The organism is Pseudomonas sp. 1 R 17, assembly GCF_900067035.1.
In the GTDB taxonomy this organism is placed as follows: Bacteria; Pseudomonadota; Gammaproteobacteria; order Pseudomonadales; family Pseudomonadaceae; genus Aquipseudomonas; species Aquipseudomonas marginalis.
In genome coordinates, this window is record NZ_FKLB01000037.1 from 1 (window position 1) to 56120 (window position 56120).

Annotated in this window: 52 protein-coding genes (1 of these 52 running past the window's edge); 15 read left to right on the top strand and 37 right to left on the bottom strand. The window is 61.1% G+C overall.

Features of this window, described 5'->3' with window-relative positions; genetic code table 11:
- Positions 1 to 48: 48 nt before the first annotated feature.
- Entirely contained in the window at positions 49 to 1197 is a 1149-nt protein-coding gene (locus tag BFP99_RS11840; RefSeq protein ID WP_065924691.1) for an integrase core domain-containing protein, read from the bottom strand.
- A gap of 200 nt (positions 1198 to 1397) precedes the next feature.
- On the bottom strand, positions 1398 to 1607 hold the full coding sequence (locus BFP99_RS11845) for a cold-shock protein (RefSeq protein WP_002554837.1): 210 nt from the start codon (positions 1605 to 1607) through the stop codon (positions 1398 to 1400).
- 389 nt (positions 1608 to 1996) lie between these two features.
- Between BFP99_RS11845 and dcd the strand changes: the two genes are divergently transcribed.
- Together dcd and BFP99_RS11855 are read left to right on the top strand one after the other, a co-directional pair.
- Positions 1997 to 2563, top strand: coding sequence for a dCTP deaminase (gene dcd / locus BFP99_RS11850; protein ID WP_003172320.1), 567 nt, complete (start codon positions 1997 to 1999; stop codon positions 2561 to 2563).
- Between the two features lie 107 nt (positions 2564 to 2670).
- Entirely contained in the window at positions 2671 to 2871 is a 201-nt protein-coding gene (locus BFP99_RS11855; protein WP_027604457.1) for a hypothetical protein, read from the top strand.
- Between the two features lie 15 nt (positions 2872 to 2886).
- Here BFP99_RS11855 and pdeM read toward each other — a convergent pair whose 3' ends face one another.
- The 15 genes from pdeM to BFP99_RS11925 all read right to left on the bottom strand — a co-directional run bounded on the left by pdeM (position 2887) and on the right by BFP99_RS11925 (position 18478).
- Positions 2887 to 3537, bottom strand: a complete 651-nt coding sequence (pdeM, locus tag BFP99_RS11860) for a ligase-associated DNA damage response endonuclease PdeM (RefSeq protein ID WP_065947310.1) — start codon at positions 3535 to 3537, stop codon at positions 2887 to 2889.
- Positions 3537 to 6017, bottom strand: coding sequence for a ligase-associated DNA damage response DEXH box helicase (locus tag BFP99_RS11865; RefSeq protein WP_065926443.1), 2481 nt, complete (start codon positions 6015 to 6017; stop codon positions 3537 to 3539). The genes pdeM and BFP99_RS11865 overlap by 1 nt, the downstream gene beginning before the upstream one ends.
- Before the next feature lie 57 nt (positions 6018 to 6074).
- Entirely contained in the window at positions 6075 to 6839 is a 765-nt protein-coding gene (locus tag BFP99_RS11870; RefSeq protein ID WP_016973168.1) for an ABC transporter ATP-binding protein, read from the bottom strand.
- Between the two features lie 13 nt (positions 6840 to 6852).
- Positions 6853 to 7971 (bottom strand): succinylglutamate desuccinylase/aspartoacylase family protein, encoded by a 1119-nt coding sequence (locus BFP99_RS11875; RefSeq protein WP_065947311.1) that lies wholly within the window; start codon positions 7969 to 7971, stop codon positions 6853 to 6855.
- A 9-nt stretch (positions 7972 to 7980) separates the two neighbouring features.
- Positions 7981 to 8691 (bottom strand): ABC transporter permease, encoded by a 711-nt coding sequence (locus tag BFP99_RS11880; protein WP_027604453.1) that lies wholly within the window; start codon positions 8689 to 8691, stop codon positions 7981 to 7983.
- Positions 8688 to 9416, bottom strand: coding sequence for an ABC transporter permease (locus tag BFP99_RS11885; RefSeq protein WP_053137181.1), 729 nt, complete (start codon positions 9414 to 9416; stop codon positions 8688 to 8690). Before BFP99_RS11885 ends, BFP99_RS11880 begins: the two co-directional genes overlap by 4 nt.
- Positions 9417 to 9473: 57 nt before the next feature.
- A complete protein-coding gene (locus BFP99_RS11890; protein ID WP_016975034.1) occupies positions 9474 to 10253 on the bottom strand; it encodes a transporter substrate-binding domain-containing protein in 780 nt (259 codons plus the stop codon).
- Between the two features lie 232 nt (positions 10254 to 10485).
- Positions 10486 to 12120, bottom strand: coding sequence for an ATP-dependent DNA ligase (locus BFP99_RS11895; protein ID WP_065947312.1), 1635 nt, complete (start codon positions 12118 to 12120; stop codon positions 10486 to 10488).
- On the bottom strand, positions 12117 to 13121 hold the full coding sequence (locus tag BFP99_RS11900) for a ligase-associated DNA damage response exonuclease (RefSeq protein WP_065947313.1): 1005 nt from the start codon (positions 13119 to 13121) through the stop codon (positions 12117 to 12119). The genes BFP99_RS11895 and BFP99_RS11900 overlap by 4 nt, the downstream gene beginning before the upstream one ends.
- Before the next feature lie 285 nt (positions 13122 to 13406).
- Entirely contained in the window at positions 13407 to 15848 is a 2442-nt protein-coding gene (locus BFP99_RS11905) for a penicillin acylase family protein (RefSeq protein ID WP_065947314.1), read from the bottom strand.
- 142 nt (positions 15849 to 15990) lie between these two features.
- Positions 15991 to 16635 carry a glutathione binding-like protein gene (locus BFP99_RS11910; protein ID WP_065947315.1) on the bottom strand — a complete coding sequence of 215 codons (645 nt, stop codon included), beginning with the start codon at positions 16633 to 16635 and terminating at the stop codon, positions 15991 to 15993.
- 171 nt (positions 16636 to 16806) lie between these two features.
- The gene (locus BFP99_RS31885; RefSeq protein WP_003189235.1) at positions 16807 to 17007 is read right to left on the bottom strand and encodes an SEC-C metal-binding domain-containing protein; all 201 of its coding nucleotides are present in this window, start codon (positions 17005 to 17007) and stop codon (positions 16807 to 16809) included.
- Complete coding sequence (locus tag BFP99_RS11915; RefSeq protein ID WP_065926435.1) at positions 17004 to 17486, bottom strand: LEA type 2 family protein; 483 nt, start codon at positions 17484 to 17486, stop codon at positions 17004 to 17006. Before BFP99_RS11915 ends, BFP99_RS31885 begins: the two co-directional genes overlap by 4 nt.
- Before the next feature lie 19 nt (positions 17487 to 17505).
- Positions 17506 to 17976, bottom strand: coding sequence for a YchJ family protein (locus BFP99_RS11920; protein ID WP_065926434.1), 471 nt, complete (start codon positions 17974 to 17976; stop codon positions 17506 to 17508).
- Positions 17977 to 17980: 4 nt separating this feature from the next.
- Entirely contained in the window at positions 17981 to 18478 is a 498-nt protein-coding gene (locus BFP99_RS11925) for a DUF6231 family protein (RefSeq protein WP_065926433.1), read from the bottom strand.
- Between the two features lie 191 nt (positions 18479 to 18669).
- Here BFP99_RS11925 and BFP99_RS11930 point away from each other — a divergent pair, with 191 nt between their 5' ends.
- Both BFP99_RS11930 and BFP99_RS11935 read left to right on the top strand, forming a co-directional pair.
- A complete protein-coding gene (locus tag BFP99_RS11930) occupies positions 18670 to 19365 on the top strand; it encodes an OmpA family protein (protein ID WP_027604443.1) in 696 nt (231 codons plus the stop codon).
- 153 nt (positions 19366 to 19518) lie between these two features.
- A complete protein-coding gene (locus BFP99_RS11935) occupies positions 19519 to 20277 on the top strand; it encodes a collagen-like triple helix repeat-containing protein (RefSeq protein ID WP_065926432.1) in 759 nt (252 codons plus the stop codon).
- 45 nt (positions 20278 to 20322) lie between these two features.
- Here BFP99_RS11935 and BFP99_RS11940 read toward each other — a convergent pair whose 3' ends face one another.
- Positions 20323 to 20787 (bottom strand): CopD family protein, encoded by a 465-nt coding sequence (locus tag BFP99_RS11940; protein WP_065926431.1) that lies wholly within the window; start codon positions 20785 to 20787, stop codon positions 20323 to 20325.
- Positions 20788 to 20886: 99 nt separating this feature from the next.
- Between BFP99_RS11940 and dinG the strand changes: the two genes are divergently transcribed.
- The 5 genes from dinG to pdxH all read left to right on the top strand — a co-directional run bounded on the left by dinG (position 20887) and on the right by pdxH (position 28649).
- On the top strand, positions 20887 to 23031 hold the full coding sequence (gene dinG, locus BFP99_RS11945) for an ATP-dependent DNA helicase DinG (protein ID WP_027604440.1): 2145 nt from the start codon (positions 20887 to 20889) through the stop codon (positions 23029 to 23031).
- Between the two features lie 98 nt (positions 23032 to 23129).
- On the top strand, positions 23130 to 25427 hold the full coding sequence (locus BFP99_RS11950) for a beta-galactosidase (RefSeq protein WP_065947316.1): 2298 nt from the start codon (positions 23130 to 23132) through the stop codon (positions 25425 to 25427).
- 82 nt (positions 25428 to 25509) lie between these two features.
- On the top strand, positions 25510 to 26655 hold the full coding sequence (locus BFP99_RS11955) for a serine hydrolase domain-containing protein (RefSeq protein WP_065947317.1): 1146 nt from the start codon (positions 25510 to 25512) through the stop codon (positions 26653 to 26655).
- Positions 26656 to 26798: 143 nt separating this feature from the next.
- Complete coding sequence (locus BFP99_RS11960; protein WP_083221166.1) at positions 26799 to 27974, top strand: OmpA family protein; 1176 nt, start codon at positions 26799 to 26801, stop codon at positions 27972 to 27974.
- 27 nt (positions 27975 to 28001) lie between these two features.
- On the top strand, positions 28002 to 28649 hold the full coding sequence (gene pdxH / locus BFP99_RS11965) for a pyridoxamine 5'-phosphate oxidase (RefSeq protein WP_027604436.1): 648 nt from the start codon (positions 28002 to 28004) through the stop codon (positions 28647 to 28649).
- A 36-nt stretch (positions 28650 to 28685) separates the two neighbouring features.
- Here the strand turns inward: pdxH and BFP99_RS11970 are convergent, their stop codons facing one another.
- Positions 28686 to 28946, bottom strand: coding sequence for a hypothetical protein (locus BFP99_RS11970; protein ID WP_065947319.1), 261 nt, complete (start codon positions 28944 to 28946; stop codon positions 28686 to 28688).
- A 157-nt stretch (positions 28947 to 29103) separates the two neighbouring features.
- Here BFP99_RS11970 and BFP99_RS11975 point away from each other — a divergent pair, with 157 nt between their 5' ends.
- The gene (locus BFP99_RS11975; RefSeq protein WP_003189251.1) at positions 29104 to 29568 is read left to right on the top strand and encodes a glycine zipper 2TM domain-containing protein; all 465 of its coding nucleotides are present in this window, start codon (positions 29104 to 29106) and stop codon (positions 29566 to 29568) included.
- 76 nt (positions 29569 to 29644) lie between these two features.
- Here BFP99_RS11975 and nhaA read toward each other — a convergent pair whose 3' ends face one another.
- Entirely contained in the window at positions 29645 to 30820 is a 1176-nt protein-coding gene (gene nhaA / locus BFP99_RS11980; protein WP_065926426.1) for a Na+/H+ antiporter NhaA, read from the bottom strand.
- Positions 30821 to 31036: 216 nt separating this feature from the next.
- Between nhaA and BFP99_RS11985 the strand changes: the two genes are divergently transcribed.
- A complete protein-coding gene (locus BFP99_RS11985) occupies positions 31037 to 32131 on the top strand; it encodes a PLP-dependent cysteine synthase family protein (RefSeq protein ID WP_065926425.1) in 1095 nt (364 codons plus the stop codon).
- 61 nt (positions 32132 to 32192) lie between these two features.
- Here the strand turns inward: BFP99_RS11985 and BFP99_RS11990 are convergent, their stop codons facing one another.
- From BFP99_RS11990 to BFP99_RS12000, 3 genes are all read right to left on the bottom strand, one after another.
- A complete protein-coding gene (locus BFP99_RS11990; RefSeq protein ID WP_065926424.1) occupies positions 32193 to 33806 on the bottom strand; it encodes an NAD(P)/FAD-dependent oxidoreductase in 1614 nt (537 codons plus the stop codon).
- Positions 33807 to 33912: 106 nt separating this feature from the next.
- On the bottom strand, positions 33913 to 34584 hold the full coding sequence (locus tag BFP99_RS11995; RefSeq protein ID WP_065926423.1) for a COG3650 family protein: 672 nt from the start codon (positions 34582 to 34584) through the stop codon (positions 33913 to 33915).
- 96 nt (positions 34585 to 34680) lie between these two features.
- The gene (locus BFP99_RS12000) at positions 34681 to 35280 is read right to left on the bottom strand and encodes a short chain dehydrogenase (protein WP_065947320.1); all 600 of its coding nucleotides are present in this window, start codon (positions 35278 to 35280) and stop codon (positions 34681 to 34683) included.
- Between the two features lie 218 nt (positions 35281 to 35498).
- Between BFP99_RS12000 and BFP99_RS12005 the strand changes: the two genes are divergently transcribed.
- Complete coding sequence (locus BFP99_RS12005) at positions 35499 to 36407, top strand: LysR family transcriptional regulator (protein WP_065947321.1); 909 nt, start codon at positions 35499 to 35501, stop codon at positions 36405 to 36407.
- Here BFP99_RS12005 and BFP99_RS12010 read toward each other — a convergent pair.
- The 9 genes from BFP99_RS12010 to BFP99_RS12050 all read right to left on the bottom strand — a co-directional run bounded on the left by BFP99_RS12010 (position 36404) and on the right by BFP99_RS12050 (position 44029).
- On the bottom strand, positions 36404 to 36889 hold the full coding sequence (locus BFP99_RS12010) for a DoxX family protein (RefSeq protein ID WP_065947322.1): 486 nt from the start codon (positions 36887 to 36889) through the stop codon (positions 36404 to 36406). The genes BFP99_RS12005 and BFP99_RS12010 overlap by 4 nt on opposite strands.
- Positions 36886 to 37662, bottom strand: a complete 777-nt coding sequence (locus BFP99_RS12015) for an HvfC/BufC N-terminal domain-containing protein (protein ID WP_065947323.1) — start codon at positions 37660 to 37662, stop codon at positions 36886 to 36888. Before BFP99_RS12015 ends, BFP99_RS12010 begins: the two co-directional genes overlap by 4 nt.
- Complete coding sequence (locus BFP99_RS12020; RefSeq protein WP_065947324.1) at positions 37659 to 38537, bottom strand: MNIO family bufferin maturase; 879 nt, start codon at positions 38535 to 38537, stop codon at positions 37659 to 37661. Before BFP99_RS12020 ends, BFP99_RS12015 begins: the two co-directional genes overlap by 4 nt.
- Positions 38538 to 38559: 22 nt before the next feature.
- Positions 38560 to 38856: a BufA1 family periplasmic bufferin-type metallophore gene (locus BFP99_RS12025; RefSeq protein WP_027604425.1), complete on the bottom strand. Its 297-nt coding sequence runs from the start codon at positions 38854 to 38856 to the stop codon at positions 38560 to 38562.
- A 175-nt stretch (positions 38857 to 39031) separates the two neighbouring features.
- Positions 39032 to 39733, bottom strand: coding sequence for an ABC transporter ATP-binding protein (locus BFP99_RS12030; RefSeq protein WP_017844798.1), 702 nt, complete (start codon positions 39731 to 39733; stop codon positions 39032 to 39034).
- A 1-nt stretch (position 39734) separates the two neighbouring features.
- Entirely contained in the window at positions 39735 to 40502 is a 768-nt protein-coding gene (gene livG, locus BFP99_RS12035; RefSeq protein ID WP_027604424.1) for a high-affinity branched-chain amino acid ABC transporter ATP-binding protein LivG, read from the bottom strand.
- Positions 40499 to 41752, bottom strand: coding sequence for a high-affinity branched-chain amino acid ABC transporter permease LivM (locus BFP99_RS12040; protein ID WP_027604423.1), 1254 nt, complete (start codon positions 41750 to 41752; stop codon positions 40499 to 40501). Before BFP99_RS12040 ends, livG begins: the two co-directional genes overlap by 4 nt.
- Positions 41749 to 42672, bottom strand: a complete 924-nt coding sequence (livH, locus tag BFP99_RS12045; RefSeq protein ID WP_003172375.1) for a high-affinity branched-chain amino acid ABC transporter permease LivH — start codon at positions 42670 to 42672, stop codon at positions 41749 to 41751. The genes BFP99_RS12040 and livH overlap by 4 nt, the downstream gene beginning before the upstream one ends.
- A 229-nt stretch (positions 42673 to 42901) precedes the next feature.
- Complete coding sequence (locus BFP99_RS12050) at positions 42902 to 44029, bottom strand: branched-chain amino acid ABC transporter substrate-binding protein (protein ID WP_027604422.1); 1128 nt, start codon at positions 44027 to 44029, stop codon at positions 42902 to 42904.
- A gap of 342 nt (positions 44030 to 44371) precedes the next feature.
- Between BFP99_RS12050 and BFP99_RS12055 the strand changes: the two genes are divergently transcribed.
- A complete protein-coding gene (locus tag BFP99_RS12055; RefSeq protein ID WP_065926417.1) occupies positions 44372 to 44674 on the top strand; it encodes a DUF2288 domain-containing protein in 303 nt (100 codons plus the stop codon).
- 246 nt (positions 44675 to 44920) lie between these two features.
- Here BFP99_RS12055 and BFP99_RS12060 read toward each other — a convergent pair whose 3' ends face one another.
- From BFP99_RS12060 to BFP99_RS12070, 3 genes are all read right to left on the bottom strand, one after another.
- Entirely contained in the window at positions 44921 to 47098 is a 2178-nt protein-coding gene (locus BFP99_RS12060) for a hypothetical protein (protein WP_065926416.1), read from the bottom strand.
- Between the two features lie 202 nt (positions 47099 to 47300).
- On the bottom strand, positions 47301 to 49565 hold the full coding sequence (locus BFP99_RS12065) for a putative bifunctional diguanylate cyclase/phosphodiesterase (RefSeq protein ID WP_065926415.1): 2265 nt from the start codon (positions 49563 to 49565) through the stop codon (positions 47301 to 47303).
- Between the two features lie 138 nt (positions 49566 to 49703).
- Entirely contained in the window at positions 49704 to 50069 is a 366-nt protein-coding gene (locus BFP99_RS12070; RefSeq protein WP_027604417.1) for a YkgJ family cysteine cluster protein, read from the bottom strand.
- A 251-nt stretch (positions 50070 to 50320) separates the two neighbouring features.
- Here BFP99_RS12070 and BFP99_RS12075 point away from each other — a divergent pair, with 251 nt between their 5' ends.
- Positions 50321 to 51667, top strand: a complete 1347-nt coding sequence (locus tag BFP99_RS12075; protein WP_065947325.1) for a spinster family MFS transporter — start codon at positions 50321 to 50323, stop codon at positions 51665 to 51667.
- Positions 51668 to 51848: 181 nt separating this feature from the next.
- On the opposite strand, the gene rapA is transcribed toward BFP99_RS12075, so the two are convergent.
- Positions 51849 to 54695, bottom strand: coding sequence for an RNA polymerase-associated protein RapA (gene rapA / locus BFP99_RS12080; protein ID WP_065947326.1), 2847 nt, complete (start codon positions 54693 to 54695; stop codon positions 51849 to 51851).
- A 218-nt stretch (positions 54696 to 54913) separates the two neighbouring features.
- Here rapA and BFP99_RS12085 point away from each other — a divergent pair, with 218 nt between their 5' ends.
- Positions 54914 to 55255, top strand: coding sequence for an aspartate-semialdehyde dehydrogenase (locus tag BFP99_RS12085; RefSeq protein WP_065926412.1), 342 nt, complete (start codon positions 54914 to 54916; stop codon positions 55253 to 55255).
- On the opposite strand, the gene BFP99_RS12090 is transcribed toward BFP99_RS12085, so the two are convergent.
- Positions 55252 to 56120: the 3' portion of an aminotransferase class V-fold PLP-dependent enzyme gene (locus BFP99_RS12090; protein WP_065926411.1), read on the bottom strand. 313 nt of this gene lie beyond the right edge of the window; 869 of the gene's 1182 nt are visible here — the last part of the coding sequence; its start codon lies off the right edge, out of view — the gene reads right to left on this strand; it ends in the stop codon at positions 55252 to 55254. The genes BFP99_RS12085 and BFP99_RS12090 overlap by 4 nt on opposite strands.

Genomic DNA, 56120 nt, shown 5'->3' on the forward strand with positions numbered 1-56120 from the left:
GGGTGTAGAACCGTAGACATCGTTTACATCTGAAACCGGGGACATCGTTTACACATTTGAGGCCTGGACGCGGGTCATACCTCGTCCAAGCCTCCCCAAGGGATAATCACACAGGTACAAATCCCAAGCTTCATCTTCAGCTTCTTTGAGCCCTATCCTTTCCCCGGACAGCGCCTCGCTGATAAATACCAACTTGCCGTTCCACTTGATCGATCCGTCCTGCCTGACGCTTCGAACTTTCATTTCTGCCGGATATTCCACATCGGGCAAGCATCCTGGATAAATTCGGGTGGACGGCACATACAAGTCTCCCGGACGTTTCATGCCGAGCGCTTCGTGAGGGCGTACGTAATTAAACTCATGCCTGAAATGCTCCAGCAAAAGCTGCTGCTCGACTAAGTTTTTCCCTAAGGGCAACTCAAGTTTCAAGCTACGGTGCATTCGTTCATGGCGACCATTCTGGGCGGGTCTTCCCGGCATGGTTCGCTCGGGATAAATACCCAGCCGAATCCACCAAACTGCCAGTGTGGATATTCTTGCCAGGCCAGGAGAGGCGAACGGTACCCCGTTGTCCGAACGGATAACTTCCGGCATGCCGTACTCCTGAAAAAGCCTCTCAAAGGCCTGTTTTACAGGCTGGGTCATGATCTTGGGATGGGCCCTGCACGCTAAAATCAGCCGCGACGCATGGTCTGTGACGGTCAAAGGGAAGCACATCTGAGCATTAAGCATCTTGAACTGCCCTTTGTAGTCAGCACACCACGTCTTGTTAGGTTCGTCGGCCTTTCGCATTTGTGCGTGGGAAATGCTGTGTCGGCGTTTGAAGCGCCGCTTTTTGACGAGCCCAAGTCGGTCAAGCCATTGACCGGCCGTACTTGGAGAGGGCCAGGTGACGGAGGGATCTTCCAGCCGTAATAGCTCGAGAAGCTTTTTCGGCCCCCATTTATCGTGAGCCTCCTTCATCGCGACTACACGGGCCAAAATCTCGTCGTCGGTTTTATTTGGGCTGTTGTGAGGTCGCCGGGACAGTTCGGATAAAGACCTCAAATCGCCGTCGTGCCGGGCAATCCACTTATCGACGGTAGGTCGGCTAACGTCAAAGCGGCGTGCCAACTGGCTTTTGGTGAAGTTGCCAGAAAGCCAATCAGCTACCAGCTTGATTCTTTGATTCATGGGGGACTCTTGGTTCCAGGGCATGATCAGTTACCTCCTGATCATGCGTATTAGCCTGTAAACCATGTCCCCGGTTAGAAATGTAAACGATGTCCCCGGTTTGTACCGGGGCAAGCCCCCTCCCACATTTTTTGCGCACGACATTTTATTCATGTATGCACAAATCCCAGGCATAAAAAACCCCGCTTTTAAGGGCGGGGTCTTTTCGACTGAGTCAGTACAAGTTAGATAACTTGAACTTCTTCAGCTTGCATGCCTTTCTGACCGCGGGTAGCGATGAAAGAAACCTGTTGGCCTTCTTTCAGGCTTTTGAAGCCGTCGGATTGGATAGCTTTGAAGTGAACGAACAGGTCGTCACCGGATTGTGGAGTGATGAAGCCGAAGCCTTTTTCATCGTTGAACCACTTAACGGTACCAGTTTGGCGATTAGACATGGTGTATCTCCTTGGACAAAGTTAACTGCGACTCAGGAAAAGCCCTGGCCGAGACTGAGTGCAAAGAGCAGGAAAAATTCTTGGAGATGGTTGGATCGAAATTCAACATATCGTGTAGAGATTCTCAGTGACACAAGCAGCACAGTGGCGCCACCTTAACCCTTTTTCCGGAACGTGCCAATGGTATTTCCGAAGGTTTCTCTATTTTCGTGACTGGCGGTGGTATTTACACACACCGGTTGCGGCAATACGGGGCCCGGCCCCGCTGGCCGCGCCTTATGGCAGCCGGTGCGTTCATCAAGAAAAGCCCGACGCCCTTTGAACCCCAACGCCGGCCCCGGTAAGATGCCCCACAGAATTTTTCCACCTCGCTATTCAGGACACCCGCCATGAGCATCAAATCGGACAAGTGGATTCGCCGCATGGCGCAAGAGCACGGCATGATCGAACCGTTCGTCGAGCGTCAGATTCGTGGTGAAGGCGATGACCGCGTGATCTCGTACGGCGTTTCCAGCTACGGCTACGATGTGCGCTGCGCCGACGAGTTCAAGGTGTTCACCAACATCAACTCGGCGATCGTGGATCCGAAGAACTTCGACGAAAAGAGCTTCGTCGATGTGAAAAGCGACGTGTGCATTATCCCGCCGAACTCCTTTGCCCTGGCACGCACCGTGGAATTCTTCCGTATTCCCCGCGACGTGCTGACCATCTGCCTGGGTAAAAGCACCTACGCGCGCTGCGGCATTATCGTCAACGTGACGCCACTTGAGCCTGAGTGGGAAGGCCACGTGACCCTGGAGTTCTCCAACACCACCACCCTGCCGGCGAAAATCTACGCCAACGAAGGCGTGGCGCAGATGCTGTTCCTGCAGTCTGACGAGGCCTGTGAAGTGTCCTACAAAGACCGCGCCGGCAAGTACCAGGGCCAGCGCGGCGTCACCTTGCCACGCGCTTGATCGAAAGGTCCTACGCGTAAAGGGAATTAGTCCGCAGAAAGTGACTCTATTGGGTGTACTGCCTCGGTGCGTGCAAAACGCACCGAGCCACGCTTGAGGAGTGCCTTATGAAGATTGACCCGCGAATCAGCGCAGAACTTGCCCGGCTTGAACCCAACCAGATTGGCGTTCTGGCCTGGTCCCTGATGGCTGATCCGGCCTATGCAGGCGGCATCCCCGGCCAACCCGATGAAGATTGGCCACAGCAGCCCACCGAACCCGGTGAGCCGACCCTTCCGGACGAGCCGCCTCCCGCACCGGTCGCCTGATACCCGCAAGGCCGGTCAGCGAACCTGCCACACCTGGTGATCGCCGATAACAAAGATTCGGCGGTCATTGTCCTGCTCCACCGTATGCCCCCCGGTAAACGCCCCAAACGCCGGCAGCAGGCTGACGCGCGTGCCGAACTGGAAACACGGCAGGAGCAGGCTCTGCCGGCCCTTGCCGCGCAAGCGATACACCGGGTGCACATGCCCCGCCAGCACATGGTGGCTGGCATGGGCGTGCGGTTCGTGTTGCAGGGCGAAAGGGCCCATCAGCAGTGGCTCCGGAACCACATCGATCCTCAAGTCAGCCGGTGGGTCGCCCGCGCGTTTATCGTGATTACCGCGAATCAAGGTCATCGACAGGTCGCAATGACGTGCTCGCCAGGCCCTCAAGGCGCTGAGGGTGCCGCTGGCGTGGGAGCCGGGCCCGTGGAGGAAGTCGCCGAGAAAGATCACCTGGGCGCACGGTACGGCCGCCAACAGCCGATCCAGGCGCTGCAGGTTTTCGGTGGTGGTGCCTTGCGGTACCGGCTGGCCCAGGCTGCGATAGGCCGATGCCTTGCCAAAGTGTGCATCGGCGATCAGCAGGCACTGGCGCGCGGGCCAGTAGAGCGCCTTATCCGCCAACAGCCACAGCTCTTCGCTCTCCAGCGTCACTGAGCACACCATCAGCGTTTGCCGTTATCGGCGACTTTTTCCAAGTCCTTGACCATCCGCGCAATGCGCTCGGAGAGTTTTTCCGAACTCATGCTTTCGCGCATCCGTTCCACCAGCAGTGGGAAGGCCAGGGGCGTAGGACGTTCGATCATATGCACGTCCAGTGTCAGCGCCGAGAGGCGAAGCAAGGTCTCTTCCAGCCGACGAATATCTAATTCATCACGCAGGACTTCTTCCCCCGCCTGGGCCAGCAACAGGTTTTGCGGGTCATATTGCTTGAACACTTCAAAGAACAACCCGCTGGATGCCTGCACCTGGCGCGTGCTTTTCGGCGCGCCGGGGTAACCGGCAAACACCAGTCCGGCGATACGCGCAATCTCGCGAAAGCGGCGCAGGGCGAGTTCCCCGGCGTTCAGGCTGGCTGCCACGTCTGCCAGCAACTGCTTCGGGCGCAGCAGCGCCCCATTCAGTAAGCGTGGCCAATCCACCTCGGTGGCGCTGAGCAACTCCAAGCCGTAATCGTTGACGGCAATCGAGAAGGTCACAGGCTGCTGCTGGCTGACCCGCCACGCCAGCAGACTCGCCAGTCCCAGGTGCACCTGGCGGCCGGCAAACGGGTAGAGGAACAGGTGCCAGCCCTCCCGCGATTTCAAGGCTTCGGCCAGCAAGTGCTCGCGCGTCGGCAGGCCGGACCAGCGCAACTGTGTCTGCAGCAGGGTTTGCACAGCCCGCATTTCCGGCCCCTCGTAGACCCCGTGCGCGGCCGCATCGAAGCGCTCCACCACGGCTTGGGCCAGCTCATTGGAAAGGGGCATGCGCCCGCCATTCCAGCGCGGTACTGCAGCTTTTTTGGCGCTGCTACGGCGCACATAGGCGGTCATGTTTTCCACCCGCACCAATTCCAGCAGGCGCCCGGCAAACAAGAAGCCATCACCCGGCTTGAGGCGTGCAATAAAGCCTTCTTCAACACTGCCCAGGTTCTTGCCACCGCCGCCCTTGCTCCAGAATTTCAGCTGGATGCTGGCGTCGCTGACAATGGTGCCCACGCTCATGCGATGGCGACGCGCAAGCCGGGCATCGGGGACGCGCCAAATGCCGTGCGCGTCCGGCTCCACGCGGCGGTAATCCGGGTAAGCGGTCAGCGATAAGCCGCCATGCCGTACAAAGCCCAGGGCCCAGGCCCAATCGGCCTCGGTGAGGTCACGATAGGCCCAGGCGCCACGGACCTCCGCCAGCAGCGCCTGCGGCGTAAAGCCACCGCCGAGGGCCATGCTCACCAAATGTTGTACGAGCACATCCAACGGCTTGTGGGGCGATTCGCGGGCTTCGATACGCCGCGCTGCAATGGCGTCCTGGGCCGCAGCGGCTTCCACCAGTTCCAGGCTGTGGGTCGGCACCAGGGTCACCCGCGACGGCCGTCCGGGTGCATGGCCGGAGCGGCCGGCGCGTTGCATCAGGCGCGCCACGCCTTTGGCCGAGCCGATTTGCAGCACGCGCTCCACCGGCAAGAAATCCACCCCCAGGTCCAGGCTGGATGTGCACACCACCGCCTTGAGCTGACCGTCTTTCAACGCCCGCTCCACCCAGTCGCGGGTCTCGCGGGACAGAGAACCATGGTGCAGGGCAATCACCCCGGCCCAATCCGGTCGGGCCTCGAGCAGCGCCTGATACCAGATTTCCGACTGCGCCCGCGTGTTGGTAAACACCAGGCAACTGCTGCTGGCGTCGACCTCGGCGACCACCTGCGGCAGCATCTTCAAGCCGATATGCCCGGCCCACGGAAACCGCTCGGCGATGGGCGGCAGCAAGGTGTCGACGTGCAACTGCTTGACCGTTTGTCCCTGCACATTAATCCCGTCCCCTTGTGGGATCAGCACTTCCAAGGCGTGGGACTGGTTACCGAGGGTGGCCGAAATGCCCCAGACCATCAGTTCAGGATGCCAGCGCCGCAGCCGCGCCAACGCCAGTTGCAACTGCACGCCGCGCTTGTTGCCGATCAGCTCATGCCATTCATCCACCACCACCATGCGCAGGTGCGCCAGGCTCGTTTCGCTGTCGGCGCGGGCGAGCATCAGGGTCAGGCTTTCCGGGGTGGTGACCAGCGCGGTGGGCTGGCGTCGGGTTTGCCGGGCACGCTCGCTGCTGCTGGTATCGCCGGTGCGCAGGCCCACGCTCCAGGGAATCTGCAAGGCCTCGAGCGGCGCTTCGAGGGCGCGTGCGGTGTCGGCGGCCAACGCGCGCATGGGCGTGATCCACAGCACGGTCAGTGGCTCAGCCGGCGGTTTGCGTTTACCGGTGGCGGGCGGGCGGGTGATCGCGAAACGATTGAGGGCGGCAAACCACAGGGCGTAGGTTTTGCCGGCGCCGGTGCTGGCATGCAGCAAGCCCGAGCGGCCGTCCTTGACCGCCGTCCATACGTCTTTCTGGAAGGCGAACGGCTTCCAGCCTTTGGCGGCAAACCACGTTTTGGCGAAGTCGAGGGGTTTTGCCATGGGGCGGCGAATGCTCTGGAGGGTCTATTTCACAGACCCTCCAGGCGTTGCAAAGGTTTACTTCAAATTGCCGCTCAGGAACTGTTGCAGGCGCTCGCTCTTCGGATTGCCCAGCACATCCTCCGGCGCGCCTTGCTCTTCCACCAGGCCCTTGTGCAGGAACAGCACCTGGCTGGATACCTTGCGTGCAAAGCTCATTTCGTGGGTCACCATGATCATGGTGCGGCCTTCCTCGGCCAGGCCCTGGATGACCTTCAACACTTCACCCACCAACTCCGGGTCGAGGGCCGAGGTGGGTTCGTCGAACAGCATCACTTCCGGCTCCATGGCCAGGGCGCGGGCGATGGCCACCCGTTGTTGCTGGCCACCGGACAGGAACGCCGGGTATTGGTCCGCTACCCGTGCCGGTAAACCCACCTTGTCCAGGTAGCGACGGGCGCGGTCTTCGGCGTCCTTTTTGCTGCAACCCAGCACCCGGCGCGGGGCCATGGTGATGTTTTCCAGCACGCTCATATGGCTCCACAGGTTGAAATGCTGGAACACCATCGCCAGTCGTGTGCGCAGGCGTTGCAGTTCGGCATCGTCGGCCACGCGCATGCCGTGGCGGTCGCTGACCATGCGGATCGGCTGGCCGTCGAGGGTCATGGCGCCGTCGTTGGGGGTTTCCAGGAAGTTGATGCAACGCAAAAAGGTGCTTTTGCCCGAGCCGCTGGCGCCGATCAGGCTGATCACATCACCGGTCCTGGCCTTGAGCGAGACACCTTTGAGCACCTCATTGTCGCCATAGCTTTTATGCAGGCCTTCAACGGTCAATTTGTACATGGGGCGTGCATCCTCAAGGCGAAAGTAGGTAGCCGCTGCGGTAGGCCTCGGTGCCTGCGACATGGCCGACGACCATCCCGGCAGTGGCCATGCGGCGCAGCGAACGGGCGTAAAGCAGGCCGGCCTTCTGGCAGTGCACGGGCGTTACGCGGTCGGTAATGGGGTCGATGATTTCGGCGATCAGTTGCCCGGCTTCCAGGTATTCACCGGGCAGGGCGCTGAACACCAGCAGGCCGCCCACCGGCGTTGCCACGGGTTCGACGCCCGCCAGCGGCGTGGCGGGGNAGGGCAGCTCGGGCAGCGGTGCGGCGTCGCCGGCAATCGCGCCGAAGTGAATCAGGTAGTCGATGATTGCCTGGCAGTCGAGGGCGGCCAACCCATGGTTGACGTCGCCCTGGCCACGCAGTTCGACGGTCACCGAAAAACTGCCCATGGGGATCGGGAAGCGCGCGCCAAAGCGTTGCTGCAACTGCCACCACACCAGGGTGAAACACTCATCGAAGGACTGCCCGCCGGAGTCGGTAGCCAGCAGGTTGGCCTCCGAGCCGATATAGCGTGCCAGCGGCTCCACCTGCGGCCAGGCTTCGGGCGTGGTGTACAGGTGCGCCACGGCTTCGAAGTCGCAATGCAGGTCCAGCACCATGTCGGCATCGCAGGCCAGGCGTTGCAACACCAGGCGTTGGGAGTGCAACTGGGTCTCGGCGATTTGCACGGCCAGGGCAGCGCTCAAGGCGGCGCGGATCAGTTCGACGTTTTGTTGCGGGTTATCGCCGAGCGAGCCCTCGACCTGATCGCCGACGGTATCGCTGAGGTCGACAAACAGGCGATTGAAGTTCTGCCCGCTTTCCAACTCGTAGCGGCCCAGCGGGGTGTCCATCAACACCTGTTCCAGGCCTGCCGGATTGGCGATGGGCACCAGCACGATCTCGCTCAGTAACCGCCCGGCTGCCGCCAGCTCGGCCAGGCGCACTTTCAGGTGCCAGGCCACCAGCATGCCCGGCAGTTCATCGGCATGCAGCGATGACTGGATATAGACCTTGCCTTTGGCATGTTCGGGGCCGAAGTGGAAACTGTGAATCTGCCGCGCCGTGCCTGGCACCGGTGCGATCAGATCGTGTACCTGATGACGCATGAAGGCTCCTTAATGGCTTGGTCCGAGAAACGCCAGCCAGCGGCGCTCCGCCAGACGAAACAGACCGACCAGGGCGAAGGTCACGGTCAGGTAGATCAGCGCGGCGATACCGAATGATTGGAACGTCATGAACGTGGCCGAGTTGGCGTCCCGCGCCACCTTGAGGATGTCCGGGATCGTCGCGGTAAACGCTACCGTGGTCGAGTGCAGCATCAAGATCACTTCGTTGCTGTAGTAGGGCAACGAGCGGCGCAACGCCGAGGGCATGATCACGTAGGCGTACAGCTTCCAGCCGCTTAAACCGTAGGCCTTGGCCGCCTCGACTTCGCCGTGGGCCATGCTGCGGATGGCCCCGGCGAAAATCTCCGTGGTGTAGGCGCAGGTGTTGAGGGCGAAGGCCAGGATCGTGCAGTTCATGGCATCGCGAAAGAACGCATCCAGCAGCGGTTGTTCGCGTACGGCGGCGATGCTGTAGATGCCGGTATAGCAGATCAGCAACTGGATATAGAGCGGCGTGCCACGAAACAGGTAGGTGTAGAACTGCACCGGCCAGCGTACCAGCGGGTTGCGCGATACACGGGCGATGGACAGCGGGATCGACACCACAAAGCCGATGACCAGGGCGGCGCTGAGCAACCACAGGGTCATGGCCAGGCCGGTGATGTGCTGGCCGTCGCTATAGAGGAAGGGGCGCCAGTATTCCTGCAAGAGTTCGATCATCGCACCGCCTCCCGTGAGCCTGCGGAGTAGCGACGTTCAAGACGACGCAGGACGAAGTTGGACGCGCTGGTGATCAACAGGTAGATCAGCGCGGCGAGTACCAAGAAGTAGAACAGTTGGTAGGTGCTTTTGCCGGCATCCTGGGCGGCCTTGACCAGGTCCGCCAGGCCGATGATCGACACCAGGGCCGTGGCCTTGAGCATCACCATCCAGTTGTTGCCGATACCCGGCAGGGCAAAGCGCATCATCTGCGGGAAGGTCACGTAGCGAAAGCGTTGCCCGCGCTTGAGGCCATAGGCCGTGGCGGCTTCCAGCTGGCCACGGGGGACGGCGAGGATCGCGCCGCGAAACGTCTCGGTGAAATAAGCACCGTAGATAAAGCCCAGGGTGATCACCCCGGCGCTGAATGGGTCGATCTCGATGTATTCCCATTCCATGAAGTCGGTCAGGCCGGTGAGCCAGGTTTGCAGGCTGTAGAAAATCAGCAGCATCAGCACCAGGTCGGGTACACCGCGAATCAGTGTGGTGTAGAGCTGGGCGGGGATACGCAGGAAGGGCAGGCTGGAAAGCTTGGCGCTGGCGCCAAGCAGGCCCAGCAATACGCTGACAGCCAGGGACAGCACCGACAACTTGATGGTCATCCAGGTGCCTTGCAGCAACAACGGGCCGAAACCCTTCAGGCTGAGTGCGCTCAGCCCGAGGGTTTGCAACAGTTCTTCGAACATAAATCAGGACCTATGGCGATAAAAAAGCGCCCCTCCATAGGAGGGGCGCCCCAGGCATTATTTGCCGCTGTACAGGTTCAGATCGCCAAAGTGTTTCTTCTGGATGGTGGCGTAGGTGCCATCATCGTGTAACGCTTTGATACCTTTATCCAAAAGGGCCTTCAGTTCAGTGTTACCTTTTTTGATACCGACGGCGGTTTTCGATGGCAGCAATGGGTCATCGATGGCGGCGCTGACTTCATAGCCGGCACCGGCCGGGGACTTCAAGAAGCCCAGTTCGGCTTGCAGCATGTCCTGCACCGAAGCGTCGAGACGACCGGAAGTCAGGTCGGCGTAAACCTGGTCCTGGTTGGCGTATGCCTTGGTGGTCACGCCGGCTTTATCCAGTACCGCCTTGGCGTAGGCTTCCTGGATGGTGCCTTGCTCGTAGCCCACGGATTTGCCCTTGAGGGACTCTGGCGTCGAGTACCCCGCGCCTTTCTTGAACACCAGCGAGGTCGGGCCGGAGAATAGTTCGCTGGAGAAGTCGATGGCTTTCTCGCGCACCGGGGTCACGGTCATGGACGAAATCACTCCGTCGAACTTGTTGGCTTTGAGGCCTGGAATCATGCCGTCAAAGTCACTCTCGACCCACTTGCACTTCACTTTCAGTTCGGCGCAGATCGCATTGCCCAGGTCGATATCGAAGCCTACCAGGCTGCCATCGGCCGCCTTGGATTCGAACGGCGCGTAGGACGGATCGACACCAAAACGCAGTTCCTTGTATTCCTTGGCCAACGCGGTACCGGCGGCCATGCACAGAGCCAGTGCAGAAAGGGTCAGCAATGCTTTTTTCATTATTTAATCCCTGGAAACCAAGATAAGCGCTTGTGGCGCGTTTTAGGACTGTTACTGAACGGTGTCAGACGGATCACGAGTAGCAATTTCTGCACCATAGTTCCGAATGAGCGTTTTAAAAGGTGGGACAAGGGAGTCATGAGTGTAGGAGATGCACGAAAATGGGCATTGAAAATCGAACGCACTATTTCGGAACATTTGGAGATCCATTGTGGAGGGGCGGTGTTCTGGGTCAGGCCAGTAAGTCCTGCAGGGTGGCAAGGTTATCCGCCTCATCCACCGCCTTGTCCTGGCGCCAACGCAACATCCGCGGAAAGCGCACCGCAATCCCGCTCTTGTGCCGCTTGGACAGGGCAATGCCTTCAAACCCCAGCTCGAACACCATGCTGGGCGTCACGCTGCTGACCGGGCCGAACTTCTCCACGGTGGTCTTGCGCACGATGGCGTCGACCTTGCGCATTTCTTCGTCGGTCAGCCCTGAATAGGCCTTGGCGAAGGGCACCAGCGTGCGTTCACTGCCGGGCGGGCCATCCCATACGGCAAAGGTGTAGTCGCTGTAGAGGCTGGCGCGCCGGCCATGGCCGCGTTGGGCGTAGATCAACACCGCATCGACACTGAAGGGGTCGACTTTCCACTTCCACCACAGGCCCATGTCCTTGGTGCGGCCCACGCCGTAGAGGCCCTGGCGATCCTTGAGCATCATGCCTTCCACGCCGAGGCTGCGAGACGCTTCACGTTGCTCGGCCAAGGCCTGCCAGGTCGCGGCCGTCAGCAGTGGCGAGGGCAGCAGCACCGGTTGGTTGCACTGGGTGATCAACTGTTCGAGCTGGGCGCGGCGTTCGGCCTGGGTGTGGTTGCGCCAGTCGTCGCCCTGGTGTTCCAGCAGGTCATAGGCGAGGACGGCGACCGGTGCATCGTCGAGCACTTTTTTGCTCAGGGTCTTGCGGCCGATCCGCTGCTGCAGCAGGGCAAAGGGTTGCACCGCGTCTTTCCAGACGACGATCTCGCCATCGATCACCGTGCCATCGGGCAGGCCACTGACCAGGCTGTGCAGTTCGGGGAAACGCTCGGTCACCAGCTCTTCGCCCCGCGACCAGATCCACAGGCGGCCTTCACGCTTAACCAGTTGCGCGCGAATGCCGTCCCACTTCCATTCCACCTGCCAGTCGGCGGGAGAGCCGAGCAACGTGTCGAACTGCTCCACCGGCTGCGACAACCCGTGGGCGAGAAAAAACGGATAGGGCTGTCCGCCCCGTTGTGCATGCTCGTCGGATGATTCGGCAGCGATCAGCTTGAGGTATCCCTCGGCTGTCGGACGGTTGGACAGATCGGTGTAGCCCACCAGCCGCTGTGCAACGCGCTTGCTGTCGAGGTCGGCCATGGCGGCGAGGGCGCGGGTGACCAGCAGTTTGGATACGCCGACGCGAAAGCTGCCGGTGATCAACTTGACGCACACCATCAGACTCGGCTGGTCCAGTTGCGCCCATAACGCCGGTAACCGTTCGGCCAGGTCCAGGGGCGACAGGCCACGCAGCGGCAGGAGTTTTTCTTCCAGCCATACGGCGAGACCGTCCTCGGAGGTGTAGGTGGATTCCGGCAGGAGCAGGGAAATCGTCTCGGCCAGGTCGCCTACCGATTGGTAGCTCTCTTCGAACAGCCACGGCTCGATGCCGGATGCTTCGGTGGCCATGTCCCGCAGCAGACGCGTCGGTACCAATTGCCGCGGTCGTCCGCCGGACAGGAAATACACCGCCCACGCAGCGTCTTCAGGCGGCGCTTGCAGGAAGTAGGCTTGCAGGGCCGCGAGCTTGGCATTGCTGGAGGTGGTGGCGTCGAGGTTGGCGTACAGCTCGGCGAAGGCTTTCATGCCGTGGCCTCCTCTTCGTCATCACCGTATTCGGTGGTGAAGCCCTGGGCATCCAGGCCTTTTTCCCGCAGGTGGCGTACCAATACGCCGACGGAGCCGTGGGTGACCATCACCCGTTCGGCGCCGGTTTGTTCGATCGCCCACAGCAGCCCGGGCCAGTCCGCATGATCCGACAGCACAAAGCCCCGGTCCACTCCGCGTCGCCGCCGCGTACCGCGCAGGCGCATCCAGCCGCTGGCGAAGGCATCGCTGTAGTCGCCGAAGCGCTTGATCCAACTGCTGCCACCGGCGGACGGCGGCGCGATGATCAGGGCCTGGCGCAGCAATGGGTCGGTCTTTTTGAAATCGCCGGCGTAGAGGGTTTCGGGGATATAAATGCCGGCCTCGCGATAAACCCGGTTCAGCGGCTCGACCGCGCCATGGCTGAGGATCGGCCCGATGCTGGCGTCGATACCATGCAGGATGCGCTGGGCTTTGCCGAAGGAATAACAGAACAACACACTGGCTTTGCCGGCGGCAATATTGCCCCTCCACCAGTCGTTGATCCCGGCGAAGATCTGCGCCTGGGGCTGCCAACGGTAGATCGGCAGGCCAAAGGTGGATTCGGTGATAAAGGTATGGCAACGCACCGGTTCGAAGGGCGCGCAGGTGCCGTCCGGTTCCACTTTGTAGTCGCCGGACGCCACCCAGACTTCGCCCTGGTACTCCAGGCGCACCTGGGCCGAGCCGAGTACATGCCCGGCTGGGTGGAAGCTCAGGGTCACGCCGTGGTGGACGAGTTTTTCGCCATAGGCCAGGGTTTGCAGGTTGATGTCCTGGCCCAGGCGCGAGCGCAGGATGCCTTCGCTAGGGGCGGCAGCCAAATAGTGTTGATTGCCCGTGCGGGCGTGGTCGCCGTGGGCGTGGGTGATGACGGAGCGTTCCACTGGGCGCCAAGGATCGATGTAGAAATCTCCGGCGGGGCAGTAGAGGCCTTCGGGCCGGGCGATGACAAGGTCCATGGGCTGACCGGGGCGATGGGCTTATCAGGTATGAGGCGGGGGCGAGCGCAGAAGTTCTATCTGAATGCATGTGGGCCAAATGTGGGACGGGGCAAGCCCTAGTTATGGCTTTTTGTAGGAGCGAGCTTGCTCGCGAAAAACTCACAGGCGCCGCGTTCATTCAGGAAGCACGCGTTATCGTTGACGTTTTTCGCGAGCAAGCTCGCTCCTACAGGAGGCGATGCACGCTTAACTGACCAAGCCCCCTCCCACATTTGGATCCGGTTTCAGCAGGTGGAAGTCAGGTCACTTGCCTGGGGTCAGGGTCAACCTGGCCTTCCCATACACCTTCTCGAAGTTCTGCGGCTGCATCGGGAAGCTCAGGTATTGCGCCTTGAGCGACGGGTCGATGCCATTGGCGTAGTTCGGGCTGGCCGGGTTGCCGGATTGGCCGATGCCGCCCTGGCCCATCATCGGTTCCACCTGGCCGAAGTCGACGATCATGCGCAGCGCCGGCACCTGGGTGGTGTTGAAGTCCTGGCCCCAGCTGTACGGTGCCGGGTTCAAGGTGTTGTGGTCGCCACCGGACGCCAGTGGGCCGCGAATCACTTGGCCACTGGTGTTTTTCCAGGTGGTGCTGTGCAGCTTGCCCCACTGCCAGGTCTTGTGGTCAGCACCCAGTTGGCTCTCGCCAGCGCTGATCGCGGCGGCCAGGCTGCGGGCGAGGATGGCGGGTTTGTCTTCTTTCTGCGCGGTGCGCACGTCGTCCCAGAACGGGCTGTCTTCGCGGCCCAGCAGGTGGTCGGCCTGGGCGGCATAGGACAGGTTGGCGTTGCTGACAAAGGCTTTCCAACTGGCGCTGTTTTCCGGCCCCAGTTCGTCGAGGAATATCTGCCGGGTGCTTTCCTGCAGAAACAGTTCGTAGAGCGCCGCGTCGGCGGACGTCGACACCAGGCGGCCGTCGAAGGCCATCAGGCGCGTCAGTGCTTCCCGTGCCTTGGCCTGGTCGGCCGCCGGCAACGCATCAATCGCCTGCTTCAATGGCTGGGCCATACCCGGCGCCTGGAACATGGTCTTGAGCTTGGCGGCAAAGGTGGTGGTCTGGTCGTATTGCATGGCGATCATGCTGCGGCTGTCGTGCTTGCCCGCATTGGCCAGTTGCGCCAGGCGCTCGCTGCGCTCCGGCGCATCCCAGGAATTGGACAACTGCATGCCGTAGCCGCGCGGCGCGGTGCGTTGGTTGGCGGTGCCGATCCAGCCTTGGGCCGGGTCCTGGTCATAGGGGTGCAGCATCGCGTCGGCGTAACCGTCCCAGTCAAAGCGCGTATCCCAGCCGGGCGAGGGCAGCAGGCCTTCGCCTTCGCGGCGGTTGGGGAAGCGGCCGGTGACCTGCCAGCCAATGCTGCCCGCGTCGGCGAAGACCATGTTCAAGGCAATGGCGCGAATGTTCCGGGTTGCGTCCGAGGCCTTGCCGGCGTTTTGCGCGCGGGACAGGTCGAAGAACGCGTCGAGGCTCTTGTCATCCTTGAAGTCGGCGGTTTGCAGGGCCAGGCCAAAACCGCTGGTCAGGGCCTGGCTGCTGTTGAGCAGGGCGCCGTGGCGGGTTTCGTACACCACTTCGCGAATCGAGCGTTGACCCTTGACGAAGAAGGTTTCATTACGCACCGCTGCCGGCAGCCATTTTCCGTTGTTCTCGTAGTACAGCGCGCTGCCCTGGCGTTTGACCTTCTCCAGGAACAGGTCCTGGGTATCGCCCTTGACCGTGCTTATGCTCCACGCCACGTTGCCGTTGAAACCGGACAACAGGGTCGGCAGGCCGGCAATCGAGGCGCCGACGGCCTGGTATTTCGGTGCGCGAATCTGCACGTAGTTCCACGGCGACGGTGCTTGCGGCTGGGCGGCGAGGTCGCCTGCCAGCAGGCTCTTGCCGCTGCGACTGCGTTGCGGGCCGATGGCCCAGTTGCTCGACGTGGTAACCGCCAGCGAGTTGAGGCTGCTCAATTGCTGGCTGACCGTGTCCAGCCCGGCCAGGCCGGTGATCTGGCTGAGGTTCACGCCCTTGAGTTTCTCGGCTTCGGCCAGGGGGATCGGCTCATCCGGCGCACTCGGTGTCAGCCAGGCGAGTTTGTCCACGCCGACCTTTTGCGCCAGCAGCAACGACGCCAGCTCTTCCTGCAGGTTGGCCGACTCGCTGAAATTCAGCAGGCAGAACAGCAGCGCCGAATCCTCCGGCTTCCAGTACTCAGGCTTGTAGCCGGTCTGGGCCAGATCCGGCGGCAGCTTGTCGCGGTAGCGGAACAGGTAGGCGTTGACGCCACGGGCATACACTTCAAAGAAGCGCTTGAGGCGCGGCGACGAGGCGTTATACAGCTCGCCGGCGCTTTTCTTCAGGTTGACCGCGCGCATGAAGCGGTCCACATCCAGCACCTCAGGGCCGGACATTTCAGCCAGGCGGCCCTGGGCCAGCAGGCGCAGGGTGACCATCTGGGTGATGCGGTCACTGGCGTGCACATAACCCAGGCTGAACAGTGCGTCGTGGAAGGTATTGCTTTCGATCAGCGGCATGCCTTGGGCGTTGCGGCGTATCGAAACATTCTGTGCGAGGCCCTTGATCGGCTGCACGCCGGCCACTGGCGGCAGGGTGTCCTGGGTGCTCTGGAGCTGGCAACCGGCCAGGCTTAATGCACTGGCCACTGCCGCGGCAACGCCGAACCGGGGAAGAAAATGTGAGAGGGCTGGCGAGGCCATGGCAAAGCTCCTGCGGGGGGTAGCGTCAGTGAAGGCGCTACGTTAGTGAGCGCGGTGAAACGACGCAAGCAGGAGTTTGGGTAAACCGTTAGATCTTGAGTCGCATCGCCCCTCCCACCTGTTGACCGCGTACGACTTCAGGTCAGGATTTAGGCGGATTGACCTTTTGGACTAATTCATACGCCCGAACCGTCGCTGGCCGTTCCTTGATGCTATTGAACCAGCGCTGAACGTGTGGGAAATCTTCCAGGCTCTGGCTCTGCCACTTGTGGGAAACGATCCACGGATAGATCGCCATATCGGCAATGCTGTAGTCCTCACCCGCCACGAACGCACGGTCCGCCAAACGGCGGTCCAGCACACTGTATAGGCGTGCGGTTTCATCTACGTAGCGCTTGATCGCGTAGGGGATTTTCTCCGGGGCAAACTGGCTGAAATGATGGTTCTGGCCCGCCATCGGCCCGAGACCGCCCATTTGCCAGAACAACCATTGCAGCGCTTCCTGGCGACTGCGCAGGTTTTTTGGAATGAACTGGCCGGTTTTTTCCGCGAGGTACAGTAGGATCGCGCCGGATTCAAACAGCGAAATCGGCGCGCCGCCGTCGCTCGGGTTCTGATCGACGATGGCCGGGATGCGGTTGTTGGGGGCAATCTTCAGGAAGTCTGGCTTGAACTGGTCGCCCTGGCCAATGTTGATCGGGTGCACTTTGTAGGGCAGGCCGGCTTCTTCCAGGAACAGCGATACTTTGTGACCGTTGGGGGTGGTCCAGTAATACAGGTCGATCATGAAGCTCTCCAAAAGTGGTGATGCTTGAGCGAATGCCTGTAGGTATAGGTAAAGGTGGGAGGGGGAAAATTCAATCAAACATTTGCGCCTACCCTTAGACGCTTTCGATTTGGAATGCGATGCAGCTGTGGAAGGGAGCGAACTCCCTCACACAGGGGCCTTCAGAGCGATTTACGCCCCGTGGCACTTCTTGAATTTTTTCTCACTGCCGCACGGGCAAGGATCGTTGCGACCAACGTCCTTCAATGCATTGCGCACCGGCTCCTGGTGAGCGTGGCCGCAGTTCGGGCCGTGGACATGGCCGTGGTCGTGATCATGGTGATCGTGATCGTGGTTGCAGTCAGGACCATGGACATGGGGTTGCTGAGTCATCGATGTCGCTCCGGAATAAAATCGCCGGGGATTATCTCGCCATTGTGGTTCACCTGCACGTCATAACCGATGAATAATCCGGTTTTCAGTTCACCCTCCAGACGATACGGCACAGGCTGGTCGGGTTTTTTCAGCATCTGCACCACATCGCGGATCTGCGGCCAGAGGTTGGTGCGCACCGACACCTTGAAAAATGCATGGCCCTTGGGCGGTACCGTCAGCCATTCATTGGACTCGCCTTCGGTGAGCACAAAATCATCCAGGGTGACCTTGTAGATCAGCCCACGCACGGTCAGGTCCGAGTCGTCGCGGTTATCCACGCGAAAGTACAGCTTGAATTTCTGCTCCAGCAGCTTGGCCCGCACCACTTCGACTTTCACCAGGGAAACGTGCGGCGGGGGCGAATCGTCTTCGAACCAGGAGGCGCAACCGGTCATGCCGAAGGTTAACGCCAGCATCAAGCTGCAGATCCGAAGCATGGCGTGAGTCCTGTGGTGGTTAGAGATAGCTGGAACAACACTTCTTGAATTTTTGCCCACTGCCGCAAAGGCACGCATCGTTGCGTCCGGTTTTCACTTCCACCGTGGGGTCGATGAAGTACCAGCGCCCTTCATTCTGTACGAAAGAAGACTGCTCGCGGTGGCTATGTTCGCCAGTGCTGTCATGCCAGCGTGCGGTGAAGGTCACGAAGGCGTGTTCCGGCTGGCCGCCGAACACCTCGGAACTTTCAACTTCCAGGCCGAGCCAGGTGCTCTGGGCGCTCCAGGCGGCGATGGCCTCACGGTCCAGGCCGGCCTGTTGCGCGGGCAACGTGGTTGCGACCAGATAATCCACCAGGCCCAGCACATAGGCGCTGTAGCGTGAACGCATCAGGGCGCTGGCGCAGGGGGCCGGGTGCCCGGCGTGATAATGACCGCAGCAGGCATCCAGCAGGTTGCCACTGCCGCAGGGGCAAATGGATGTACTCATCGGGTTACCACCAATACTTTCCGAAGTTTTCCGGGTTGGCCCAGAAACGGGCGTTGAGCCAGTCCGGCACCTGTTTATAGTCAAGCAGATCGTAGGTAAACAGCGTCAGCACCTGCTCGTCGCGCTGGAAACGCTCGCCGGCCTGGAGGGCCAGGGAGAAAAAGTCGGTTTCCTTCCAGCCGCAGGCGCCCAGGTCCACCAGCACCGCAATGCGGCTGGCGTTGAGGTTGCGGATGCCGCCGAGCAAGGTCAGGCCTTGGGGTTTTGGCAGGTACTCGAGGCAATCGACCACCAGCGCCAGGTCAAAACGCTGGGCCGCCAGCGCTTGCGGCAATGGCCCTGGCGCGGCGCAGAACACCTGGGTGTCAGGGTGCGCGTCCTTAAAGGCGTCCAGCGCCGGGAACTGGCTGGCACCCAACAGCAACAGGCGTTTGGGCTGGTGCAGATCGAGCAAGGCGGCCAGCGCTTGCTGGGGAGTACGGGCAGAAATACCAGCGGTCATCAGAGATCCTCACATCAGGACCATAGAGACTAGCGCGGCTGAGCGTGCGGGCCTAGAGCGGGTGGCTGCGAAAAGTCCTACGTGGGCGGCGATCCCCAATGAATACGGGGGCTTGGCGTAGTGGCGCAGTTGAAAAGAGCGGTCTTTACTCCACCCATCGGCCCCCGCCGATCCCCTCAGGAGAAAGTCAGATGAGCATCATGCGGACAGCTCTACCCTTGGTTCTGCTAACCGGAGTATTGACAGGTTGCGCAGGCTTGCAAAAAACCGATTGGCCTACCTGTGCCGCTGTTGGCGGTGTGACCGGTGCGGCGATCGGTGCGACTGAAAGCTCGGCCTACGCAGGCTATGGCGCGTTGCTGGTCGGCGGTATGGCCGGCGCCTATTGCTGGGTGCACGGCGATGGCGACGAAGATGGCGATGGCGTGCCGGACAGCCGCGACAAGTGCCCGGGCACCCCGAAAGGTGTGCAGGTCGACGCCAATGGTTGCCCTCCGGCGCCGCCAGCGGCGGTGGTCGAGGAGGTGGTCGTGGTCAAGGAAGAAACCATCGTGATCCGCGATGTGCACTTCCAGTTCGACTCGGCCAAGTTGACGGCAGCGGATAAAACCAAACTCGACACCATTGCCACGCGCCTGAAACAGGAAGCCCCGAGCGCCCAGCTACGGGTCAGTGGTCACACCGACAGCGTCGGTAAAGACGCCTACAACCAGAAACTCTCGGAAAAACGTGCCCATTCGGTCACCGATTACCTGATCGGCGCCGGGGTGCCCCGCAGTGCCTTTGTGTCTGTCACCGGGGCGGGCGAAAGCCATCCGGTCGCCGACAACAAGACCGCTGAAGGCCGCGCCCTGAACCGCCGTACGGAAATCCAGATCAACCGCTGACAGCCCTTGCCCCTGTGGGATCCACAGGGGCATTGCCGGCCACCCTCGCTTGAACCGCTCTCTCAAGTTTTTTGAACCTTCACTGGCAAATCGCCTGTAGAAGTCGTTACTGTGCGTCCAAAGAAAAATTTGAAAACACTCAGGAGCCCCATGATGCGTAAGGTTTTTCTGTTGGCCCTGTTGGTCAGCCCCGTTGCCCTGGCCCAGAGCGTCAGTGTCGAAACGAACTCATTGATGCGCCTTCCCTCCAGCACCAGTGTGTTGCAACTGGAGCGCCTGGACGTGGCGGACTACGGCACGTTGCTGATTCCGGCCACCATCAGCCAGGTCACGGTGGATGAACTGCACCTGGGCCGCGACGCACGCATCGCGATTGTTCCTGGCAATACCGCGCTGCAATTGCAGGTGCGGCATGCGCACCTTGAGCATGGCAGCCAGATCACCTCGCGCGGTGCCCCCGGTACCCATGAAAAACCGGCCAAGGCCGGGCGTGACCTGACCTTGCGCATCAACGCGCTGACGGCTGAAGAACTCTCGGTGGATGCCCGTGGCGGCGCCGGTGCCCAAGGGTATGCCGGGCTGGATGGCGCCAATGGCGTGGATCCTGGGTGTACCTGGGGCTCGGCGGGGCGCGGTTTCAATGGCGATAACGGCGGCGATGGCCTGCCGGGTGGGGCGGGTGCACAGGTTCGCGTGGAATTGCCGAAGGACTTCCCGGCGGAACACATCAAGGTCTGGGTGGATGGCGGTGCTGGCGGTTTGGCCGGTACGGCCGGCAAGCCGGGCAAAGGCGGGGAGTCCAAAGGCTGCCTGGTGTACCGCGCCGATGGTGGCGAGAAGGGCCGCCCAGGGTTGGAAGGGCAGCCGGGGCCAGCTGGGCCTGCGGGTACCGTGACTATTCAGCGGCTCTAAGTTCTAAAGAGCTGCAAGCTTGCAGCTTGCAGCTTGTGGCTGTACTCAAAACATCGGCCGAGCCGATGCAATCGCCACCACCACCAACCCCACGATCAGGTTGATCCCCACCAGCTTGCGAATCTGCCCCAGTGCAGCCGCACCCGCCGGCCAATCCTCAGCCGTCACCGCCGCCTTCAGCTGCGGAAACTTCAGCGCCTGGATGCGGATAAACAACGCCGTCATCACCAGATACAAACCCATCATCACCTGCACATAGCGCGGTGCGCTTTCAAACCCGCTGAACCGTAGGTGCAGCAGGCCGACGCCGCTGATCGGCAAAACCAGCACTGCCACCCATACCCACACGAAAAAACGTTGAAACACATTGGCCCACAGCTTGAGTCGGGCAGGGCCCTCAAGGGCCGCCATAGCGGCGGGGCGCAGGATCATCCAGGCGAAAAACATGCCGCCGACCCAGATCAGGGCGGCCAATACATGCAGGGTGTAAACGAGGCTAAACGCGGTCATTGTGGTACTCCGTTCTGCGCGGGATTAATTAGCGGGGTATGATAGCTGCCGATCCGAACCACTGAAAATTTATCCAGCGTTTTTTGCGCCCGACTATCCATGATCAGCACTGAACTCAAAACCACGATCCAGGGCGCCTACACGCGTTTTCTCGAAGCCAAGAGCTTGAAACCGCGCTACGGCCAACGCCTGATGATCGCCGAAGTGGCCAAGGTCCTCGGGGATATCGACACCGATGACGAAGGCCGCCGCGAAGGTGAGCCCGCCGTCGTGGCCGTCGAAGCCGGCACCGGTACCGGCAAGACCGTGGCCTATAGCCTGGCTGCGATCCCGACCGCGAAGGCCGCCGGCAAGCGCCTGGTGATCGCCACTGCCACTGTCGCCCTGCAGGAGCAGATCGTCTACAAAGACCTGCCCGACCTGATGCGCAACAGCGGCCTGAACTTCACCTTCGCCCTGGCCAAGGGCCGTGGCCGCTACATGTGCCTGTCCAAGCTCGACGTGCTGCTGCAGGAAGGCCACGCGCAAACCGCCACGGCGTCGCTGTTCGAGGAAGAAGGCTTCAAGATCGAAGTGGATGAGGTCAGCCAGAAGCTGTTTACCAGCATGATCGAGAAACTGGCCGGCAATAAATGGGACGGCGACCGCGACAGCTGGCCCACCGCCCTCGAAGATGCCGACTGGGCACGCCTGACCACCGACCACAGCCAGTGCACCAACCGCCATTGCCCCAACTTTGGCCAGTGCGCCTTCTACAAGGCCCGCGAAGGCATGGGCAAGGTCGACGTGATCGTTACCAACCACGATATGGTCCTGGCCGACCTGGCCCTGGGCGGCGGTGCCGTGTTGCCGGACCCGCGTGACACCCTTTATGTGTTCGACGAAGGCCATCACCTGCCCGACAAGGCTATCGGCCACTTCGCCCACTACACGCGCCTGCGCTCCACCGCCGATTGGCTGGAAACCACCGCGAAGAATCTCACCAAATTGCTCGCCCAGCACCCGCTGCCCGGCGATTTGGGCAAGCTGATCGAACAGGTGCCGGAGCTGGCGCGGGAGATCAAGACCCAGCAACAGTTCATGTTCAGCGCCTGCGAACAGGTGGCCGACTTCAAGCCCGGCGAAGATGTGGAAGGCCGTGAGCGCCCGCGCCACCGTTTTGTCGGTGGGATGATCCCCGAGCATATGCGCGAAATGGGCATCGAGCTGAAGAAAGGCTTTTCCCGTCTTACCGACCTGTTCACCCGCCTGACTGACTTGCTCAAGGAAGGCATGGACGGTGAGGTCAACATCGGCATCGCCAGCAACCAGGCCGAGGAATGGTATCCGCTGTTCGGCAGCCTGTTGTCCCGTTCCCAGGGCAACTGGGAGCTGTGGACGGCCTTTACCGTCGAAGACCCCGAAGACAACCCGCCCATGGCCCGCTGGCTGACCCTGTCGGAAAGCGGTGCGTTGTTTGATATCGAGGTCAACGCCAGCCCGATCCTCGCCGCCGAGATGCTACGGCGCAACCTGTGGAACGTGGCGTACGGCTGCCTGGTGACCTCCGCCACGCTGACCGCCCTGGGCACCTTCGACCGCTTCCGCATGCGCGCGGGCTTGCCGAAAAAGGCCGTCACTGCGGTGGTGCCAAGCCCGTTCCATCATGCCGACGCTGGTGTGCTGCGGGTGCCCGACCTCAAGGCCGATCCACGGGATGCGCCGGCGCACACCGCTGCGATCATCCGCGACCTGCCCTCCCTGGTGGAAGGTTCGCGCGGCACCCTGGTGTTGTTCTCGTCGCGCAAACAGATGCAGGACGTGTTCGACGGCCTTGACCGCGACTGGCGCAAGCAGGTGTTTATCCAGGGCAACCTGTCCAAGCAGGAAACCCTGAACAAGCACAAGGCGCGGGTCGATGGCGGGGATTCCAGCGTGCTGTTCGGCCTGGCGAGTTTCGCCGAAGGCGTGGACTTGCCCGGCGCCTACTGCGAACACGTGGTGATCGCCAAGATCCCGTTCTCGGTGCCGGATGATCCGGTCGAGGCCGCATTGGCCGAATGGATCGAAGCGCGGGGCGGTAACCCGTTCATGGAGATCTCGGTGCCGGATGCTTCCTTGAAGCTGGTGCAGGCCTGCGGTCGCTTGCTGCGTACCGAGGAAGACCGGGGCACCATCACCTTGCTCGACCGCCGCCTGGTGACCCAGCGCTACGGCAAGGCGATCCTGAATGCGTTGCCGCCCTTCCGGCGCGAAATTTCTTAAGCCATCGTGGGCGAATTCGCCCACTTCGTGGTCTATCTCACTGCTATCGATTTATGTCATCAGGCTATTTACCGGCCGTTTGGGAGAACCTTGTTCGTATGATTCGTACGCTGCCCGCCCTTTTTGCCCTGCTGTTCACTGCGCCGTTGATGGCCGCGCCCGCGGGGCAACAGACATTGTTCAACTTCGTCCGGCCTGCCGATGTGGTCAAGGTGGCGACCCAGGACGCCAGCCTGCCGCAATACAACGCCGAACAAACCCCCGAAGGCGAGGTGTTGCGTCGCATCACCTTCAACCCGGCCGCCGAGCCGAGCCTGGTGCTCAGCCCACAGGCCGGTGCCTGGGATTGGTCGCAGTCCGGCGCCATGAGCCTGCGTATCCAGAGTGCCATGGACTGGGCGCTGACCCTCTACGTCAAGGTGCAGAGCAGCGATGGCAAGACCCTGGTCAGCCGCATCGACCTGCCGGCCGGCCCCGCCCAGACCTTGCTGGTCCCGCTGCAAGCCAACTCGCCGTTGAGCCAGGGCATGAAGGCCGGCCCGCCGATGCCGATCAGCGTGGATGGCCAGCGCGTGTTGCTGGCCAGCAGCGCCGGCGAGATCGACCGTAGCCAGGTGGTCTCGGTGACCCTGTCGATGATCAAGCCCAACGCCGCGCAAAGCATCCTGCTGGAACGCTTTGGTGTGCAGGACAGCGAGCCGGTGCTGAAGGCGGCCTACAGCGAACTGGTGGATACCTATGGCCAGTCCACCCGCGCGCGCTGGCCGGAAAAGATCAGCAGCGACGAACAGCTCAAGGCGGCCGCGGCAAAGGAGCAAACCCAACTGCAGGGCTGGCTGGCCGCGCGTGATAAATCCGCATTGGACACGTTCGGCGGCTGGAACAAAGGGCCGGCGTTCAAGGCCAGTGGCTTTTTCCGCACCGAAAAGCGCGACGGTCGCTGGTACCTGGTAACCCCGGAAGGCCATCCGTTCTATTCCCTGGGCGTCAATACCGTGGCCCCGGACAACAGCCAGACCTACGTGGCCAGTCGCGAGTGGATGTTCGCGGCGCTGCCAAAGGCCGGCGAACCCTTCGACAAGTACTACGGCAGCGGCGATAACCGCACCGGCAATGGTGCGGGTGAAGGTCGTGGCTTTGCTGCCGGGCGTTGGTACGATTTCTACGGCGCCAACCTGCAGCGTACTTATGGCGGCGAAGGATTTGACCAGAAACGCTGGGTGACCCATACCCTTGATCGCCTGCAAGCCTGGGGTTTCAATACCGTCGGCAACTGGAGCGACGGCGCGTTGGCCACTGCCGATCGTGTGCCGTACACCTTGCCGCTGTCGATCGTCGGCGACTACGCCAGTATCAGCACCGGCACCGACTGGTGGGGCGGCATGCCCGATCCGTTCGATCCGCGTTTCGCCATGGCGACCGAGCGCGCGGTGGCCATTGCCGCCCGCGACCACCGCGACGACCCCTGGCTGATCGGCTTCTTTGCCGATAACGAACTGGCCTGGGCCGGCCCCGGCGATGATCCGAAATCCCGCTACGCCCTGGCCTACGGCACCTTGCGCATGACCACCGACGTACCGGCCAAGCGCACGTTCCTCAAGCAATTGCGTGACAAGTATCGCAACGAGCAAGGCCTGTCGAAAGCCTGGGGCATCGAGTTGGCGGGGTGGGAGCTGATGGAAGACCCGGGCTTCGAACCGCCGATGCCCAACCCTGAGCACCCGGAAATCGAAGCTGACTTCAAATACTTCCAGAAGACCTTCGCCGATGCCTACTTCAAGACCATCTCCGACTCGCTGAAATGGCACGCACCCAACCAACTGCTGCTGGGCGGGCGTTATGCGGTGAGTACGCCTGAAGCCGTGGCGTCGTGCGCGCAGTATTGCGATGTGCTGAGCTTCAACATGTACACGCTCAAACCCCAGGACGGCTATGACTTTGCCGCGCTGCGCGCCCTGGACAAACCGGTGTTGATCACTGAATTCAACTTCGGCTCTGCGGACCGTGGCCCGTTCTGGGGCGGCGTGACCCAGTTGCCTAGGGAAGAAGAGCGTGGCGTGGCATATGCCAACTTCCTCAAGCAAGCCATGGCCGAGCCTTCCATTGTCGGCGTGCACTGGTTCCAGTACCTGGACCAGCCGGTGACCGGCCGTTTGCTGGACGGTGAAAACGGCCACTTTGGCCTGGTGGGCATCACTGACGTACCGTTCCAGGGGTTCGTCGACAGTGTGCGTAGAAGCAACCTGGCGGCGGTGGATCAACTGGGCAAGGAAGCGGAAAAGGCCAAGGCCGCCAGCACGGTTCATGAAAGCGAAGGCAGCAAACCTGGACGTGAGGGCAAAGGCCCGGGGCAGGGCGCCGGACACGCCGGTGGGCATTCGGGAAATGGTCATTGATTCATTGTTGACGGGTTCACAAATCCCACAATGGCTGGAACAATGTCGGCCACTTTTTACGGTGTTTTCCTAGGGGGCTTAGGTGCAGGTTCAGGGTCATTACGAGCTCCAGTTCGAAGCGGTGCGTGAAGCGTTCGCCGCGTTGTTCGATGACCCGCAGGAGCGTGGCGCCGGGCTCTGCATCCAGATCGGCGGCGAAACCGTCGTTGACCTGTGGGCCGGTACCGCCGACAAGGACGGTACCGAGGCCTGGCACAGCGACACCCTCGTCAACCTGTTTTCCTGCACCAAGACCTTCACCGCTGTCACGGCCCTGCAACTGGTGGCCGAGGGCAAGTTGCAATTGGACGCGCCAGTGGCCAGGTACTGGCCTGAGTTCGCTGCTGCCGGCAAGGAAAACATTACGCTGCGCCAATTGCTCTGCCATCAGGCCGGGTTGCCGGCAATCCGCGAGATGCTGCCCACCGAAGCCTTGTACGACTGGCAATTGATGGTCGACACCCTGGCAGCCGAAGCTCCGTGGTGGACGCCGGGCCAGGGCCATGGCTACGAGGCGATCACCTACGGCTGGCTGGTCGGCGAATTGCTGCGCCGCGCCGATGGGCGTGGGCCGGGTGAGTCCATTGTGGCGCGGGTGGCACGGCCGCTGGGGCTGGACTTCCACGTGGGCCTGGCCGACGAAGAGTTTTATCGTGTTGCACATATAGCGCGCAGCAAAGGCAATATGGGCGATGAAGCCGCGCAGCGTTTACTGCAAGTAATGATGCGCGAGCCCACCGCCATGACGACGCGGGCATTTGCCAACCCGCCGTCTATTCTCACCAGTACTAATAAACCTGAATGGCGACGCATGCAGCAGCCGGCGGCAAATGGTCACGGTAATGCGCGTAGTCTGGCGGGTTTTTATAGTGGTTTGTTGGACGGTAGTTTGTTGGAAGCCGACATGCTCGAAGAATTGACCCGTGAACACAGTATCGGGCCGGATAAAACATTATTGACACAAACCCGCTTCGGGCTGGGCTGCATGTTGGATCAACCACAGTTGCCCAATGCTACATTTGGCCTTGGCGCCCGTGCGTTCGGGCATCCAGGCGCCGGCGGCTCGGTGGGTTTTGCCGATCCTGAGCATGATGTAGCGTTTGGTTTCGTGACTAATACATTGGGGCCTTATGTACTTATGGACCCACGCGCACAGAAGTTGGTCGGAATATTGGCCGGTTGTCTGTAAACCCCTTGCTGTTTCACATTTTTTTGTTACAAAGGCAACTATAAGAAGGCGCTGAACGAAATGATGTAACTTTAATGTTCTGTAAGCGTCTGTTTAACGGGTCATCGAGACCCCCGTTTCTTTTCTCATTTTGTGGATATCTCATGTTATCGAACAAGTCCTTGGCACTGGCGCTTTGCCTCACTCTTACCGGTTGCGCACAAACTCCACAAAATGATGCCGAGGGTGGGCATTGGTGGTCATTTGGATCGGATAAGGCCACGACCAAGGACGCAGTGACCCAAACCGACGCCAAGCCGGACGCCAAGCCTGCTGCCGGCGCCAAGCCTGCCGCACCTGTAGCCGCTGCTGCTGCTGCTGCTGCTGCGCCTGTCGCCTCCGCGCCAGCGCCGGCCGCCAAGGCTGACACCGGTTCCAGCTGGTGGCCGTTCTCCTCCAAGAGCGCCGACGAGAAGGCCGCTGATGCCAAGGCTGACCTGAAAGCCGACCTCAAGGCCGCGACCCCGGCTCCAGACGCCGCGCCTGCCGTCGCCAAGACCGACAGCGAAACTCACTGGTGGTGGCCGTTCGAAAGCAAACCCAAGCCATTGGCCAAGGTCGACGTGACCAATGTGCCGATGCCTGACCCGAAAATCACCCAGGCCTGGTTGGACGACTATGAGCCGCGCCTGCGCGCCGCCATCAAGGACAGCAACCTGCAGCTGGAACGTCGCGATAACGTACTCGTGGTGATTGCTCCGGTAGACGGCTCCTACAACCCGAAACGCCCGGCGATGCTGCTGCCGGTTACCCTGGGGCCGTTCACTCGCGTCGCCAAGGCGGTGGAAGCCGATCCAAAAACCGCCGTGCTGGTGCTGGGTCACGTGGATGCCACCGGTACCGCGCCTGCCAGCCAGGCGTTGACCAAGGAACGTGCGCAGTCCATCGCCTCGATCTTCAGCCTCAGCGGCCTGAAACAGGACCGCCTGATGCTGCGTGGCATGGGTGACCTGATGCCACGTGCCGCCAACGACAGCACCCAGGGCCGCGCGCTGAACCGCCGCATGGAAATCATGTTCACCCAGCGCACGACCATGCTGGCGCTGTTGAGCAAGTATCAATCGGGCAAGACCCCGCCTGTAGCCGAAATGGTTGCGGTGCAGAACGTTCCAGCCCCGGCCCCGGCCGCCAAGGCACCGGCTAAAAAGGCACCCGCAGCTAAAAAGGCTGCTGCCAAGCCAGCGGCTAAAAAAGCCCCGGCCAAGCCCGCTGCGAAGAAACCGGCCCCGGCCAAAGCCAAGGCTGCTGCACCGGCTGCGAATGACCAGGCGAAAAACTGATCCGCTGAACCACAAGGATAAAGCCGCATGACCCAGGCACTGGCCGATATGCGCCGTGACTACACACGGGACGGTTTGAGCGAGGCCCAAGCCCCGAACGAGCCGTTTGCGTTGTTCCACCAGTGGTTTGCCGATGCGGTGAAAACCGAGCAGCCACCGGTGGAAGCCAATGCCATGACCCTGGCTACGGTCGACCAGGACGGTCGCCCGCACTGCCGCATCCTGCTGCTCAAGGGCCTGGATGCGCAGGGCTTTACCTTCTTCACCAACTATCAGAGCGCCAAGGGCGAACAGCTCGCGGCGCGGCCGTTTGCGGCCATGACGTTCTTCTGGCCGACCCTGGAGCGCCAGGTGCGTATTGAAGGAAGGGTGGTCAAGGTCACCCCTGAGGAGTCCGACGCTTATTATCAGGTCCGCCCCCTGGGCAGTCGTTTAGGCGCCTGGGCTTCCCCGCAGAGCCAGGTCATTCGTGACCGTGAAGAACTGCAGGACCTGCTCAAGGCCACCGAACAGCGTTTCAGCGATACCCAGCCCGACTGCCCCGAGCATTGGGGTGGCTATCGCCTGCTGCCGGAGCGCATCGAGTTCTGGCAAGGCCGCGCCAGCCGCCTGCATGACCGCCTGAACTACCGCCTGCAAGGGACCGAATGGACCCGCGAGCGCCTGGCGCCCTGAGCGGCACCTTTCGTCACCCCACTGGAATGATGTCGATCACACCGAAGTCTCTGTTGAAGAGGTTTCGGCTGTGTACTGTTGTGCGGCGTTCGTCAGCCACTGCGGCAACTCGCTTCGCTTGATCTTCGAGATCCGCGCCTGCTCCAGTTGTTGCAGCATAAAGGCACGCTTGTGCAGATCGTCTCCCGCCAGGGACAGTGCCAGGTCGCGGTCTATCCAGCGTCGGATACGCAGGTACAACCAACCATGGAAGTACAGGCCGGCGACGGTAGTGACTACAATGATGAAATAGTCCATGAAGTTCCTGGTTACGATGAGAGTGCTACCGTTGGTCGGTATTTTGGCTACGGGCAGTCTGTACTGAGGCTGAATGAAAGCAATTTCCTGCCGGGCTTGTCGTGACAGGCGTCAAGCTGCAGCGTCTAATGAATACCTGTCCTTTGGAGTTGATGCTATGCGTAAGTCCGTTTTACTGGTTGCCTGCTTTACCACGCTGTCGTTGCTGCTGGGTGGCTGCGCCTCGAGTCTGACCGGCGACTCGTACTCCCGTGACGAAGCGCGTCGTGTACAAACCGTTCGCATGGGCACCATTGAATCCCTGCGTCCGGTAAAAATCGAAGGCACCAAGACCCCAATTGGCGGCGCTGCCGGCGCGGTCATCGGTGGTGTGGGCGGCAGCGCCATCGGCGGTGGCCGTGGCAGTATCGTGACTGCCGTGATCGGCGCCGTTGCCGGCGGCCTGCTGGGCTCGGCCACCGAAGAAGGCCTGACCCGCACCCAGGGCGTGGAAATCACCGTTCGCGAAGACGACGGCAGCATGCGTGCCTACGTGCAAGCCGTGCAGGAAAATGAAATCTTCCGCATCGGTGATCGCGTCCGCATCATGACCGTTGATGGCACCAGCCGCGTTACTCGCTGACCGGTAAGCAGCAGGCAAAAGAAAACCCCAACCGGGTGACCGGTTGGGGTTTTTTATGGGCTGCGTTTCAGTCGGCTCAGGCTTTTTTGCGACTCGCCATCGCCGTCACCACGTACCCGATACACGCCGCAAGTATCGATCCGGTCAGAATCCCCATTCGATCCTCCCCGGCAAACTCGCTGGCACCCGGCACAAACGCCAGGGAGCCTACGAACAGGCTCATGGTGAAGCCGATGCCGCACAGGATCGCCACGCCGAAGACCTGGCCCCAGTTGGCGCCGCTGGGCAGTGCTGCGAGGCCGGTCTTGATGGCCAGCCAGGTGAGGCCGAACACGCCGACGGTCTTGCCGATCAGCAGGCCGGCGGCAATGCCCATCGGCACGTGGTGGGTGAAGCTTTCCAGGCTGACCCCGGTGAGTGACACCCCGGCGTTGGCGAAGGCGAACAGCGGCAGGATACCGTAGGCCACCCATGGATGCAGGGCGTGTTCCAGTGTAAGCAGCGGCGAGGGCTCGGCATTCCTGGTGCGCATAGGGATGCAGAACGCCAGGGTCACGCCGGCCAGGGTGGCGTGCACGCCGCTCTTGAGTACGCACACCCACAGGATCAGGCCGATGATCAGGTAGGGCCCGAGCTTGATCACGCCCAGGCGGTTCATTGCAATCAAGGCAACCAGGCAGGCGCCCGCGCCGGCCAGGGCCGCACCGGACAGGTCGGCGGAATAGAACACTGCAATAACAATGATCGCGCCCAGGTCGTCGATGATGGCCAGGGTCATCAGGAACAGCTTCAACGACACCGGCACCCGCTTGCCCAGCAGTGCCAGGACGCCCAACGCGAAGGCGATGTCGGTGGCCATCGGGATTGCCCAGCCGGAGAGCGCGGCGGGGTAGTCCTTGTTGATTGCCCAGTAGATCAGCGCCGGCACGACCATGCCGCCGATGGCGGCTGCGCCTGGCAGCACCACTTGCGAAGGCTTGGACAGGTGGCCGTCAAGCAGCTCGCGCTTGACCTCCAGGCCGATCAGCAGGAAGAACAGGGCCATCAGGCCATCGTTGATCCACAGCAGTGCGGGCTTGGCGATTTGCAGCGCGCCAATCTGGGCCACCACCGGCACGTCGAGAAACGCGCCATACAGGTGCGACAACGGAGAGTTGTTGATGATCAGCGCCAAGGCGGCAGCGGCGATCAACAACAGGCCGCTGGCGGCTTCCAGCTGGAAGAAACGGGTAAAAGTGCTACGCAGAGGCAAGGGATGCTCTCCAATCCAGGTTCAATAGGTGGGTACCCTAACCCGTACCGTTAGTTGTTAAAACAAAAGTTATATTCTTATTTGTTATAAGAGATGGTGTAGGGTGGCGTAGCGCCAAAGCCTAGCAATTGTGTGTCCAATTGAGTCGTCACTGTATCTGTGTGCAGTGTAGGAAACATCCTAAGATCGGTGCTGAAATCCTTAGAGTTCTTCCTTATGAGCGACCACCGTCCCTGGGCCCGCGAAGCCATTCGCATCATCGAAGCGGACTTCCAGCGCAGTGCTGACACGCATCTGATTCCGTTACCGCTGCCGGGCCTGCCGGGCATCGAGTTGTACTTCAAGGATGAATCCAGCCACCCCACCGGCAGCCTGAAACATCGGCTGGCCCGTTCGCTGTTCCTGTATGCGCTGTGCAATGGCTGGCTCAAGCCAGGCGCGCCGGTGATTGAAGCATCCAGCGGCTCGACGGCGATTTCCGAAGCGTATTTTGCCCGGCTGCTCGGGCTGCCGTTCATTGCGGTGATGCCCGCCACGACGTCCCAGGAAAAGATCGCGCAGATTGCCTTCTACGGCGGCAAAAGCCATCTGGTACAGGATCCCACGCAGATCTACGCCGAGTCCGAACGCCTGGCCCAGGAAAGCGGCGGTCATTTCATGGATCAGTTCACTTATGCCGAGCGTGCCACCGACTGGCGGGCGAACAACAACATCGCCGAGTCGATCTTCCAGCAGATGCGCTTTGAGCGGCACCCGGAACCGAGCTGGTTGATTTCCAGCCCCGGTACCGGCGGCACCACCGCCACCCTGGGTCGTTATGTGCGTTATCGCCAGCACTGTACCCGCGTGTTGTGTGCCGATGCCGAGCGCTCGGTGTTTTTCGATTTCTACCAGAGCGGTGACGCCAGCCTGCGCCTGGACTGTGGTTCGCGGATCGAAGGCATTGGCCGGCCACGGGTCGAGGCGTCGTTTTTGCCCAAGGTGATTGATGCGATGGTCAAGGTGCCGGATGCGCTGTCGCTGGCGGCCATGCATTACCTGGCTGAGCGCCTGGGGCGGCGAGTCGGCGGTTCCAGCGGGACCAACCTGATTGGCGCATTAATGGCGGCGCAGCAGATGAAAGCGATGGGGGATTCAGGTTCGATCGTGGCGATCTTGTGTGATGGGGGCGAGCGGTATGCAACGACCTATTACGACCAGGCGTGGTTGGCGGGGCAGGGCTATGCGCTCGAGGGGTTGATCGCGGCCGTGGCGGCCAGTGTGGAGCAGGGCGAGCCATTACCCGCCAGCATCCTGCGCGCAAATATCTGATCCGATGCAAACCAAATGTGGGAGGGGGCAAGCCGCCTCCCACATTTAATTTGCGCTGTTCTCAGGCCTCGATGCCGAGCATATCCCGCGCCAACGCCTCGGCAATCCGAATCCCGTCGACACCGGCCGACAGAATCCCACCCGCATACCCAGCGCCTTCACCGGCCGGGAACAGGCCTTTCACGTTCAGGCTCTGCATCGATTCGTCACGGGTAATCCGCAGCGGCGACGAGGTGCGCGTCTCGATACCGGTCAACACGGCATCGTGCAGCGAATAGCCCTTGATCTGCTTCTCGAACGCCGGCAGTGCTTCGCGGATCGCTTCGATGGCGAAGTCCGGCAAGGCCAGGGCCAGGTCACCCAGGGCCACCCCTGGCTTGTAGGACGGTTCCACACTGCCGATCGCCGTGGACGGCTTGCCAGCGATAAAGTCGCCGACCAACTGTGCCGGAGCCTCGTAGTTGCTGCCGCCGAGGATGTAGGCGTGGGACTCCAGGCGCTCCTGCAACTCGATACCCGCCAGCGGGCCGCCTGGGTAATCCACTTCCGGCGTGATGCCGACGACGATGCCGGAGTTGGCATTGCGCTCGTTACGCGAGTACTGGCTCATGCCGTTGGTCACCACACGGTTCGGCTCGGAGGTCGCTGCCACCACGGTGCCACCCGGGCACATGCAGAAGCTGTAGACCGAACGGCCGTTCTTGGCGTGGTGCACCAGCTTGTAGTCGGCGGCGCCCAGCTTCGGGTGCCCGGCATATTTGCCCAGGCGCGCGGCGTCGATCAGCGATTGCGGGTGTTCGATCCGGAACCCCACCGAGAACGGTTTGGCTTCCATGTAGACGCCACGGCCGTGGAGCATGCGGAAGGTGTCGCGGGCGCTGTGGCCGAGGGCCAGGATCACATGCCTGGAGAGGATCTGCTCACCACCGTCGATGACCACGCCATTCAACTGGCCGTCTTCGATCAGCACGTCGGTCACCCGTTGCTCGAAACGCACTTCACCGCCCAGGGCGATGATCTGCTCGCGCATGTTTTCCACCACGCCGGTCAGGCGGAAGGTACCGATGTGGGGTTTGCTGACGTAGAGGATTTCTTCCGGCGCGCCGGCCTTGACGAACTCGTGCAGGACTTTGCGGCCGTGGAATTTCGGGTCCTTGATCTGACTGTAGAGCTTGCCGTCGGAGAAGGTCCCGGCGCCGCCTTCACCGAACTGCACGTTGGACTCGGGGTTGAGCACGCTTTTGCGCCACAGGCCCCAGGTGTCCTTGGTGCGCTGGCGTACTTCCTTACCGCGTTCGAGGATGATCGGCTTGAAGCCCATCTGCGCCAGCAACAGTCCGGCGAAGATACCGCACGGGCCAAAACCGACGACCACAGGCCGTTCGACCAAGCCTTCCGGGGCCTGGCCCACGACCTTGTAGCTGACGTCCGGCGCGGGGTTGACGTTGCGGTCATCGGCGAACTTGAGCAGCAGGGCAGCCTCACCCTTCACATTGAGGTCGATGGTGTAGATGAAGCACAGCTCCGACGACTTCTTGCGCGCGTCGTAGCTGCGTTTGAACAGGGTGAAATCGAGCAGGTCATCACTGGCGATGCCCAGGCGCTGCACAATGGCAGGCCGCAGGTCTTCTTCGGGATGGTCGATGGGCAGCTTGAGTTCGGTGATTCGTAACATGACGGGATCCGGTAGGCGGCGGACAAAGAGGCCGGCTGTTTTGCAAACCGGCGATTATAAGCCTCAATGGCGGTTTTCCGTCAGGTTAAAACAGCGCAGCGCTGAATCAGTCGTCCCGGGAACCACCAAACGCCGCGCAACCGCGCTGTACCTGGCCGTTGACGCGCAACTCCGCCGTCATGTGTTGCAGGCTGCCGCTGACGCTGTCGATGCAGCGCTGCGGCGCGACCCACAGTTCGATGTGCTGGTTGTTGGCTTCGGTCATCAGGTTGAAGCGGCCGTCGCCGATCTGCTCTTCGACATAAGGCACTGCCAGTGGCGGCTGGCCTTCACGCTCGAGCACCATGCCCTTGGCGGTGACGTTCATGGCCCAGGCTGGCTTGTGGCCGTTGGCCCGCAGGGTCATGCGCTTGAAGTCCGGGTCGGTGCAGGCAGAGGTCGAGCGCTCTACGCGATAGAGTTGTTGCAGGTCGACGCTGCCCTGGGTGCCGCTGGCGACGCCCGAGAACTTGCCACGCAAATCGGCAAACAATGCCCCTTGCTGGCCGGCCAGGGACGCCGCTTCCTGCAGGATGCTGGTGCCACTGGTGTCGTTGACGACATAGTTGCGTTTATCGTCGCACGGCTGGAACAGCAGCTTGCTACCTACCGCCGTGAGTTCGCCCTGCATGCGGGTCAACCCGGCGGTAGACGGCTTGGTCGGCTCGTTTTCGAACATCTGGCAAGCGGCGAACACAGGAAGCAAGGCAAACAGGGCGAGGGTACGGGCGGCACGCATGATCGGGTCTCCAGACAAGTGCCGCCACGTTACGCAGGCTGGCGTTGCATCACAACCCCGCAGCCCTGCTTCAGGCAATTCTTACAATGGTTACATTCAGCCAACAATAAATGTCTGGCCGGTCTGTAAGCCTTCCACGCTTTTTGCATAGGCCAATCCCACATCGGCCCCCGGAACCGGTTTATAGCCACGGAAGTACGGTGCGTAGCTGCCCATGGCCTCCACCAGCACGGTCGGGCTCACGGAGTTGATGCGTAGCCCCCGTGGCAATTCGATTGCCGCGGCTTTGATGAACGCGTCGAGTGCGCCATTGACCAGCGCAGCCGAAGCGCCAGTACGGATCGGGTCACGGTTGAGAATGCCACTGGTGAAGGTGAACGACGCGCCGTCGTTGGCATACTCGCGGCCGATCAACAGTAGGTTGACCTGGCCCATCAGCTTGTCACGCAGGCCCAGTTCAAAGTCGCTTTCGCCCATATCCCCCAGCGCCACGAAATTCACGTTGCCTGCAGTGCAGACAAGTGCATCGAATTTGCCGGTCTGCTCGAACAGGTTGCGGATCGAGGTGCTGTCGCTGATATCCACCTGGAAGTCGCCGCTGCTGCGGCCAATGCTGATCACTTCGTGACGCTGGGCCAGTTCGGCCTTGACTGCCGAGCCGACGGTGCCACTGGCGCCAATCAATAGGATTTTCATGGTGCTGTTCCTCTGGGTTTCTCAGGAACTGTAGGAGCGGGCTTGCCCGCGAAAAACGCAAAAGCGCCGCTGTGTACCAGGCTGAGCGCGTTATCGTTGACGATTTTCGCGAGCAAGCTCGCTCCTACAGTAGGGGGGTAGGCATCAAGTCTAGGGTGGCTTTTCAGACGGATAAACGTGCTAATAGGCAACCTTTGGTTTTCAAATGGAAACAGTCCATGAGCGAGATGGATGACCTGGCGGCCTTTGCCGTACTGATTGAAGCCGGCAGTTTTACCGTGGCGGCCGAGCAACTGGGTTGCAGCAAGGGCCAGCTGTCCAAGCGCATCAGCCATTTGGAGGCACAGTTCAGCGTGGTCTTGCTGCACCGCACCACACGCAGGCTCAGCCTGACCGCCGCCGGTGCGGCGCTGTTGCCCCAGGCGCAAGCGCTGGTGGTGCAGGTGGATCGCGCCCGACAGGCATTGGCGCGTCTCAAGGACGATTTGGCCGGGCCTGTGCGTATGACGGTTCCGGTTTCATTAGGGGAAACCTTCTTCGATGGTTTGTTGCTGGAGTTTTCCAAGCAGTATCCACAGGTGCAGATCGAGCTGGAGCTCAACAACAGCTACCGAGACCTGGCGCGAGACGGCTTTGACCTGGGGGTGCGCTCGGGGGCGATTGAAAACGAGCGTCTGGTGGCCAGGCCGCTGCTGGCCTGGCACGAGATGACCTGTGCCAGTCCCGCTTACCTGGAGCAACATGGCGAGCCACTGACCCCTGGGGATCTTGCGGCGCACACCTGTTTACTCAACAGCCACTACAGCGGTCGCGAGGAATGGCTGTATCACCAGCAGCACGAGTTGTTGCGGGTGAGGGTGAGCGGCACTTTTGCCTCCAACCATTACAACTTGCTGAAGAAGGCTGCCCTGGTCGGTGCCGGTATCGCCCGCTTGCCGTCCTACGTGCTGCCGACGGAATTGGCTGACGGCCGATTGTGTTGGCTCCTGCGTGATTACCAGACGCGGAGTATGCCGATGTACCTGGTCCATCCTTATCAAGGCGGCCTGCCGAGACGTACCCAAGTATTGGCCGACTACCTGGTGGACTGGTTCAAGCGCAGCGGCGAGGCACTGGATCGGCTTTAACGGTAGCGGCGCGCAATCAGGTGGTCGATGGACAGGCTGCCCGGGCCTTTGGCGACCAACAGCAACAGCAGCGCCATCCAGGTGCCGTGGGTGGGGTAGGCGTCCGGGTACACGAACAACTGAATGACCAGGGTCATGCCGATCAAGGCCAGGGCTGAGAAGCGCGTGGCCAGGCCCACCAGGATCAGCACCGGGAAAAAGTGCTCGGCAAACGCCGCCATGTGCGCGGCGACTTCCGGCGACAGCAACGGCACGTGGTATTCACTGCGAAACAGCGGCAATGTCGAGGCGGCGAGTTTGGGGGTACCGAATTCGAACGTGCCGTTGATCAGGTCAATGGCAAGGCCTTCGACCTTGGTTTGCCCGGACTTCCAGAACACTGCCGCAATGGAGAAGCGCGCAATAAACGCGATCAGGCTGTAAGGGATTTTCTCGAAAAGCGCGATGGCCTGCTTGATCAGACACGAAGCGTAAGTGTTCATGGTGATACCTGTTGTTCTGGGAGCAGATGAGTGAGTGCGTCGTGGTTGATCAGCAGCGTGAGGCATTGGTGCAGGTCGAACTCGGCGCTGGCCTCGAGGGCATTGGCGACGGCCATTTCCAGTGCCGAGCCTTGTTTCAGGCTATTGATAAAGGCGACCGAGCCGCCGTCGATGGCGAAGACCTTGACGCTCAACCCTTGGCGCAACACCAGCGCGCCTTGGGCATGCCAGGGATCGAGAGTGACCAGGGCGCCCTCGGTCTGGTGGGCCGCCCATACCGCAACCACTGCGTAGGCGGAGTTCAATGTGCCAACGCACGGGTGCAGTTGCAGATGCAGCGCCCCCGGCTTCGTGTGGGCTTGCAGTTGCTGCAGAACGGCTTGCGGATCCACCACGGCTGTATCAGCTGCGTGATAAGCGCGAACCCGCAAGCGTTCCAACCGGGCGACATCGGCCAGGTAGGGCACGCTGGCGGCCGGTTCAAAACCTTGGATAAAGTCGGCGAATGTGCCGCCGTACTCGCTGATCAGCGGGCTGGCGGGCGGGGATGCCTGAACGAAAATGCCGGCCATGGCGCGGAAAAATTCATCGCCGACTAATTGCGCCGTTACGGGAAAAGCCGTTGCCAGCACATTGATCAACGAACTGTGAACATTGTTGCGATACACCGCAAAACGACTGGCCGGGTCGGCCCCGTTGCTGCTGAACAGGCCGTCGGGGCAAGGTTGGCCGGGCGCCAGCAAGGCGCTGGAAAAGGCGTCGTGAAGGCTCATGGGTGGACCTGCGATAAGTACCGTTCAGCCTGCTGGGCTTCTGCGCATAGCACGCTGAAGGCCGGCACTTGGTTGTCGCGCTCGATCAGGGTTGCGACCGGGCCCGTCAGCGCGAGTACGTGTTCGTACAGCAGCCACACTGCGTTATCGATGGGCGCGCCGTGGTCATCGATCAGCAGGCGATCGCCCAGGCTGTCGGTGTCTTCGGCGAAGCCGGCCAGATGAATCTCACCCACGGCGCGCAATGGTAGGGCGTGGATGTAGGCCAGAGGGTCGCGCTGGTGGTTGATGCACGACACGTAGACGTTGTTCACGTCCAGCAGCAGGCCGCAGCCGGTGCGGCGGATGATCTCGCTGATGAAGTCGGTCTCGTCCAGGGTCGAGCGCTGGAACTGCAGGTAGGTCGATGGGGTCTCCAGCAGCATCGGCCGCTTGAGGGTGCTCTGTACCTGGTCGACGTGCTCGCACACTCGACTCAAGGTGGTGGCGTCATAAGCCAGGGGCAGCAGGTCGTTGAGGAACACCGGGCCGTGGCTGGACCAGGCCAGGTGTTCCGAAAATGAGTGGGGCTGGTAGCGTTCGATCAGTGCGGCCAAGCGTCCCAGGTGCTCACGGTTGAGCGGGCCTTCGCCACCGATGGACAGGCCCACGCCATGCAACGACAGGGGGTAACGTTCGCGAATCAACCCCAGGTAGTGATGAAACGGGCCGCCGGCCACCATGTAGTTTTCGGCGTGCACTTCAAAAAAACCGATGTCGGGCGAAGTATCGAGCACTTCATTGAAGTGCTCGTGCTTCAGCCCCAGCCCGGTCCGATAGGGGAGCCCGGGCATCTGAATCGGTGAGACTGCGGGTAGGAGTGAAAGCGTCATCATCCGTACTCAGGCCAGGCAGGGGTCAGGACTTGGCGGTGAAGGCGGCTTCCTGGCCGAAGCCGGTCGGCGAGGTGGAACTTGGGGTTTGGGTGCAGGTGCCGGCCGGGACCAGTTTCCAGGCGTTGGCCTGATCCTTGGTCTTCGAGGTGCCGGCGCAGGACGTGCCGGCACCGGCGGCGCAATCGTTCTTGCCGGCTTCAGCGACGCCGAAGCATTTCTGCATGTCGTCGGCAGCGTGGGCGGTGGTGGTCAGGGCGGACAGGCTCAAGGCCGAACTCAGGGCGAGGACGAGGCTAGCGGCGGACAGTTTGGTGGTCATGGTGGATCTCCAGCAGTAGGTTGAAGAGCAGGCTTGAATGCCTGCTTGCACCACTAGAGGCGGGAGGGGGATGTTCGTTACAAGGTCAGACGAAATAATTTCAAACAATGCAAAAAAATGTGGGAGGGAACTTGCTCCCTCCCACATGAGATCCGGCTTATCCAGCAACCGTCTCTTAGCCGCCCAGGTACGCCTCACGTACCTTCGGATCGGTCAGCAGCTGCTCGCCAGTGCCTTGCATCACCACCCGGCCGTTTTCCAGCACATAGGCACGGTCAGCGATCTTCAGCGCCTGGTTGGCGTTCTGCTCCACGAGGAACACCGTTACACCGTCCTTGCGCAGTTGTTCGATGATGTCGAAGATCTGCTGGATGATGATGGGTGCCAGGCCCAGGGAGGGCTCGTCCAACAGCAACAGCTTGGGCTTGCTCATCAGCGCCCGGCCGATGGCGAGCATTTGCTGCTCGCCGCCGGACATGGTGCCGCCGCGCTGGCTGAAGCGCTCCTTGAGGCGAGGGAACAGGTGCAGCACCTTGTCCATTTGCTCCTGGTAGTCGCCCTTGTCGGTGAAGAACCCGCCCATGGCCAGGTTTTCTTCCACGGTCAGGCGCGAGAATACCCGCCGGCCTTCCGGCACCACGGCAATGCTCTTGCGCATGATGTGCGACGACTGCTGGCCCACCAGCTCTTCACCCATGTAGCGGATGCTGCCGCTGTGGGCCTGCGGCGAGCCGCACAAGGTCATCAGCAAGGTCGACTTGCCGGCGCCGTTGGCGCCGATCAGCGTGACGATCTCACCCTGGCGCACTTCGACGTTGACGCTGTGCAGGGCCTGGATCTTGCCGTAGAAAGTGGAAACGTTTTCGAATTGCAGCATTTTACGCTTCCCCCAGATAGGCTTTGATCACTTCAGGATTGTCACGGATCTGCTCCGGCGTCCCGTCCGCCAGCGGCGTGCCCTGGTTGATCACCACGATATGGTCGGAAATGCTCATGACCAGTTTCATGTCGTGTTCGATCAACAGCACCGTGGCGTTGTTTTCCTCACGCAACACGCCGATCAGCGCCTTGAGGTCTTCGGTTTCCTTGGGGTTCAGGCCGGCGGCCGGTTCGTCGAGCATCAGGATCCGCGGGCGGGTCATCATGCAGCGGGCGATTTCCAGGCGACGTTGCTGACCATAGGCCAGGGTGCCGGCAGGGCGGTTGGCGAACTCGGTGAGGTTGACCTTGTCCAGCCAGTACGCAGCGTACTCCATGGCCTCGCGCTCGCTCTTGCGGAACGCCGGGGTCTTGAACAGGCCCGCAAAGAAGTTGGTGTTCAGGTGACGATGCTGGGCGATCAGCAGGTTCTCGACCGCCGTCATGTCCTTGAACAGCCGTACGTTCTGGAAGGTGCGCACCACGCCCTTGCGGGCGATCTCGTGACCGGCCAGGCCCTGGATCGGCTGGCCGTCCAGCAGGATGCTGCCGCCACTCGGCTTGTAGAAACCGGTGAGGCAGTTGAACACCGTGGTCTTGCCGGCGCCGTTGGGGCCGATCAGCGCAACCACCTGTTTCTCTTTCACGGTCAGGGCGACGCCGTTGACCGCCAGCAAGCCGCCGAAGCGCATGCTCAAGTTTTCGACTTTCAGGATCTCGCGGCTCATTTGCGCAGCTCCATGTGTGGACGTTGCATGGGCAGCAGGCCTTGAGGTCGCCAGATCATCATCAGCACCATCATGGCGCCGAACATCAACATGCGGTATTCGCTGAACTCACGCATCATTTCCGGCAGCAGGATCATCACGATCGCCGCCAGGATCACGCCCAGCTGCGAGCCCATGCCACCCAACACCACGATGGCGAGGATGATCGCCGACTCGATGAAGGTGAACGACTCCGGGGTCACCAGGCCTTGGCGAGCGGCGAAGAAGCTGCCGGCAAAACCGGCGAACGCGGCACCCAGGGTGAAGGCGGAGAGCTTGATGATGGTCGGGTTCAGGCCCAGGGCACGGCAGGCGATTTCATCTTCGCGCAACGCTTCCCAGGCACGGCCGATCGGCATGCGCAGCAAGCGGTTGATCACGAACAGTGCCGCCAGCGCCAGCAACAGCGCCACCAGGTACAGGAACACCACTTTGCTCACCGGGTTGTAGTCGATCCCGAAGTACTCGTGGAACGTCTGCATGCCTTCGGCAGCGGTGCGGTCGAACGACAGCCCGAAGAACGTCGGCTTGGGGATGCTGCTGATGCCGTTGGGGCCACCGGTGATGTCGGTCAGGTTACGCAGGAACAGACGGATGATTTCCCCGAAGCCCAGGGTCACGATGGCCAGGTAGTCACCACGCAGGCGCAATACCGGGAAGCCCAGCAGGAAGCCGAACGTGGCCGCCGCCATGCCGGCCAGCGGCAGGCAGATCCAGAAGCTCCAGCCCAGGTAGTGCGACAGCAGCGCGTAGGTGTAGGCACCCACGGCGTAGAAGCCCACATAACCCAGGTCGAGCAGGCCGGCCAGGCCCACCACGATGTTCAGGCCCAGGCCCAGCAACACGTAGATCAGGATCAGGGTGGCAATGTCGACCGCACCGCGCGAGCCGAAGAATGGCCAGATCAACGCGGCCACGATCAGGCCGATGATGATGTAGCGCTGAGTGCGTGGCAGGGTCAGGAATTGGCTGACCTTGGGCGAGACCAGCGGGCCACGGTTGCGCTTGAACAGGGCGCCGACCTGCTGGGTGAACAGCACGCGCAGGAACATCAGCACCGAACACAGGGCGATGATGGTCAGCGTCACGGGGCCGGTGCCATGCACTTCCAGGTTGATGCCGACAATGCTCAGCTTGAGACCGAGTACCGGGAAGGCCACCGCCCACACCAGCAAGGCGCTGAAAAACGCCGATTTAAGATATCTGCTCATACTTTCTCAACCTCCGGACGGCCCAGGATGCCGGTCGGACGGAACAACAGCACCAGGACCAACAGGCCGAACGCGACGACGTCCTTGTATTGGTCGCCGAAAATATCGGCACCAAACGCTTCGGCCACCCCCAGCACCAGGCCGCCGAGCATCGCGCCCGGGATACTGCCGATGCCGCCCAATACCGCTGCGGTAAAGGCCTTGAGGCCTACCAGGAAACCGGCGTTGGGGTTGATCACGCCGTACTGCATGCTCAGCAGTACCGCCGCGACGGCTGCCAGCGCGGCACCGATCACGAAGGTCAGGGCGATGATGTTGTTGGTATTGATGCCCAACAGGTTGGCCATCTTGATGTCTTCGGCGCAGGCCCGGCAGGCGCGCCCCAGACGGGAGCGGGAGATGAACAGGGTAAGGCCCAGCATGGCCACCAGGGTGACGACGAAGACCAGGATCTGCATGTAGGAAATCAGCACTTCTTCCGCACCGCCCGGACCGAAGGAGAAGCTCCCCGGGATCAGGTTGGGGATGGATTTATCCTTGGAATCCTGGGACAGCAATACGGTGTTCTGCAGGAAAATCGACATGCCGATGGCGGAAATCAGCGGGATCAAACGGTTGCTGCCACGCAAGGGACGGTAGGCAACGCGCTCGATACTGTAGCCATAGGCACTGGTTACGACGATCGACGCCAGGAACGCGGCGGTCATCAACAGCGGCAGGGAGTGGATACCCATCATGGCCAGCCCGGCGAGGGCAATGAAAGCCACGTAGGAACCAATCATGTATACCTCGCCATGGGCGAAGTTGATCATTCCAATGATGCCGTAAACCATTGTGTAGCCAATGGCTATCAAGGCATAGGTGCTGCCAATGGTCAGCCCATTAACCAGCTGTTGGAAAAAATGATAGATCTCAGGCATTACAGCGCTCCTAAAAACCCGATACGCATTTCACTGGTGGAGTCATGTTCCGGCCCCGTGCTGTGTTCTGTGAGCACATTTGCACAAAGCGTTTGCCAGCGAACCGCTGGTGACGGTTTTAAGATTTTCAGGTGAGCCAGCGCCCGGATCGCGGGTGACAGGCCCATAAACCTCGTAAAACAAAGCCCACTGCTCTCACAGTGGGCTTGTTGGACCAGTAACGCCTGGCTTACTGAGGGGAAACTTCGGTTTTTGGTTTGCCGAAGTGCCATTCGTAGACCACGAACTTGAAGTCCTTCAGGTCGCCCTTGGCGTCGAAGCTCAGCTCGCCGGTAGGGGTCTTGAAGGTGCCCGCGTGGATGGCTTCGGCCACTTTTGCGGTGTCTTCGCTCTTGGCGGCCTTGATGCCGCCGGCGATGACTTCAATGGCCGAGTAGGCCGGGAACACGAACGGACCGGTTGGGTCCTGCTTGTTCTTGGCGAACTCTTCAACGATGGCCTTGTTGGCCGGGTCGGTATCGAAGGATTTAGGCAAGGTCACCAGCAGGCCTTCGGAAGCGCCCTGGGCGATTTGCGAAATGGAGTCGTTGCCGACACCTTCCGGACCCATGAACTTGGCGTTCAGGCCTTTTTCCTTGGCTTGGCGCAGGATCAGGCCCAGCTCCGGGTGGTAGCCGCCGTAGTAGACGAAATCGACGTTGGCTTGCTTGAGCTTCTGGATGATCGAGGAGAAGTCTTTGTCGCCGGCGTTCAGGCCTTCGAAGACGGCAACCTTGGTGCCTTTCTTCTCAAGGGTCTGTTTGACGGCGGTGGCGATACCTTCACCGTATTGCTGCTTGTCGTGCAGGACGGCAACGATTTTCGGCTTCACGTGGTCGGCGATGTAGTTGCCGGCCGCCGGGCCTTGGGCGCTGTCCAGGCCGATGGTGCGGAAGATCAGCTTGTAGCCACGGGCGGTGATTTCCGGGCTGGTGGCTGCCGGGGTAATCATGATCACGCCTTCGTCTTCATAGATGTCGGACGCAGGCTGAGTGGAGCTGGAGCAGAGGTGACCGACCACGAACTTGACGCCGTCGTTGACCACTTTGTTGGCCACGGCCACGGCTTGTTTAGGATCGCAGGCGTCGTCGTATTCCTTGGCTTCGAGCATCTTGCCGTCGACGCCGCCCTTGGCGTTGATGTCGGCGATGGCCTGCTTGGCACCCATGAATTGCATGTCGCCGTATTGCGTTACAGGACCAGTCTTTGGACCGGCGATGCCGATCTTGATGGTGTCGGCTGCGAACGAATGGCCGGCAACCCCAGCCAGGACCATAGCGGCAAACAGTTTGGAAATCTGCTTAGTAGCCTTATTCATAGTGCTCCACTCTTACTGTTGTATTTTTTATAGTTCTGGCGGCCTTGTGAGCTGCTGAACCGGATCGGATATCTCGGATATCCCCCCGGCAACCGCCTGGCAACTGTACCGGTACAGTGTAGAGCGCCGGTTGATCGCTTGAAAAGCTGGCTGCCGGGGGCAAACCCCGGGGGTGTCGCTTAAATGAAAGAAAAAGACAGAATTGCGGCGGGGGTAATGCCTGACTCTCGCGCATTCCTTGGCTTTCCTGACCCTTTCAATCGATAACGCATTTGCAACTGGGTTTTTCTGCCTGAAGCGTGACGTTATGATTGCGCCGATTTTTTCTTCAGGTGAACTCCCATGACGCAAGAACCTAGCACCCTCTATGCCAAGCTGCTCGGTGAAACCGCCGAAATCTCCTGGAAAGAGCTTGAACCGTTCTTTGCCAAAGGTGCCCTATTGTGGGTCGACCCAAGCCTGGATTTGATCGAAGCCGCCGAGGGAATGGCCGAGGACAATCGCGACAAAGTCGCTGCCTGGCTGGCCGCGGGCAGCCTTGGCGAAGTGTCTGCACCGCGGGCATTGGACCTGGTGGAGCGCGATCCGAGCTTATGGGCGGTGGTGGTTTCCCCGTGGATTCTGATCCAGGAAAGGGCAGGGTAAGAAAAGCCTGCACGAAAAAGGTGCGTGTTTTTCGCGCGAAGAAGTGTGTAGTGGAGTAACCGCTGTCAGCGTGATGGCATCTTGCCGTGGAGAAAGGTCACAGCCAAGGGTGACGTGCACGTCACGGGAACAGTTTCAGGCCGCGCCGAAAGCCTGGGGAATTGTTTCCGGGTGTGCCAATGAGGTGGAATCTGGTCGTCACTGAAAGCGCCATCACGGGCCTGCCCGCGATGGCATCCCCTCAAGTCAGCCGGTCTTGCCGGTATGGTTGTTCAACGAGATAACCTTGGTCTTGCCGATCCTGTGACGATAAATCTCGCGCAGGTACTTGATCGCCTTCTTCACACAATCCCGTGACAGGCGAATGTCATTGATCGACACGAACTTCTCTTTGTCGTTGATCAACTCGCGGTACTTCTTCTCATACATCGGCTTGATCGCGTACCAGTTGGTATCGAGGATCTTCGCCGGGTTTTCAAACTCGTTGAGCAGCTCGTCGATGCGGTCTTCGTCGAAGTCCTCGTGGATGATGAAATCCAGGATCGAGTTATCCAGGGTGTCGTCGAAGCGGTACGGGTTACGCGCAAAGCAACGCTTGATGAAAGCCACGATCAGCGTCAGGAAGTCATCCGACAGGCACGGGCTCTTGGCGATCAGGGTGGTCAGCGACAGGTTGGCCGACGCGCCGATCACCAGGGCATAGCGCTTGAGGGTGGTGTTGGGGAACAGGCTGTTGAGGTGCGTCTTGAGCCGGTTCAGGTCCATGTAGGACAGCTTGTAGTCCTTGGGCAGCGAGACGATCGACACCACCGACGAGCAGTTCTTGAAGAAGTGCAGGTCATGCAGCGCCGCCGCATCGTAGCCGGAGTTCTTGTATTGCTCCAGGGAGGCCTTGTAGCGCTTGGACTCGATCGGCAACAGGCTGATGCCTTCGATGGCCTGGGTGACCTTGTTGAAATGCGGCAGGTCGATGGAGCGGAAGAACAGGTCGTCGATGTTCAGGCGCTGGGGCTCTTTCTCGAAGACTTTGAACTTGTCATTGGACGGCGCCGGGGTTTCCGGTACGACGGATTCGGCGTAGGCAATCGCCACCGGCCCGGCCAGGCTCATGAACAGATCGTTGGCGTCCAGGCGGATGGTTTCGCCGATGTCGATGCCGGCGCGACGGAAGTAGTTCTGGTCGTAGTCGGTGGTCACGGCCTGGGCGGTGAGGATGTTGAAGATCTGCTGGGAAATGTACTGGTTGGCGTGTTTTTCCATGGCATTGACGTCAATGTTCTGGATATTGCCGTCATCGCTCTCTTCGGCGTAACGCATGATGTCGTTGGAGATCAGCATCATCGCGTTCCACGGCCGGATACGCCCCTTTACGCTGGCTTCGCTGCTGTCTTCATTGTCGAAGTTGTACGAGAAGTCCCATTCTTCCGACAGGTACTTGCACAGCAGTCGCCCGGCGTTGATGTGCAGCGCCTCGGACATTTCGCTGCGGTGGTCGGAGATGTTCGGCAGCACGCAAATACCGCTGGTGAAGATCGGCTCGAACACGAAGGCGTGACCGCTCTTGCTGTCGTGCTCGTCGGCGGGCTTGGTGTCGAACGTCTTGTTCATGTACGAATGCTGCTGCGCCAGGCCGAATTCCGAGGCCATGCCCGAACCGGTACCGCCGCCGGCGCTGAAGATCGAGAAGTACAGGCGCGACTGGTTGGCCTTGATGCCGCAGGAGTCGATCAGGTACGAGTGGATCATCTTCCAGTCGGGGCTGGAAAAGCGCTGGGTGTCTTTGTTGAGGATGATCTTGGCCAGGTACTGGCCGAGGATCGGCGCGTTACCGGCGCCACCGGCATGGACTTCGGAAAGGTCCATGATTTTCATCTTGCTGTAGTCGCGCAGGAAGCCGCTTTTTTCGCCCTTGCGCGAGAAACGGATACGCCCGGCGATGTCCTTGTCCAGGTCGCCGAGCATCACCAGCGGTTCCACCAGGAACACCGGCTTGCTGGCCTTGCCGCCGCCCAGGCGCAGGTTGTTGCGAATCCACTGGGCCGGGCTGTAACCCTTATCCAAGGATTTGTCTTCGGTGCTGAATTCGTTGAGGTAGAACTTGCGCGCGTTGTACACCAGCTCCGCCACGTCCAGCGCGATGTTCGAACCGCAGCGGCCCAGGCCGATCAGGCACACCGAGGGGAATTCCTGCTCGCTGTGCTGCTCGCTGTCGCCTTCCAGGTGAGGCGGGCGCGGGAACACCATGTCGCGCAGGCCGTCGAGGTTATCGAGGATGCGGTCGGTATTGGTTTCGGTGAAGTACAGGTATTGCTGGGTAGCCAGCGGGCGGGCGGTGCTCAATGACTTTGAACCTGAGGGCTTGTCCGCAGGAGCTGGGAGCAACACATCGGATACCACGGTGGCTGGGTTATTTTTAGAAGTCATTGTGCGCCATGTGCCTGGGAGGATGGCTGAAAAGTATCAAATGGCCATCACGGAATGGGAGTTCGCGACTTTACAGTGCGTCCTTGTCCGGAACGCTCAGGCTGACCCTGTGTGCTCAGGAAAAACCTGGCCGGACTCTGATGAATCGGCCGTTTGTCGGCGATCTTTAGGTAAATGATGGCGAAATGCCAAAGATTCGACGTCAGCGAATTGGCCTGACGATGGAGGTGGATCCGGAGCGGCCTGGGGAGGACTCTTTCGCCGGGCGAGTGTCCTTGGTGCCCGCCACGCTGAATGGGTAGAGCGGATTGCGTATGTCGATATCTTGCATTGCGCCAATTATTTCACTGGCGGCCACCGCCGGGCTCAACAGGTAGCCCTGGACGAAATCACAGCCGTGTTTGAGCAGCAGTTCGAACTGAGCCTGGGTTTCCACTCCCTCGGTCACTACCTGCAGGTGCAGGGTGTGAGCCATGCCGATAATCGCCTGGACGATCTCGATGTCGGCGGTCGACTTGGGAATGTCCTGGATAAACGAGCGATCGATCTTCAGGGTGTTGAGCGGCAGGCGCTTGAGGTAGGCGAGGGAGGAGTAGCCGGTGCCAAAGTCGTCGATGGCCAGCGACACGCCCAGCGCGCGGATTTGCCGCAGCAGGGCCAGGGTGCTGCTGATATTGCCCATCAAGGCATTTTCGGTCACTTCCAGCTCCAGGCGGTTGGCGCTGATCCCGCTGAAGCGCAGCGCATCTTCGATCTCATCCGCCAGCTCATCGCGGGCCAGGTTCAGGGCCGAGCAATTCACTGTCATGGTCAGTTCGGTATAGCCTCGGTCGGAGAGCAGGCTCAAGTCATGACAGGCCTGGCGCAAGACCCAGTGGTCGAGTTCGGCGATCAGCCCGTTGCTTTCGGCAATTCCGATAAACCGGTCTGGGGTCAGCAGCCCGTGTTGCGGATGCTGCCAGCGCACCAAGGCCTCCAGGCGTGTGACTTTGCCCAGCTTCATGTCAAAGATCGGTTGGTAGAACAGTACCAACTGGTTCTGGGCGCGCAGGGCGCTGCGTAGCTCTTCTTCCAATTGCAGTTCGAGGAAGGCACGGGTCTTCAGGTTGGAGCTGAAGAAGTTCAGGCCATTGCGTCCCATGTCCTTGGACTGGTACAGCGCCAGGTCGGCGTTTTTGAGCAGCTCTTCGCAGGTCAGGCCATCCTCGGGAAACAGGCTGATGCCGATGCTGGTGGTCATCACCATACGACGGCCGGCGAGTTCGACCGGGTCCTTCATCTTCTGCATGATGCGCTGGGCCAGGTGTCGCGCTTCGTCGCGGTGGTGAACGCTGATCAGGATGCAGAACTCATCGCCGCCAAACCGTGCGACCACGTCCGCATGGCTGCGCACGGAGCCTTTGATATGGCTGGCGAGAACACTGAGCAACTGATCCCCTGCGTCATGGCCGAGGCTGTCGTTGATGCGTTTGAAGTGATCAATATCGAGGAAAATAACCGCCATCATGCCGTTTGAAGCCGTTTTTTCGGCGATTTTTTCCGCGAAAATCTGATTGAAGCCGCGCCGATTAAGCAGGCCGGTCAGCGCATCGTAATGAGCCACCTGTTGCAGGGAGGCGCGGGCCTGGTCCAGTTCGCTGAGCAGCGCGTTGACCCGACGCAGGTCGCGCTCCTTGTGCTGCAGCTTCTTATCCGCCAGCGCGGCGCTGATGCTGCTGCCGATCACCAGCAGGGTGATCACGGCGACCGACAGGCCCAGTTGGATGGGGTTGTTATCCAGCGCTAATGAGAGGTCGGCCCCCGTGGGGACGATCAGTTGCATGGCGGCCATGCCGGTAAAGTGCATGCTGATAATGCCTGCGCCCAACATCAGGCTGGCGGCGTATTTGAGCAGTTGATGGAAGACGCCGGCACCGGTGCGCAGGTAGCTCGACAGCAACAATGCGGCCAGGCTGGCGCCAATGGCGATGCCCACCGAGGCGAGGAGCAGCCCCGGTTCGAAATACGCCCGGGCCTGGGAACGCATGGCCGACATGCCGACGTAATGCATCAGGGCGATGCCGATGCCCATCCACAGCGATGCCAGCAGGTATTGGTTAAACCGCAGTCTGGTGTGACCGAGGGTTTGCATGGCGAACAACGAGGCGATCAGGGCGATGACCAGCGAGGCGAACGTCATGAGCAGGTCGTAGTGAATCGCGATTGGGGCCTGGAAGGCCAGCATGCTGATGAAATGAGTGGACCAGATACCACCTGCCAGGCAACCGGCACCCAGCCAACGCCAATGGCGGCGAGCGGTAGGGTCTTCGACATGGCCAACCCGTTCGGCCATGTCCAGGGTGCCGAAACCCGCCGCACAGGCGACCAGATAGGCCAGCAGCACCAGAAAAGGGTTATGACTGCAATTGAGTAATAAGTGCCCGTTTGCGGGGAGGTCGGTAAAAAAGTGCAGACCTAGCCATTCCATAGCATGTCCCGTCATAGCGTCACGTCACAGCCTACGGCGATGACCTATGAGGTCGAGTATAGAAGCCTGGCGGGATTTTCCAGCGATAATGGCACTTTGCTCTGAATGATTTTGGCATGCCGTGCATAGCAATTAGTGCTAAGCACTGATGGGCAATTCCAACTCGAACGGGGCTTGTAACGGCGGCAGGCCGAACGCAGCACGGGCAGCGTCGCAATCGACATTCTGCTCGCCCTGGCTCCATGAAGCTTCGAATTCTCGGCAGGGGCTTGAGCGCTGCTCATAAATCGAGCAGCTCGTACCTTTGCCGACTTCGCCTTCAAGGCTGCAGCAGCGCGCGGGCTTCTGGTCGGTGCCGATCATTGCCACGCGGGTCGGGTTGATCTGCACCACCAGGTCATCAGGCACCGTCCCCCCCGAGGAGGCGCACTCACCCCAGAAGAAAGACACACGAAAGTGTGAACAGCAGGCACCGCAACTCAGACACGGACTGGCTTCGGACATGGGCGTCATCGATAAGAAAAGTAGAGTGGGGTACTACTGGAAGGCTCGCCATTCTAATCGGGTCATGGCCGTTGGGAAGGGGGGCAGGCACTTATATTTTTGTCGGCAAAGTCCCGTGTTGTCGGGTGAAATCATGCCCTATCAGCTTTACGAATCATTACAGACAACCACGGCTCGCCTGACTATGTTGCAGGTACCGGGCGGGATGCATCGGGCATCGCAGCTCTCATAACAATAAAAGAGACGGACCCATGCAGAACTCGACCCAAGCGGCGAATGCCTGGCGCATTCTGTTCCTGCTGTTCCTCGCCAACCTGTTCAACTTCTTCGACCGCACCATTCCGGCGATCATCATCGAACCGATCCGCATGGAATGGCACCTGAGCGACTTCCAGCTCGGCATCATCGGTACCGCCTTCACCATCGTTTATGCCATTGCCGGCCTGCCGCTGGGGCGTCTGGCCGATACCGGCTCGCGCAGCAAACTGATGGGCTGGGGCCTGTTCGCGTGGAGCGGGTTGACAGCGGTCAACGGCCTGGTTGGCAGTTTCTGGACGTTTTTGCTGGTGCGCATGGGCATCGGTATCGGTGAAGCCAGCTATGCGCCGGCTGCCAACTCGCTGATTGGCGACCTGTTCCCGGCGCACCGTCGCGCCCGGGCAATGGGGATTTTCATGCTGGGCCTGCCCTTGGGCCTGTTGCTGGCGTTCTTCACCATCGGCTGGATGGTCAAGGCGTTCGACAGCTGGCGCGCGCCGTTCTTTATCGCCGCCGTGCCGGGGCTGATCCTTGCGGTGTTCATGTTCTATATCAAGGAACCCAAGCGCGGCGCCGCCGAAGCCGTACAAGTCTCCCAGGAGCGTGTTGATCGCCCGATTCGCCGCGTGCTTGCCGTGCCGACCTTCCTGTGGCTGGTGCTGGCCGGGTTGTGCTTCAACTTCGCCACCTACGCGTGCAACTCGTTCCTGGTGCCGATGCTGCAACGCTATTTCCTCATGCCACTGCAGGACGCGGCGGTCGCCACCGGCGTCATCGTCGGGTTGACCGGCCTGGTGGGCCTGACCTTGGGGGGCTGGATTGCCGACAAGATCCATCAACGTGTTGCCAATGGCCGACTGCTGTTTGCGGCGTGCAGCCTGATCATCTCCACCGTCACTACAGCCTGGGCCCTGCATGCCGGGCGCATCGAGATCGGCGTGTTTGTGGCGCTGTTCAGTGTGGGCTGGTTGTTTGCGTATAACTTCTACACCTGTGTGTACACGGCGATCCAGGACGTGGTCGAGCCGCGCCTGCGGGCCACGGCGATGGCGTTGTTCTTTGCCGGCTTGTACCTACTGGGCGGAGGCATGGGGCCGATTGTGGTGGGCGGGTTGTCCGATCACTTTGCCCATGCGGCGATGTATGCGGCGGGGGCCGAGCAGATGACCGAGGCTTACAAGGCGGTGGGCTTGCATGACGCCATGTACCTGATTCCGGTGGCGTTGTTCTTGACCATGTTGTTCCTGTTCCAGGCGTCACGCAGTTTTGTGCGTGATGCCAAGCGGATGAAGGAGGGGTTGGTGGCTGTTGAGGTGCCGGCTGGGGCGGCGACGGCTTGAAATTGCGGTGACTCCATCGGGAGCAAGCCCCCTCCCACATTGATCGGTGACCGACATGACAACGCGGTCAACTGTGGGAGGGGGCTTGCCCCCGATGAGGCCCGCAACGCCAACGCTGTTCTCAAGTGAATAAAAAAGGCCCGCATTGCGCGGGCCTCTATTCAACAGGGCAGGGCGGTAATCAACCCGCTACCAACACCCGAATGGCTTCCAGTCGCAGCGCCGCCTTGTCGAGCATGGCCAGGCCTTGCTCGCGTTGGTTACGCAGGGCAACCAATTCGCTGTCACGGACGGTCGGGTTGACCGCTTGCAAGGCCGTCAGGCGCGCCAGTTCTTCGTCGGTGTCTGCCGCCAGGCGACGCTTGGCTTCGGCCACACGTTCGGCATGACGCGGTGTGATCTTCTCTTCACCGGCGTTGATCCGCGGTGTGAGTTGATCGCGCTGGGCCTGCACGAACTTGTTGGCGCTGGCCCGTGGCACGCTTTCCAGCTGGTCGTTCAAGGTTTCGAACGAGACACGGCCAGACAGGTCGTTGCCATTGGCATCCAGCAGGCAGCGCAGCGCCGCCGGCGGCAGGTAGCGGCCCAGTTGCAGTGCGCGCGGCGCGACCACTTCGCTGACGTAGAGCAGTTCCAGCAACACGGTGCCAGGCTTGAGCGCCTTGTTCTTGATCAGCGCCACGGCGGTGTTGCCCATGGAGCCGGACAGCACCAGGTCCATGCCGCCCTGCACCATCGGGTGTTCCCAGGTGATGAACTGCATGTCTTCACGGGACAGCGCCTGGTTACGGTCGTAGGTGATGGTCACACCTTCGTCGTCGCCCAGGGGGAAGCTGGCGTCAAGCATCTTCTCGCTGGGCTTGAGGATCAGCGCGTTTTCCGAATGATCTTCGCTGTCGATGCCAAAGGCGTCGAACAGGGTTTCCATGTAGATCGGCAGGGCGAACTGGTCGTCTTGCTCGAGGATGTCCTCCACCAGCGCATCGCCTTCACCGGCACCGCCGGAGTTGAGTTCCAGCAGGCGGTCGCGGCCGGTGTGCAGTTCCTGCTCCAGGCGCTCGCGCTCGGCACGGGCCTCGTCGATCAGGGCTTGCCACTCGCTGTCGTCGGCGTTTTCCAGCAGCGGCAGCAGGCGCGGGCCGAACTGATGCTGCAAGGCGTTGCCTGTCGGGCAGGTGTTGAGGAACGCGTTCAAGGCTTCGTGGTACCACTGGAACAGGCGCTGTTGCGGGCTGGTCTCCAGGTAGGGCACGTGCAGTTCGATCACATGCTTCTGGCCGATCCGGTCCAGACGGCCGATCCGCTGTTCCAGCAGGTCGGGGTGGGACGGCAGGTCGAACAGCACCAGGTGGTGGGAGAACTGGAAGTTGCGGCCTTCACTGCCGATTTCCGAGCAGATCAGCACCTGGGCGCCGAATTCCTCATCGGCGAAGTAAGCAGCGGCGCGGTCACGCTCGAGGATGTTCATGCCCTCGTGGAATACCGTGGCCGGGATGCCGGAGCGCACGCGCAGGGCGTCTTCCAGGTCCATGGCGGTTTCGGCGTGGGCGCAGATCACCAGGACCTTGGTGCGCTTGAGCATTTTCAACTGGTCGATCAGCCATTCGACGCGCGGGTCGAAGCGCCACCAGCGGTTTTCTTCGTCGATGTCCGGTTGCGACTGGAAGCTGACTTCCGGGTACAGCTCGGCGTGTTCGCCCAGGGGCAACTCGAGGTATTCGTCCGGGTTTGGCAGCGGGTAGGCGTGCAGCTTACGCTCCGGGAAGCCCTGCACGGCGGCACGGGTGTTACGGAACAGCACGCGGCCGGTGCCGTGGCGGTCGAGCAGTTCACGCACCAGGCGCGCACTGGCTTCGGCGTCGCCATCATTGACGGCGGTCAGCAGCGCTTCGCCTTCGTTGCCGAGGAAACTCTGGATAGTCTTGTGCGCGGCAGGCGACAGGCGGCCCTTGTCGAGCAGCTCCTGCACGGCTTCGGCCACCGGGCGATAGTTCTCGCTTTCGGCACGGAAGGCGTGCAGGTCGTGGAAACGGTTCGGGTCCAGCAGGCGCAGGCGCGCGAAGTGGCTGTCCTGGCCCAGCTGTTCCGGAGTGGCGGTGAGCAGCAGCACGCCCGGGATGACCTCGGCCAGTTGTTCGACCAGGCTGTATTCCGGGCTGGCTTTGTCTTCATGCCAGACCAGGTGGTGGGCTTCGTCGACCACCATCAGGTCCCAGCCGGCGGCGAACAGTGCGTCCTGGGCCTTCTCATCGTCCACCAGCCACTCCAGCGCGACCAGGGCCAGCTGGGTGTCTTCGAACGGGTTGGCGGCATCGCTTTCGATAAAGCGTTCTTCATCGAACAGCGCCACTTGCAGGTTGAAGCGGCGGCGCATTTCCACCAGCCACTGGTGCTGCAGGTTTTCCGGTACCAGGATCAGTACGCGGTTGGCGCGGCCCGACAGCAGTTGGCGATGGATCACCAGGCCCGCTTCGATGGTCTTGCCCAGGCCCACTTCGTCCGCCAGCAACACCCGTGGTGCGATACGGTCAGCGACTTCACGGGCGATATGCAATTGGTGGGCAATAGGTTGCGCACGCACGCCACCCAGGCCCCACAGCGAGGATTGCAATTGGCGGCTGGTGTGTTCGAGGGTGTGATAGCGCAGCGAGAACCAGGCCAGCGGGTCGATCTGCCCGGCGAACAGACGGTCGCTGGCCAGGCGGAACTGGATAAAGTTGGAGAGCTGGGTTTCCGGCAGGGTGACCTGCTCGTTCTGCCCATTGAGGCCGTGGTAGACCAGCAGGCCGTCGACGTCGTCGACTTCCTGCACGGTCATTTTCCAGCCTTCGAAATGGGTGATGGAGTCACCCGGCGAGAACCTCACACGGGTGAGGGGCGCATTCCGTAGCGCATACTGGCGGGTGTCGCCAGTGGCCGGATAGAGCACGGTCAACAAGCGGCCGTCCTGTGCCAGAACGGTGCCTAACCCCAGCTCTGCTTCGCTGTCACTAATCCAGCGTTGCCCCGGTTGATACTGCTGCGCCATGCTGCCTGACTCCCGCCGTGAAAAAGCCGACTATGTTAACGGAACAAGGCCCCACGCCCAAGGACTCTGACAAAAACTACTCCGTTTGGGCGGCCGGGTGAGCACGCAATCGACGGGTGGAGGGCACTTGTGAGTGTCGACTGGGTCACAGGTTGGCGAACCTGCGCTCAAGTCGTCGCGCGGCCCGCCGACAGCCTGCTGACAGGAGAACAACTATCATGCTTCCACCTATGCTGCCCGTCAGCGTCGTACCGGTTACGTCGCAACTCGACCCGGTCCGCCAGAAACCCGATATTCCGCCCGTGGTCCCTGTGCAAGCGGGCTCCAACGAAAGCACCATCGACCTGAAAAAGGGCGATGCCGAGCAGTCGACTTTTTTGCTGCGCGAGGAACAACGCCGCCAGCAGGAACAGCAGAAACGCCGGCGCGAAGCCGATGAGGACCCGGATCAGCACTTGGCGATCCCGGGCGACCTGCTCAATGCCGACAACACCGTACCGGTTGTGCCGCTGATCGAAGACGCGCCGCGCCAGGGCTTGTGGGTGGACGTCGAGGTTTAGCCCCGCAGTTCCCGCAGTGCGGTCATCAGCAATTCGATGTCGTGATCGTTGTTGAGCGGGCTGACGGAGATCCGCGCAATGCTGGTCAGGCCCCGGGCCTGCATATCCAACGGGGTGTAGGCCACACCGTTGGCGCCGATGTTGATCCGCTTCAATCCCAATTGCCGTTTGAGTTCGAAGGCGTCCCAGCCGGCGAGGTTGAAGGCGATCAAGCCCGATTGAAGCGTGCCCAGGTCATGCAGGGAAATACCCGGAATCCCGCGCAATGCTTCGCGGATTCGCCTGCTGGTGTGCGTGACCTTTTCCCACACACGCTCGATCCCCAGCTGATTCATCTCCTGCAGTGCATTGCCCAGGCCTGCCAACAGGGCAAAGGACACCTCGCTGGTCTCAAAGCGCCGGGCGTCGTTGCGCAGGTCGAAACCGTCGGCGCTCCAGGGGGCGGAAAACACGTCGCGTTGGGCGGGGTTCAAGTTCGGGAGGAAATCCGGCCGCACATACAGCAGCGCCGTCCCCCGTGGCCCGCGCAGGTGCTTGCGCCCGGCCGCCTTGAGCACATCGCACTGCAACGCCTGCACATCCACCGGCACCTGGCCGACGGCTTGGCCGGCATCGATAAAGTAGGCGATGGCATGACGCCTGGCCACTTCGCCGATGGCCTGGGCGGGGTTGATCAGGCCGCCGTTGGCGGGGAGCCAGGTGAGGTCGATGAGCTTTACGCTTGAATCGAGCATGGCTTCCAACGCCACGGGGCACACCGCGCCGTTGGCATCGCAGGGGATGACGTCCACCCGCGCGCCGGCTTGCACCGCCAACTGCATGCTCGCCAGGTTGCCGCCCCATTCGTGGCGTCCTACCAGAATGC

Bases quoted from the DNA above. Each gene is read 5' to 3' on its own strand.
- BFP99_RS11840 (WP_065924691.1), bottom strand. From the start codon at position 1,197: ATGCCCTGGAACCAAGAGTCCCCCATGAATCAAAGAATCAAGCTGGTA.
- BFP99_RS11845 (WP_002554837.1), bottom strand. From the start codon at position 1,607: ATGTCTAATCGCCAAACTGGTACCGTTAAGTGGTTCAACGATGAAAAA.
- dcd (WP_003172320.1), top strand. From the start codon at position 1,997: ATGAGCATCAAATCGGACAAGTGGATTCGCCGCATGGCGCAAGAGCAC.
- BFP99_RS11855 (WP_027604457.1), top strand. From the start codon at position 2,671: ATGAAGATTGACCCGCGAATCAGCGCAGAACTTGCCCGGCTTGAACCC.
- pdeM (WP_065947310.1), bottom strand. From the start codon at position 3,537: ATGGTGTGCTCAGTGACGCTGGAGAGCGAAGAGCTGTGGCTGTTGGCG.
- BFP99_RS11865 (WP_065926443.1), bottom strand. From the start codon at position 6,017: ATGGCAAAACCCCTCGACTTCGCCAAAACGTGGTTTGCCGCCAAAGGC.
- BFP99_RS11870 (WP_016973168.1), bottom strand. From the start codon at position 6,839: ATGTACAAATTGACCGTTGAAGGCCTGCATAAAAGCTATGGCGACAAT.
- BFP99_RS11880 (WP_027604453.1), bottom strand. From the start codon at position 8,691: ATGATCGAACTCTTGCAGGAATACTGGCGCCCCTTCCTCTATAGCGAC.
- BFP99_RS11885 (WP_053137181.1), bottom strand. From the start codon at position 9,416: ATGTTCGAAGAACTGTTGCAAACCCTCGGGCTGAGCGCACTCAGCCTG.
- BFP99_RS11890 (WP_016975034.1), bottom strand. From the start codon at position 10,253: ATGAAAAAAGCATTGCTGACCCTTTCTGCACTGGCTCTGTGCATGGCC.
- BFP99_RS11895 (WP_065947312.1), bottom strand. From the start codon at position 12,120: ATGAAAGCCTTCGCCGAGCTGTACGCCAACCTCGACGCCACCACCTCC.
- BFP99_RS11900 (WP_065947313.1), bottom strand. From the start codon at position 13,121: ATGGACCTTGTCATCGCCCGGCCCGAAGGCCTCTACTGCCCCGCCGGA.
- BFP99_RS11905 (WP_065947314.1), bottom strand. From the start codon at position 15,848: ATGGCCTCGCCAGCCCTCTCACATTTTCTTCCCCGGTTCGGCGTTGCC.
- BFP99_RS11910 (WP_065947315.1), bottom strand. From the start codon at position 16,635: ATGATCGACCTGTATTACTGGACCACCCCCAACGGTCACAAAGTATCG.
- BFP99_RS31885 (WP_003189235.1), bottom strand. From the start codon at position 17,007: ATGACTCAGCAACCCCATGTCCATGGTCCTGACTGCAACCACGATCAC.
- BFP99_RS11915 (WP_065926435.1), bottom strand. From the start codon at position 17,486: ATGCTTCGGATCTGCAGCTTGATGCTGGCGTTAACCTTCGGCATGACC.
- BFP99_RS11920 (WP_065926434.1), bottom strand. From the start codon at position 17,976: ATGAGTACATCCATTTGCCCCTGCGGCAGTGGCAACCTGCTGGATGCC.
- BFP99_RS11925 (WP_065926433.1), bottom strand. From the start codon at position 18,478: ATGACCGCTGGTATTTCTGCCCGTACTCCCCAGCAAGCGCTGGCCGCC.
- BFP99_RS11930 (WP_027604443.1), top strand. From the start codon at position 18,670: ATGAGCATCATGCGGACAGCTCTACCCTTGGTTCTGCTAACCGGAGTA.
- BFP99_RS11935 (WP_065926432.1), top strand. From the start codon at position 19,519: ATGCGTAAGGTTTTTCTGTTGGCCCTGTTGGTCAGCCCCGTTGCCCTG.
- BFP99_RS11940 (WP_065926431.1), bottom strand. From the start codon at position 20,787: ATGACCGCGTTTAGCCTCGTTTACACCCTGCATGTATTGGCCGCCCTG.
- dinG (WP_027604440.1), top strand. From the start codon at position 20,887: ATGATCAGCACTGAACTCAAAACCACGATCCAGGGCGCCTACACGCGT.
- BFP99_RS11950 (WP_065947316.1), top strand. From the start codon at position 23,130: ATGATTCGTACGCTGCCCGCCCTTTTTGCCCTGCTGTTCACTGCGCCG.
- BFP99_RS11960 (WP_083221166.1), top strand. From the start codon at position 26,799: ATGTTATCGAACAAGTCCTTGGCACTGGCGCTTTGCCTCACTCTTACC.
- pdxH (WP_027604436.1), top strand. From the start codon at position 28,002: ATGACCCAGGCACTGGCCGATATGCGCCGTGACTACACACGGGACGGT.
- BFP99_RS11970 (WP_065947319.1), bottom strand. From the start codon at position 28,946: ATGGACTATTTCATCATTGTAGTCACTACCGTCGCCGGCCTGTACTTC.
- BFP99_RS11975 (WP_003189251.1), top strand. From the start codon at position 29,104: ATGCGTAAGTCCGTTTTACTGGTTGCCTGCTTTACCACGCTGTCGTTG.
- BFP99_RS11985 (WP_065926425.1), top strand. From the start codon at position 31,037: ATGAGCGACCACCGTCCCTGGGCCCGCGAAGCCATTCGCATCATCGAA.
- BFP99_RS11990 (WP_065926424.1), bottom strand. From the start codon at position 33,806: ATGTTACGAATCACCGAACTCAAGCTGCCCATCGACCATCCCGAAGAA.
- BFP99_RS11995 (WP_065926423.1), bottom strand. From the start codon at position 34,584: ATGCGTGCCGCCCGTACCCTCGCCCTGTTTGCCTTGCTTCCTGTGTTC.
- BFP99_RS12000 (WP_065947320.1), bottom strand. From the start codon at position 35,280: ATGAAAATCCTATTGATTGGCGCCAGTGGCACCGTCGGCTCGGCAGTC.
- BFP99_RS12005 (WP_065947321.1), top strand. From the start codon at position 35,499: ATGAGCGAGATGGATGACCTGGCGGCCTTTGCCGTACTGATTGAAGCC.
- BFP99_RS12010 (WP_065947322.1), bottom strand. From the start codon at position 36,889: ATGAACACTTACGCTTCGTGTCTGATCAAGCAGGCCATCGCGCTTTTC.
- BFP99_RS12015 (WP_065947323.1), bottom strand. From the start codon at position 37,662: ATGAGCCTTCACGACGCCTTTTCCAGCGCCTTGCTGGCGCCCGGCCAA.
- BFP99_RS12020 (WP_065947324.1), bottom strand. From the start codon at position 38,537: ATGATGACGCTTTCACTCCTACCCGCAGTCTCACCGATTCAGATGCCC.
- BFP99_RS12025 (WP_027604425.1), bottom strand. From the start codon at position 38,856: ATGACCACCAAACTGTCCGCCGCTAGCCTCGTCCTCGCCCTGAGTTCG.
- BFP99_RS12030 (WP_017844798.1), bottom strand. From the start codon at position 39,733: ATGCTGCAATTCGAAAACGTTTCCACTTTCTACGGCAAGATCCAGGCC.
- livG (WP_027604424.1), bottom strand. From the start codon at position 40,502: ATGAGCCGCGAGATCCTGAAAGTCGAAAACTTGAGCATGCGCTTCGGC.
- BFP99_RS12040 (WP_027604423.1), bottom strand. From the start codon at position 41,752: ATGAGCAGATATCTTAAATCGGCGTTTTTCAGCGCCTTGCTGGTGTGG.
- livH (WP_003172375.1), bottom strand. From the start codon at position 42,672: ATGCCTGAGATCTATCATTTTTTCCAACAGCTGGTTAATGGGCTGACC.
- BFP99_RS12050 (WP_027604422.1), bottom strand. From the start codon at position 44,029: ATGAATAAGGCTACTAAGCAGATTTCCAAACTGTTTGCCGCTATGGTC.
- BFP99_RS12055 (WP_065926417.1), top strand. From the start codon at position 44,372: ATGACGCAAGAACCTAGCACCCTCTATGCCAAGCTGCTCGGTGAAACC.
- BFP99_RS12060 (WP_065926416.1), bottom strand. From the start codon at position 47,098: ATGACTTCTAAAAATAACCCAGCCACCGTGGTATCCGATGTGTTGCTC.
- BFP99_RS12065 (WP_065926415.1), bottom strand. From the start codon at position 49,565: ATGGAATGGCTAGGTCTGCACTTTTTTACCGACCTCCCCGCAAACGGG.
- BFP99_RS12070 (WP_027604417.1), bottom strand. From the start codon at position 50,069: ATGTCCGAAGCCAGTCCGTGTCTGAGTTGCGGTGCCTGCTGTTCACAC.
- BFP99_RS12075 (WP_065947325.1), top strand. From the start codon at position 50,321: ATGCAGAACTCGACCCAAGCGGCGAATGCCTGGCGCATTCTGTTCCTG.
- rapA (WP_065947326.1), bottom strand. From the start codon at position 54,695: ATGGCGCAGCAGTATCAACCGGGGCAACGCTGGATTAGTGACAGCGAA.
- BFP99_RS12085 (WP_065926412.1), top strand. From the start codon at position 54,914: ATGCTTCCACCTATGCTGCCCGTCAGCGTCGTACCGGTTACGTCGCAA.